Origin of the sequence: Nocardia sp. NPDC059228, from assembly GCF_042754245.1 — a bacterium.
Lineage (GTDB): Bacteria > Actinomycetota > Actinomycetes > Mycobacteriales > Mycobacteriaceae > Nocardia.
The window spans coordinates 264,354-320,194 of sequence record NZ_JBHZAL010000003.1; the positions used below are offsets into that span (position 1 = coordinate 264,354).

Below are 55,841 nucleotides of genomic sequence, written 5' to 3' on the forward strand. Positions count from 1 at the left end.
CAGGTAGCCCTTGCGCTGGGAGACCGCGATGGCCGTCTTGGCGGTCTCCTCGTCGATGGCGGCCGCGGCGAATCCGGCGCGGGCCTGGTCGAGGACGGTCACCATCAGGGTCAGCCCGGCCAGCCGGTGGTCCTCCCCGATCTCGGTGAGGTGGGCCGCGGTCATGGCCGCCAGGATGCCGCCGGAGCACGACGCCTGCAGGTGGGTGCGTTCGGAACCGGTGATCGTCTCGACGGCGCCGAGCACGTCGATGATGGCCTGGCCGTAGGTGTCGAAACCCCAATCCCGTTGCGCGGCGGAGGGATTGCGCCACGATATGGCGAACACCTGCTGGCCCTGCGACAGGAAGTACTCGATCATGCTGCGGTGCGGCGCGATATCCATGATGTAGTACTTGTTGATCACCGGCGGCACCATGAGCAAGGGGACCGTGTGCACCCGCGGGGTCTGCGGCGTGTACTGGATCAGCTCGAAGACTTCGGTGCGCAGCACCACCGAACCCGGCGTGACCGCCACGTTCTCGCCCACCGTGAAGGCGTTCGGCTCCACCATGGCGGGAACCCGGGGCGCCCGGGCCATATCGCCGACGAAGCGCCGCAGCCCGCGCACCGCGCTCGCCCCGCCGGTGTCGACCAGCGCCTTCCAGCCCAGCGGATTGAGCAGCGGATTGTTGCTCGGCGACACCCCTTCGAGGACATTGTCGATCACGAAGCGCATCCACTGCTCGTCTTTCCAGTCCAGATGCGCATCGGTGAGCAGTTCCTCGGCGGTGTCGCTGGCGGCCAGATACGCCTGCATGCTGCGCTTCAGGATCGGATTGCTCTGCCAGGCCGGATCGGCGAAGCGCTTGTCGGCCTTGGCCGGAGCCCGTTCGGACCGTCCGCGCGCGATATCCGTCAGCTCGTGCCGCAGTGCCGACACCCGCCCGCCCACCACACGGGGCCGCCGGGCCAGGTGCACGGCCAGCCTGCTCCAGGAATTGTTGGGCAGCATCCGACGGCCGATGCCGACTGCCGAGCCGGTCAGCAGTAGATCCAGCGGTGCGGCCAGTTCGTCGGCCTGTGCGGGTTCGGCGGCGTGGTCGGACTTGGTCACCATGAGTCACTCCTCGTGGGATTGGGGGAATTCATGGCGAGAAAGGTAGGCCGCCGGCGCGCCGCTGCCATTGTGTCGCGGAGACGAAGATGAGTTCCGGTCTTGTCCTCCGCGTGCGGCAGCCGTTCGCGATCTCAGCCCTGCGGTCGCAGCACCGCCGGGCCGTACCAGTGGCAGGCCAGCAGGGCGAGTTCGACATCGAGCCGATCGCCGGTGATCGGCCGGCCGCGGCGCTCGATGGCCCGGCCGACACGGTACTTCACGGAATTGAAATGCAGATCCAGTTCACCGGCCGCCGCCTTGAAACTCGAACCGCTGCGCAGGAATACGCGCAGGGTTTCGCGCAGGCGTTCGTCATTGTCGGTGTCGCAGGCGAGATTTCCCAGCACCTCGCCCACCCACTCGCGGGTTTCGCCGATATCGCCGCCCAGCAGCGCCGCTGCCGCGAGACCCGGTTCCGATGCGGCCAGCACCGGATTCGGCAGTCCGCGGGCGAGCGCTACACCGTGGGCGCGCTCGGCCTGCCGATGGGACGCCCGGAAGCCGGCGAGGCCGGGCTGGGCCGGACCGATGGCGATACCGGGCGGGCCGGGCTCGGCGGAGACCCGGGCCCGAATGCGCGCGACCAGATCGCCAGGATCCGCGCGATAGGGCAGCCAGGCCCACGCGCTGGCCGGATCGGTGGCGACGAACAGGGGATTCGCCTCCACGGCCAGCTCCTGCCCGAGCTCGCGGACGAACTGTTGCAGGCGGCGGATCTCGTCGTCCTCGGAGTCCGGATACCAGAGCACCAGCGCCACGTGATGCCAGCGCAGCGGATACCGGAGGGCCGTGGACACGGCGTCCGCGTCGACGGTCTTGCGGGTGGTCAGCAATTCGCGGACGCGTAGCGCGCGCAGGCTGTTCCGGCTCTCCAGCCACCGCTCACGCTCGTCGTCGTAGATCGACACGACCTGCTCGGTGATACGGTCGATGTATTCGAACAGGATCGCCGTGATGCGCTCGATGGCGGTGACCCGCTCGGCCGCCGGAATGTCCATGGCGTGCAACTCGGCGAACACGATCTCGGTCATCCGGCGCTGCCCGAGCCGATAGGCACGCACCAGCGCATTGACCGGAATACCCTGCTGCGCGAGACGTCTGGCGTACTCGACGGCCGCGCCGGGGGCCTGGATGCAGTCCGCCGGAATGTCGTGGCGCACGCCGTGCAGCAGGGTGTCCACATTGGCTTCGACGCTCGCGCCGAGCAACTCCACCGTGCGGGTATCGCCCCGCAGCACGACGATGTCGTCCTCCAGTGCGTCGCGAATGGCGGCGCTCACCTGCGTCACCCTGGCGTTCAACCGGGCGGCGATCGCTTCCAGATAGCGGCCCACCGCGACGTCGCCGTCGTGCCGCGCAACCGTCACCCCTCCACCGTAGATCCGGGACCGCGCGGTGGCCGCGGATTCGCCGAGCGGGTTGTCTCCCGGCGACAAATACGGCCCGGAACTTCGTTCACGCACGACGGTGGCGCGGGGGCCGGCGATTTCTACCGTGGTCGCCATCACTTTTCCTCCACCAAGGACATAACTCATGAACCTCCCGGCACTACCCGATCGCAGGGCCGCTGCCCGGCCGACCGCCCCCGCCCTCGCCGACGACTGGGCCGATCTCGACAACACCCGGTTCCTCGCGGCGGTGCAGCGGGCCGCCGCGACCCTGCGCGGCCACGGTGTCGACGCCGGCGACGTGGTCGCGGTGCGGCTGCCCAATACCGCGGACCTGGTGGTGACGCTGTTCGCCACGTGGCGGCTGGGCGCGGCGGTCACACCGGTGAATCCGGCGCTGGTCGACGACGAGATCGCCTTCCAGGTGGCCGACGCCGGCGCGAAGGTGATGGTCACCGATGCGCTGTTCGATGGCCCCGGGTGCGCTGTCATCCCGCTGGGCGAGTTGCTCGCGGGCCCTGGTATCGACATCGAGCCGATCGACACGGACCCCGGCGCGCTGGCCCTGCTCATCTACACCAGCGGCACCACCGGGCGGCCCAAAGGGGTCATGCTCGACCACGCGAACCTGCTCGCCATGTGCGGCATGGTCATCGACGCGCTGGATCTCAACGAGAGTGACCACAGCCTGCTCGTCCTGCCGCTGTTCCACGTCAACGGGATCGTGGTGAGCGTGCTGTCCCCGCTACTGGCGGGCGGGCGCACCACCGTCGCGGGCCGGTTCGATGCGGGCAGCTTCTTCGACCGGATCGAAAAGGCGCGGCCCACATACTTTTCCGCCGTGCCGACCATCTACGCCATGCTGGCCGACCGGCCCGCGGATGTACACCCGGATACCTCGTCGGTGCGCTTCGCCATCTGCGGGGCCGCCCCGGCGAGCATCGGGGTGCTGGCGAAATTCGAGGCCCGCTACGGCATCCCGGTCGTGGAGGGCTACGGCCTGTCCGAGGGCACGTGTGCCAGCACACTCAATCCGATTGCCGGACTGCGTAAGCCGGGCACGGTCGGTCTGCCGCTGCCGGGCCAGCGCATTCGCATCCTCGGTCCGGACGGTGACGACGTGCCGGTGGGGGAGGTCGGTGAGGTCCTGATCTCCGGCCCGAATGTCATGCGCGGCTACCTGAATCGGCCCGATGTCACCGCCGCCACCGTCCTGGACGGCTGGCTGCACACCGGTGATATCGGGCGGCTGGACGAGGACGGCTACCTGGTCCTGGTGGACCGGGCCAAGGACATGATCATCCGCGGCGGCGAGAACATCTACCCCAAGGAGATCGAGACAGTCGTCTACCAGCTGCCCGAGATCGCCGAGGCGGCTGTCGTGGGCCGGCCGGACCCGGTCTACGGCGAACAGCCGATCCTGTTCGCCGCCCTCACCACCGGCGCTGCCCTGGACGCCGACGGCATTCGAGAGCACGCCCGCAGGGGACTGGCGAAATACAAACTGCCGGTGGCCATCTCGATTCTCGACCAGCTGCCCAAGAACGCGGTCGGCAAGATCGACAAACCCGCGCTGCGCCGTCTCGACGCGCAAACGCTCTGATTCCCACCACTTTTCAGCAAGGAGCATCGTCATGGGATTCATCGAACCCGATCTGCCCGCCGTGGAGCCCGAGCACTTCCTGCGGCTGCCGCTCATGGAGCGCATGCGGATCCTGGCCGTCAACTGGGCCGAACACGGCTTCGGCTCACCGCGCATGGTGCACACGATCTACATCCTGAAACTGATCGTGCTGTACGCCCTCGGCGGCATCGTCGTCGCCACCACCACCTCGCACCTGCCCGCGTTCTGGCACGTGAGCGAGTGGTGGAACCAGCCGATCGTCTACCAGAAGGTCATCCTGTGGACCGTCCTGCTGGAGAGCATCGGCATCGCCGGATCGTGGGGTCCGTTGGCGGGCAAGGTGAAACCCATGACCGGCGGCATCCGGTTCTGGGCGCGGCCGCGCACCATCCGGCTGCGGCCGTGGACCTGGGTGCCGTTCACCGCGGGCGACCGGCGCGGCTGGTTCGACATCACGCTCTACATCGCGCTGCTGGTGAGCGTGGCGGTCGCGCTGTTCTCGCCTGGCGTGCACAGTGATTCGCTGTCGGCGGCGGTACCGGGCAACACCTCCGGCCTGGTGAATCCGGCGCTGCTCATCGCGCCGATCGTGCTGCTCGTCCTGAACGGGTTGCGGGACAAGACCATTTTCCTGGCCGCCCGTGGCGAACAGTATCTGCCCGCACTGTTCTTCTTCGCGGTGCTGCCCTTCGTCGACATGATCATCGCGCTGAAACTGCTCATCGTCGTCGTGTGGGTGGGCGCGGGTGTCTCCAAGTTCGGTAAGCACTTCTCGCAGGTGGTGCCGCCGATGGTGAGCAACAGCCCGTCGGTACCGTTCACCTGGTTCAAACGCGCGCACTACCGGGACTTCCCGCGCGATCTGCGCCCGTCCCGCATCGCCGATGTGATGGCGCACGTCGGCGGCACCACGGTCGAGGTGATCACGCCGCTGGTGCTGCTGTTCTCCACCAACCGCTGGCTCACCCTGGCGGCCGTCGCGGTGATGGTGATCTTCCACCTGTTCATCGTGTCGACCTTCCCGCTGGCGGTGCCGCTGGAATGGAACGTGCTCTTCGCCTACGCGACGGTGTTCCTGTTCCTGGGCTTCCCGAACTGGCACGGCTACGGCGTCTTCGACCTCTCCTCGCCGTGGCTGGCACTCGGTCTGATCGCCGGACTGCTGATTTTCCCGATCCTCGGCAATTTCCGGCCCGACAAGGTGTCGTTCCTGCCATCCATGCGGCAGTACGCCGGCAACTGGGCCTCGGCGGTGTGGGCCTTCGCCCCCGGCGCGGAGGGCAAACTGGATAGGGTGACGCGCTCCGCCAAGAACCAAATCGACCAGTTCGTCGAATTCGGCTACGAGCCGGCGTGGGCCGAGGTGACCATGCAGCAGGTCGTCGCCTGGCGAACCATGCACAGCCAGGGCCGCGGCTTGTTCTCGGTGCTGCTGAAGAACCTGCCCGACATCGATGCCCGCACCGTGCGCGAGGGCGAATTCCTCTGCAACTCGGTGATCGGCTTCAACTTCGGCGACGGGCACCTGCACAATGCGGACTTCATCGCCGCCGTACAGCGCGAAGCCCGCTTCGAACCGGGTGAGGCCATCGTCGTCTGGGTGGAATCGCAGGCGTGGGGCAGCACGGTGCAGCACTACCAGGTCATCGACGCCGCGCTCGGGGTGATCGAGCGGGGCACCTGGAAGGTCGCCGAGGCCGTGGCGGAGCAGCCGTGGCTGCCCAACGGCCCGATCCCGCTGGCGGTCACCTGGACCCGGCCGCAGCCAGCAGTGCCCGCCCCGGCGGAGATTCGCGACCAGCAGCAGCACGGCCACGGAGCGCTGGCATGACCACCGCGACCGTCGTCGGCGGCGGGCCCAATGGACTCGCCGCCGCCGTGGCCCTCGCCCGGGCGGGCGTTCGGGTCACCGTCCTGGAGGCCGACCAGGAGATCGGGGGCGGCACCCGCACCCTCGAGGCCATCGTTCCCGGACTGCTGCACGACCACTGCTCGGCGGTCCACCCGATGGCCGCGGGCTCGCCGTTCCTGCGTGAACTCGGACTCGATCGATACGGATTATCCTGGCGCACAACGGAGATCGACTGCGTGCACCCCCTCGCCGACGGCCGGGCCGGCGTCCTGCACCGGTCGGTCGAGCGCACCGCCGCCGGGCTCGGCCGCGACGGGCAGCGGTGGACGTCGTTGTTCGGCGCGCCCTCCGCCCGCTACGACGCCCTGGCCGAGGACATCCTGCAACCCCTGCTGCGGGTGCCCCGGCACCCGCTGACCCTGGCCCGCTTCGGCGCACCGACCCCGTTACCCGCCTCGACGCTGGCCCGGATCTTCCGGACCGAGGAGGCGCGAGCGCTGTTCGGAGGCGTTGCGGCGCATGCCTTCCGGCCGCTGCACCTGCCGATGACCTCGGCCATCGGGCTGGGCATCCTCACCGCCGGGCACCGCTACGGGTGGCCCGTGGCGGCCGGCGGCTCGCAGGCCATCGCCGACGCGCTGGCGGCCCTGCTCGCCGACCTCGGCGGCAAGATCGAGACCGGCATCCGGATCGAGACGGCCATCCAACTGCCGCAGGCCGATCTCACCATGTTCGACCTGGCCCCGGAATCGGTGGCCGAGATCCTCGGCGACCGGCTGCCGTCGCGAATCTCCCACGCGTACCGGCGATTCCGGCGCGGACCGGGTGCGTTCAAGGTCGACTTCGCGGTCGCGGAGGGGGTGCCCTGGTCCAATCCGGACGCCCGCCGCGCCGGGACCGTCCATCTGGGCGGTCCGTTCGCCGAGGTCGCCGCCGCGGAGCGCGATATCCATGCCGGTCGGCTGCCCGAGCGGCCGTTCGTCCTGGTCGGCCAGCAATATCTGGCCGATCCGCAACGCTCGGTGGGCGATGTCCACCCCGTGTGGGCCTACGCCCATGTCCCGCACGGCTATACCGGCGATGCCACCGAGGCGATCATCGGGCGCATCGAGCAGTTCGCTCCCGGCTTCCGTGACCGCGTCATCGGCTACACCGTCAGCCCGACCACCGAATTCGCTGCCCTCAACCCGAACTTCACGGGCGGCGACATCATGACCGGCGCCAAGGACATCCGCCAGCTCGTCTTCGGCCCACGAATCACCTTGTCCCCGTATGCGATCGGGATCCCCGGCATGTACATCTGCTCCGCCGCGACCCCACCCGGCCCGGGTGCCCACGGCATGTGCGGCGCCAATGCCGCCGAGGCAGCCCTCGCTCATCTCGGATCCGTGTGAGGGCTGAGATTTTGCCGGCTACCGGGAGCTTCGCGCCGGACCGTCGATGCGGGCGATGACCGCGTCGAGCGCCAGATCGATCGTGTAGTCGAATTCCTCCTGCTTGTCGAATCGCGCCAGGTAGGGAGCGGCTTCCGCGACGGCGGGCAGTCCCGACTGTTCGAGCGTCGCCTGGCGCGCGGCGATCCCGGCGATGTCGCTGGTTCCGTAGGTGGGACCGGCGTTGACTTCGCGCAGCAGGGTACCGATCAGGGCGGCCACCATCGTCCGCATCAGATGGACCGCTTCCCGCGGATCGCAGCCTGCGGCGAGCAGTGCTTCCAGGACGGCCTGGATCGGTGCCAGGCCCTCCACCGATGCCAGTTGCCGCGTGAGCACCAGCGCGGCGGCCGCGGGATGCAGCAGAGCCCGATCGCGGAACGCCTCCGCGATGGCCCGCAGGTCACCACGGAGATCACCGCGACGGGCGGGCAGCTCGATCGAGCCCAGCAGATGTTCGGCCACCGCGTCGAGCAGCCCGTCCTTGCCGTCCACGTAGTTGTACAGGCTCTTCGGGTCGACACCGAGCTCGCGTGCGACCGCGCGCATTCCGACAGCGTCGATACCGTCGCCGTCGATCACCGTGAGGGTCGCAGCGACGATCCCCGCCCGGGTGAGCTGGCCGGACCCTTTCGGGGGCCGTCCCCGGCGCGTCGAGGGGGCTGGGCTGGTCATGCGGCCATTCTGCCGTACACCCTTGATTAAATCCACACTGTGGGTATATCGTCACGACTGCATAAAACCCACGCTGTGGATATTGGAGTCCGGAATGCGTTTCCCCTGGGGCCCTTCCGATGTGGTCGATCTACCGGCCGTTGGAACCCGTATCGACACTGTCACCGATCTCGCGCACGTCGTGGGCGGTCCTGTCGATATCACCACCCGCGAGCTCGTCGCGTTGCACGATGACGTTGGCGTTGGGGAAGATCGCCGCCGGTGTGCTGGTGTCGAGGTTGGTCTGATGGACGGTGGTCCCGATCCAGCGCCGCAGATCCTGGGTGTTCCTCGGGCCCGGTGTCGCCGTGGTCAAGACTCCCGGGCACGTGTTCGGCAATCAGAGCCTGGTGGTCAACACCTCGACCGGGATCTGGGTCAGCAGCGAGAACGTGATCGCGGCCGAGGCGCTCACCCCGGAACACTCCCGATTGCCGGGGCCGGCGCGGGGGGCGCGGGAATGGCGACAGGAGATCGTGCTCAACGCCAACACCATGGAAACCACTGCCGACCAGTACAACTCGATCATCCTCGAGAAGACGCTGGCCGACCGCAGTCAGGCCGACCCACGTTTTCTGCAGTTCTTCCCGTCCAGCGAACTCACCGGCGTCTGGACCAACCCGGGTACCCACCCCACCTTCCACCACGGCCACCTCACTCATGGCCCTCAGCGTTGAGGAGAGACCAACCATGTCTTCACGATTCACCCTGCCGCCCGAAGCCGTGCTGCGTGCTCGGGAGAAGCTGGTCCTCGATCATTTCCACGACGAGGTGGCCCAGGACTGGGACGCCACGCTGTCGACGTTCCCGCACCCGCACTACGAGCTGATCGCACCGATGGTCGTCCACGACGGTGACACCGAGGTCCGCGACTACTACCGCGACACCCGCGTCGCGTTCCCCGACCAGGACCACGAGATCATCGCCCTGCGCCACAGCCACGACGCGGTGATCGTCGAATTCTGGCTGCTGGGAACCCATTTGGGGCCGCTGGGCAAGATCCCGCCCACCGGGTCGGCTCATCGGACCAGGATGACGGCCTATTTCGTGTTCGACGAGCACGAGCACCTGGCGATCGAGCGGATCTATTTCGACCAGCTCACCGTCCTCAAGCAACTGCTGGGCGGGCTGGACAAACGCAAACCCCGCGACCTGCTCACCCTCGCGCGAGCCCTCGCCGGAGCCGCCACCACCGGCGGCGAACCCGACCCGCGCCTGCTGAACACCACACCTCCGGACCTGGGCGACTGACTCCCGCCATGACCTCGAACGAACGCAAGGAGAAGACCACAATGCGTGCACTCATCGGCGGCAAGGGAACCGAGTGGGTCCGCGAGGACCGCGAGCTGCCAGAGCAGTTGGGCGCCATCCGCATTCAGGTCATGGCCGCCGCTCTCAACCGTGCCGACCTCTATGCCCTCGACGGCAGCTACGCCACCAATTCGCAGGGCGATGGGCCCTTCGTCGCCGGCCTGGAGGTCGCCGGAGTCGTCGAGACTTCCAGCCTGCTCGCACCGCACCTGCCCGTCGGTACCCGAGTCATGGGCATCACCGCCGGAGCCTTCGCCGACTATGCCCTGTGCCACCCCCGTCTGGTGCTGCCGATCCCCGATAATCTCGGTTTCGACGCCGCGGCGACCCTGCCCGTCGGCCTGACGGAGCATCACCCCGGCACCGTCATCGAGATCTCCGATGTCGGCGGCACCAAGCGGCTCGTCTTCGACCTGGTCCGGATGGCAGCCGCGAACTGGGACGGCAGCAATCCGATCCAGGCCATCGACGCCGGCCTCATCGGGGGCGATCCCGCAGCCATGACGGCGATGTTCGAGGCGCTGGGATGAAAGTCCACCACCTCAACTGCGGCACCATGCATCCCCCATGCACCCCCGCAGGTTTGGTGTGTCACGTCCTGCTCCTGGAGACCCGCACCGGCCTCGTGCTGGTGGACAGCGGGCTGGGGCTGCGCGATGCCGCCGACCCCGCAGCCCGATTCGGACCGGCACGTTTCTACGTGCGCCCCAGGTTCGATGAGAACGAGTCCGCCATTCGGCAAATCGAACGTCTCGGCTTCGACCCGCGTGATGTCCGCGATATCGTGCTGACCCACTTCGATGCCGACCACACCGGCGGCCTCGCCGACTTACCTTGGGCCAGAGTGCATCTCACCGCCGATGAAGCGAACGCCGCCCGGCAGCCGGCAGGTTTCGCCGAGAAGGCCCGCTACCTGCCCACCCACCGCGACCACCACCCGACCCTGGTCTGCCACACCCCCGGCGACGGCGATCCCTGGAACGGCTTCGCCGCCGCCGAGGAACTCACCGAGATCACTCCCGGCCTCGTCATGATCAGCCTGCCCGGCCACACCCGCGGCCACGCCGCCATCGCCGTCGACACCGGCGAACGATGGATCTTCCACGCCGGCGACTCCTTCTACCACCACGGCCAGCTCGACGGCCTCACACCGGTGCCACGAGCCCTGACCGCGATGGAACGTTGTGTCGCACACGACATGAAGGCAGTTCGCGCCAACCACGAACGCCTCGCCGAGCTGTGGGCCAGACAGTCCCCCGACCTGCTGCTGATCAATGCCCACGACCCCCTCCTGCTGCGCCGTGCCCAGCAGATCGACACCGACGCCGGCCGATGACGTGCCGTCACCGACCACCTGCCCAACGCCACAGTCATCGCGAAACAGACATCCCCGCAACGGAGTAGAAGGAGTGCGCTGACACATTGCCACCACGCCGCTGCCGACGTGACGGTGATGTCCGATTCTCGCCAGCCGCACGGGCGGGGTGTTCGTAGCGTCGGAAGTATGGAATCGGAACTGATTGCCGTTGAACGGGTTACGGGCCTGCGGACGCCGGTGGTGTGGTTCATGGCCGTCGCGGCCGCGTTGGGGACTGCCAGTATCTATCCGCTGCAGCCGGCCATCGCGGCGGTGGCCGGGTCGTTCGGGGCATCGCTCGCCGAGGTCGGGGGAGCGCTGGCGTGCGGGCCGGTGGGGTACCTGGTGGGGCTCGCGCTGCTGGTGCCGCTGGTGGATCGGGTGGCGCCGCGGACGGTGGTGGCGGCGCAGTTCTGGGCGCTGGGGGTGGCGCTGGCCGGGGCGGCGGCGGTGGGGTCACCGTGGCTGCTCGGCCTCGCCATCGGCGTGATCGGGGCCGCCTCCTCGGTCGGGGCCCAATTGAGTTCGGTGGCAGGCCGATTCGCGGAACCGGCGCGGCGGGCGACCGTGCTGGGCGTGGTCACGGCGGGGATTTCGGCGGGAATTCTATCGGGGCGCATCGTGGGCGGGTGGCTGGCCGATGCCATCGGGTGGCGCGGCATGCTGCTTCTGCTGGCGGCGGCCTGCGCGGTGGTAGCGGTTGCGGCGCGCGCGGTGCTGCCCACCGAAACCGGGAACGCCGGCACCAGCTACCTGGGGTTGCTGCGCGGTCTGCCGGGGCTGTACGCGCGGTTCCCGGTGTTGCGGCTGGCGGCCGGGCGAGGTGCGTTGTGGTTCTTCGCCTTCTGTGCGGTGTGGGCCGGTCTGGCGGTGGCCCTGTCGGAACCTCCGTTCTCGTATTCCGCCGAGCGCATCGGGCTCTACGCCTGCGCCGGACTGCTCGGCATCGTGGCGACACGGGTCGCCGGGGCCTGGACCGATCGGGTCGGGGCGCGCCGGGTGATCCTGGCCGGGCTCGGGCTCGCGGCCGCCGCGACCGTGGTTCTCGCGACGAGCCTGTCGAATACCGTTGTCACGCTGGCGTGCCTGGGCCTGTTCGATGCCGGATTGTTCGCCGCGCAGGTCGCCAATCAGAGCACCGTGCTCGCCATCGATCCGGCCGCGACAGCTCGTTTCAACAGCGCGTACATGCTGGTGTACTTCGTCGGCGGCAGTGCGGGTACCGCGTTCGGCGCGGCCGCGGTGAGTTGGTTCGGCTGGGCGGCAACGGCTCTCATCGCCGCCGGCGCGATCGTGGTCGCGGCCGCGATCACCGTGTCGGTGCGCGCGGCCCGCGCCTGACGTTCCGCTCGACGCGGGTCAGGTGGCAGGCGTCGTCGGTGCAGGAGCGTTGCAGGCGTCCTCGTGAGATCGTCTGGATCAGGCCGATCGCCCAGCACATGGGACAGCCGCGCAGGGCCAGGACACCGATCGGCAGCAGTAGCAGACTCGGTATGCCGAAAACCGGTGCCAGGGTGACCGATCCGGCGAGCAGCCCGAATCCGATGACTCCTCGCGCCAGATGGGCAGGAACGGACTTGCTGGCGAAAGACCTTTCGCCCGAGGTGAGACGACTGTTCATTCCGCTGCCGCCTTCCTCCAGGCATCCAGCTCGGAGCGCACGGTGGTGCGGGCACGGTGGAGCCGAGACTTCATCGCCGCCGTGCTCAGCCCGACCGATTCGGCTACCACGCTTCCCGGCAGGCCCTGAACGTCACGCATGATCAGTACCCGGCGCTGATCGGGGGGCAAGGACATGATGGCCGCGGCCACCCGCTCGATCTCCAGCCGGGCCAGCACGTCGTCCTCGGCCGAGGCGGTGCACGCCTCGGCACTCGTTTCGGAGCGGCGGGCCAGGTCCGCGACTCGCCGCAAGCATTCGTTGCGCACGATCCGAAACATCCAGGAGGCCAGCGCACCGGTGGCCCGCAGAGTTCCGATCTTGCGATACAGCACGATCATCGCCTCCTGCGCCGCATCCTCGGCATCCTGGCTGCTCGCGCACAGCGAATACGCGAACCGCCGCACGTGCGGATGCGCACCGGAAACCAACGCCGCGATCGACGCCTCATCCCCGCCCTGGGCCGCGACCACAATGTCCGCCGCAGGCCACGAGGCCGGCGCGCCCCTACCCACGCGACCGCTTCCGATTACGCAGGAACAGCACGCAACTACAAACCGACACAGCCGCAACAACCACGGCAACCACCACTACGGTCATGAGACCCCTTCCTCCACGTGCCGACCTCGATGCCCGCACCCCCATAAGAGCAACCAACCGCGAAAAGGATTCACCACCCACCCGATCCGCCCCGTCGCGGTGTTTCCGGGGTATGAGTTCGGTGAGGTCGGAGTCGCTGAGGGTGCGTCGAAGCCTGTTGCCACTGCCCGGACGCGGCTATCTTCCATCTTCCGTCCGGAGGATTTCCGGGCAACGAGGAGATGGTTCGATTGGTCGGCGATCACGATGACCCGATGCGGATGGACGAGCTGGCAACTCATTGCCATGTCGTCGTGATCCTCGACATACTGTCCGAATCCGGTTGCAATACAGCGCTTCTGCGGAGATTTGTGCCAGGCGTCGGCTCTCCGTCTGATCGCGGCGCATGGACTCCTCGCCACCGATGGCCACGGCAGTTGGGACGAGCCCCGGACGATTCCCGGGCCGCTGCGGCTGACCGACCGGGGCGAGGCGGTCGCACGAGCGCTGTCGAACACCGCCGCAAGAAGGACTCCTCACGATGGTGGCCGGCTTGCAGAGCATCACTCGGTCCTGGGAAGAGCCGCCGGCCGAGTGCTGAGCTTGCGCCGCTGCAGGGCGGGAGGGCTTGCCGCGACGTCTCGAGCCTGACATCGCGTTGGCCGAGACCCGTTTCGGCCGTTGCAGTGGTGACTGCCGCGCTGGGATGAGGGCGTGTCGGGCGTTGTGCCTGCGAGACGGTAACGTCCGGCACGATTCGCGGGCATCCGCACGGCCGCCCGCTCGGAGGAGGTACCACTGTGACCGAGCAGCGACCTACGGGGGCAACGGGTGACACCCCCGCGACGCAGTCGACACCGGGCATATCCGCCGCGCACGACACGGCCCGGCTGGCGGTCATCGTCGGTGCGCTCGGTGTGGTGTTCGGCGATATCGGCACCAGCCCGATCTACACCCTGCAAACGGTGTTCGATCCCGGTGACCCGCATCCGGTTCCGGTGAGCCGCGACAACGTGTTCGGTGTCGTGTCGCTGGTGTTCTGGTCGGTCATGATCATCGTCACCGTCACCTACGTCCTGCTGGCGATGCGTGCCGACAACGAGGGTGAGGGCGGCATCATGGCGCTCATCACGCTGCTGCGGCGCTGGGTCGCGCCGGGCGGGCGGCGTACCGCGCTCGCGCTGTCGGCGCTCGGAATCTTCGGTGCGTCACTGTTCTTCGGCGACAGCATGATCACCCCGGCGATCTCGGTGCTGTCCGCCGTCGAGGGTCTGAAGGTGGTACAGCCCTCGCTCGCGGAGCTGGTCGTGCCGATCACGGCGGTGATCATCATCGGGCTGTTCCTCGTACAGCGGCGCGGCACCGCGGCGGTGGGCCGCATGTTCGGGCCCGTGATGATCGTGTGGTTCGTGACCATCGGCGCACTGGGCGTCACCGGCATCGCCGCGCATCCGGAAATCCTGAAGGCGCTCTCACCCACCTATGCGCTCGGATTCCTGTTCGGCCACTTCGGAATCGCGTTCTTCGCACTCGCCGCGGTCGTGCTCGCGGTCACCGGCGCCGAGGCGCTCTACGCCGACATGGGGCATTTCGGCCGGCGCGCCATCACCCGCGGCTGGCTGTTCCTCGTCTTCCCGGCGTGCGCGCTCAGCTACCTGGGACAGGGGGCACTGATCCTCGACGACCCCGCCAATGCCAGCGCCCCGTTCTTCCTGCTCGTCCCCGGCTGGGGACGACTGCCGATGGTCATCCTGGCCACCGCCGCCACTGTCATCGCCTCACAGGCGGTGATCACCGGCGCGTATTCCGTTGCCGCCCAAGCCGCTCAGCTCGGCTACCTACCGCGGCTGCGGATCGCGCACACCTCCGAATCGACCATCGGGCAGATCTACGTGCCGTGGATCAACTGGCTGCTGATGGTGTCGGTCCTGACGCTGGTGTTCGCGTTCCGCAGCTCGGCCGCTTTGGCCTTCGCCTTCGGTATGGCGGTGACCGGCACCATCACCATCACCACCCTGCTGTTCTTCTATGTCGCACGGGCGAAATGGCATACGCCGATGTGGCTGATCGCGCTCGCCGCGACCCCGCTGCTGATCGTCGACCTGCTGTTCGTCGCGGCGAACCTCACCAAGCTCGTGCACGGCGCCTGGCTGCCGCTACTGATCGGCCTGACCGCGTTCACCATCATGACCACCTGGCAGCGCGGCCGGGAGATCGTCACGGCCGAACGCGAACAGCGCGAAGGATCACTGCGCGTGTTCATCGACCATTTGCAGGAGGGCAAGCCGGCGACGGTCACCGTCCCCGGCACCGCGGTATTCCTCAACCGCGGCAAGGAAACCGCTCCCCTGGCCATGCGCGCCAACGTCGAGCACAACCATGTACGGCACCAGCAGGTCGTATTCCTGTCGATCAAAATCGAACCGGTCCCGCGGGTTCCGGTCGACCAGCGCATCACCATCGACCACCTGGACTACCGCGAGGACGGCATCATCCACGTCACCGCCCGCTACGGCTACATGGAAACCCCCGATGTCCCAGCCGCACTCGCATTGCTCGACCCCGCCGAAACCGAAGGCCCCCTGGACTTGGCCGGGGCTTCCTATTTCCTGTCCACCATCGAACTCCGCCCCGGCCCCGAACCCACCATGGCCCGTTGGCGCAAACGCCTGTTCATCGCCACCAGCCACATCACCGCCGACGCCGCCGAATATTTCGGCCTTCCCCGGGAACGCACGGTCATCATGGGCTCGCAGATCGAGGTGTAGGCCGGGGCCGGCATCCTGGCCTGCCTGGGCCGCAGGGTGTCCGGCGCTTTCGTTCGTAGTCGTCGGCGCGCCCCGAACACTGCTCGATCGAGAGATAGGAGCCGGGCCCGGCGTATTTCACGCGGCGGGCCGCCCCGACCAATCCTCGTGCCGCCCTCGGCGTTCGATCAGATCGATCAGGGTGTCGACGGCGGCGAGGGAGGACCACTCATCGCGAGCGGCGAGACCGGGGTGCTGGTCGGAGCGCGCGATGTACACCTCCTCCGCCGGCGACCATTGCACATGGAACGACGACAGGCAGACTTCCCTGCCGATGATGCCCATAACCTGCCTCCAGCTTCGACATGGCCTGAGCTCCCATTGGATATCCACCCGGAAGACGCCCCGTGGCTCTTGACGATTCCATCACCGACCCGCGCACAAAATTGTCGATTTCTTAGCGGCGTCGGCGCATTCGAAGCGAATCACGGTACCGTCGAGTCCGCCATGACCCCGCACTAGTGGACCGCATCAGCGGTGGGGCCCGCCCGGTCGACCATTCGACCACGCTGCGTTCCGCGTGGCGTTGATCGGTTGGGTCGCGCTGGTCATCCCGGTGAATTCGATGTCTCGAGCCGTTCGTGGCGCAGCAGAACGACTTGTTTGTCCAGTACCCGCGATTCGGTCAATCGCAGTGCCGCACCGACATTCACATCGGTGAAAACGGGCTTGCCGCCGCCGAACAGGACCGGGTGCACGAAAATGTGGTACTCGTCGATCAATCCGTCGCGAGTCAACGACGACGCGAGTTCGGATCCACCACACAGGAGGAAGTCCCCCTGCTCACGACCCGCCGCAGCGGCCAGGGACCCGAAGTCGGCGAACACGCGAGTATTCCACGCCGCACTGTCGAGCGTGCGCGACACCACGGCCTTCGGCTTGGCCAGCCAGACCGGCGCGAAGTCGGCGTCGCCGGGATGGAATGCGCATTGCTCGGCGCGGGGCCAGTACTCGGACATGAAGTCCCAGGTGACCCGGCCGTAGAGGAAGGTCCCCGCCGTGTCGGCGAGTCCGCGCCAATACGCGTCGACGTCGGAATCCATGGTGGGCCAGTAGAATTCACCGTTCGGCCCTTCTATGTAGCCGTCCAGGGACTGGTGGACGACATGAACGATCTTCCCCATCGGGTTGCTCTCCCTTCAGGCTGCGATGGTCAGCTGCCGGTGTCGTCGCCCATGGCGCGCTCGATGGCGTCGACCAGCCGCTTCCGTTCGCGGTTGACCCACGCGTCCTCCTGGTAGTTCCGCGCGAACGTCTCGATGAATTCCACCGGGTCGTCGCCGACGACCTCCCGGATCGGGGTGCGATCGGCCGCGCTCTGTTCGAAAAGATCGGCGAGGTCCTCGAACATGGCGACGCTGCCGCCCGGCCCGTACACCATCAGGTATCGCTCGAACGCGTCGATTGCCGTGCGGTAGTTCACCGGCAGCCGCCGTGCGCGTTCCTTGTACTGCCGCCACCGTCGCTTGTCGCCGAGGTCGCCGATCACCTTCGCGGTGAGTTTCGAGATATCCATGACTATTTGCCGCCTTCGTGGAGTTGTTCGAGCCGTTCGGAAAGGAAGTTCCAGCTCCTGCGGAACTCGTCGAGATAGTCCTGCCCCTGCGCATTGAGGGTGAACACCTTGCGCGGCGGCCCCTTCTCCGAGGCGACCTTCTCGACGTCTACCAGGCCCTTCTTCTCGATCCTGATCAGCAGGGCGTAAATGGTGCCCTCGGCGATATCGGAGAACCCCTGCTCCCGCAGCCGCGCCGTGATCTCGTACCCGTACGCCGACCGCACGGACAGGATCGCCAGCACAATGCCTTCCAATGTGCCCTTGAGCAGCTCCGTCATCTGCTTGCCCACGGATCACCTCCTCGAACTACTCAGTTACGCTGACTACTAGTAGATAGTAACACTGAGTAGTGAAACGGCAAGCAGTCCTCACCGAAGGCCTGTAAACCCGTGGACTACTGGAAATTCCGCTCCGGCAAGCAAGTCGCCGACCCGACGCCGGCCGTTCAGTACTCGACGGCCAGCCCTGGGCAAGGGGTGTGAAACGCAAGAATCCCCAGCTCATCGACCTGGGGATTCTTGGTGGTGATGGCGGTGGCGTGGGCGATGAGATTTCCTCTGCATCGTGCTGCCGAGCTCATCGTGTCGGTGGGCGCATGGCGCCGGACGGTCGGACACTCGGTGGCCTGGTGGCGACCGACCGCGCGTTGCCTGGATGAGCGTCAGGCTTGGTGGCCGATGACCATCGGTCGGTCGTCGCCGAGGACCTCGCTCGGCGAGTGGGATGACCATCGGAATCGAGCTGCTGTTGGCAGCCGACATCCGAATTGCCGCAGCCAACGCCCAATTCGCTCAGATGGAAGTGCAACGAGGGATCTCCCCTCTCGGCGGCGCCACCTGCCGGTTGCCACGGGAAGCCGGCTGGGGCAACGCGATGCGCTGGCTGCTGACCGGAGATCCGTTCGACGCCGACCAGACGCTGCGGTTGGGACTGGTTCAACAGGTTGTCGAGACCGGCCGACAGCTCACCCGCGCAATCGAATTGGCTCGCCTTCTCGCGTGAGGGCGGGGCGGTGGTCACGAACTGGTCGGGGAGCTGGTTGCGTCGTCTCCGCTTGTGGCGGAGAGTATTTCGGCGATCTCCCTTGCGACCCGTTCGCCGGATTCGATTGCTCCCTCGATGTATCCGGCGTGTTCGCTCGCGGTCTCGCTGCCGGCCCAGTGGATGTTGCCCACCGGTGCTGCGGATGCCGGAAAGTACCCCTCGTCGTGACCGATGACGGGTAGAGCCGTGTAACCACCGCCGACGTATCGGTCTTGGTGCCAAGACTTTTCGTGCCAGCCCCTTGGTATGAGCACGTCGGAGCCCAGCTGTGCGGCAATGGCGCCGAGTATCAATGCGCGGCGCGCCTCGGCGGTGAGACCATCGAGCCCCCGCGCCTCGGGGCCCGCGATGAGAACGCAGAGATGGCCAGGCCCGCCGGGCGTCGAGGTATCGAATACCGCCATGCCGGGATCGGAGAGCATCAGCGATTCGGCGTGGCCGTTCTCGCGCCAGAACGGACGATCGTAGACGGCGAAGTTCTTGATGGTCTTGTCGCCGTCGACGATCTTGGGCCGCTTGGGGGTGTGCATCGCGAAGACGGTCGTGCCGAACTCTGCGGCGAGGTCTTCGAAACGATGATGCCCGTGCCCGATCCATTGGCCGCCGAGGTCGACTCTCGAACCGAGCGCGGTTCCTCACGAACTAAGTCGGACAACCGTACGAGTTACGATAGGTCGAGTGTGACCCAGGACGCAATAGGTGGTGGAGCGGAAGCAGCGAACAGCTATGAGGCGTCGGTGTCGGTCGCGCTCGTTCGCCGCGCGGTACTCCGTGCCATCGGCTGCGGGTCGGCGAACAGGACGAGCATGTCCAGAGCCTGGTTCAGGTCCCGCCGGGCTCGGTCGTCATCCGGCCTGGAGATGTATTGCAGGATCAGCCCGTCGACCTGGGCCAGCGCCAGGCGTCCGAGCGTGTCGAAACCGACGGCACACCGTTCGCCCGCGGCCTGGGCGGCCTGCTCGCAGAACTCGGTGACGACCGAGCTGTAGCGCTCGAACTGCAGCTGCGCGAGGCTGCCGCCCGCGTCGCTGCGCACGGAGTACGCCATCAGTTCGTACTGCATGATCTGCAGTCCGATCTGGTTGCGCACCAACCTTTCCCAGAAGCTGGTCACGCCATGCCGAAGGGCGTGCTCGACGCCCTTGTCGAGTTCGAGTTCCGCCCGCAGGGCCTCGGAGATGTCGCGAATGAGCGTGGTGATGACCGCGCGCAGCAGCTTGTCCTTGGTAGGGAACACATAGTGCAGCGTCCCGAGCGCGAGCCCGGCCTGCGCGGCGACCGCGCGCAGCGTAGTGGCCGGCACGCCCGATTCGCTGAGCGTGGTGATGGCCGCCGCGACGATCTGCTCCTCGCGTTCGGACGCTCTGACGTAAACCACGGGTTCTCCTCGCTCCGCCGGCCGACGAACTTCGCACAACTCTTGCACGCCACCTCGACGCGACCTATCTTACAGTCGGACAAACGACCGACTTTTGGCGGAGGAACCATGCCCGATGTCGGTGTTGTGGCTCGGTGAATTCCATCGGGTCGCCGGCGACCTCCGGGATCGAAGTGCGATTCGCCGAGTTCTGCTCGAACAGATCGAAAACGACGATCGCCCGCGACCTCTGCCGAGATCACGGGCGATCGTTCGGGAGTGGAGCTGATGCGAACCTACTCGAATCGGCGCACCCTGGATGGTCAGGCGCACAAGGCGCGGGTGGAAGGAACGACGTCACCGATCCAGCGGTGGAGTTGGGTATCGTCGGCGGACTCCGGCCAGTACACGAAGGTGTCGAAGCCGGTTTCCGTGGCGAGATCGGCCAGAATGCGGGCCCAGCCCGCAGCGTCGGTGCGAATCGGTTCCTCGCCGCGGAGCGTGACCGGCCCCGGAGTGTCGGTGATCGTTCCGACGAGCTGTGCCATCCGGGTGATGTCGCCCGGTTTACGTCCCGCGTCGATGGCGGCGGCAGAGATGATGTCCTGTGTCGCTTGCCATTTCTCATACGGGAGGTAGTGCGGGATGGGCGCCGCCCAGCCGTCGGCGATGCGCCCGGTGAGCGCGTTGGCCTTGGGGCCGACGCTGCCGAACCAGATCCCGACCGGATGCGCGGGCGCGGGTCCGGACTGCACGCCCTTCACGGTGTAGTGCGTGCCTTCGACTTTCGCCTTCGTCCCCGGATGCCACATCGCCCGAATGATCGAGGTGGCCTCCTCGAGCGCCTGCAGCGCTTCGGAATTCGACCGCATCGGGCCGCCCATGGCGCCGATCGCCGGCCAGAAAGCGCCCGCGCCCAAGGCGAGTTCGAACCGTCCGCCGCTGAGGAGATCCAAGGTCGCAGCCTGCTTCCCGAGCATCGCGGGCCCGCGCAGTGGCAGGCTCGCCACATCCGGAAACACCCGCAGCCGTTCGGTTTCCGCCAGCACGGTGGCGATCACCGCGAAAGTGTCGGCCAGCCCGCCGGAGTACGGATGATCCTGGATGCCGAGCAGATCCAGGCCTTCCCGGTCCGCCACCCTGGCCATCGCGCGCAGCTGAGGCAGCTCGGTCACCGTCGGCGCCAACTGAATACCGAATCGTAGGTCCACCCCGCGATCATGCCAGCCGCGTCAGTGCACGGTGACCCTCGTAGCGCGTCGGCGATTCGGCTGCGGCCGAACCCATTCCGGCAGTGAGGGCCGCGGCGGTGAGCACGACGAGGGCAAGGGTACGACGCATGAGTATTCCCCGATACTCGATGTGAAACAGTTGCGCTTCGCAAGATACTGCCTCACCCCTGACCGAGAACCCCGTTTCGGCCCGACGTTTCAGCGACCAGGTCCGGCCCCGGTCACTTCTTGCAGCCGGTCCCGGGTCGGCAAGAAGCGCACGATTTCAGCGGCTGAACGCGCACGCAGGTTGCGGCAGACCGCGCATATGTTGTGCGGCAAAACGCGCACAGAATACGGTGACCTCGTCCTTCTCGTCATCGCCGATTGGTCGAATTCTTCCCCGCCATGCCCACTCGGCCGTGCATGAAGCACTGGCAGATACTCACGTCGTCCTGGTCAACGGGGCACGCCAGTGCGGAAAGAGCACGCTGGTCGCCCGGATAGGCAGGGAGATCGGCGCGACCTGGCGGAGCCTCGACAAACCCGAGACGCGACAGGCAGCCGGCTACGACCCCACGCAGTTCGTCCTCGACGATTCCCTATTGATCATCGACGAGGTACAGCGAGCGCCGGAGCCGCTGTTGGCGATAAAGAGACCGTCGACGCTGATGGACGACCCGGCCGGTTCCTACTGACCGGATCGGCTCACGTCATGGCACTACGGAGCGTTCCCGACGCCCTTCCCGGACGCATGGAGACAATCGAACTCTGGCTGCTCTCGCAAGGCGAAATCGACGGCGCGCCGGACAGATTCATCGATTCCGCCTTCGAGCGCGGACCACAGCTAAGGCATGACGGGACCGAGAATCGCGATGACTACATCGAACGGATCGCACGCGGCGGCTTCCCCGAAGCCGTTGCACGAGAGGGCAACGGCGTTCCCGATTCTTCTCCTCCTACGTCGCGGACCTGATCAACCGAGACGTCATGCAACTGTCCGAAATCGAACGCACCGCAGAGATGTTCACCCTGGCCAACCTCGTCGCGGCCCGCTCCGGTCAACTCCTGGTGCCCAGCGCCCTCGGCAATGAACTCGGTCTGCCCAAGGACACCGTCGCCCGCTATCTCCGCCTGCTGGAAGAAGTTTTCCTGATCAAGCGCATCCCCGCCTGGTCGCGAAACCTGACCACCCGGGCCGTCGCAACCTCCAAGGTGTTCATGGTCGATTCCGGCATCGCGACATATTTGTGCGGCATCGACCCACGCGCGCTGCGGGCCGTGAACGGCCCGCTCGGGCCACTGCTGGAGGGCTTCGTAGCCGCCGAACTCGCCCGCCAGCTCACCTGGTCTGATCAGGAAGCCCGCATGTTCCACTACCGCACCCGCGACAACGTCGAAGTCGACATCATTCTCGAGAACAACCGCCGAGAAGTGATCGCCATCGAGGTGAAAGCCGCCGCCACCGTCAAGGCCGAGGACTTTCGCGGGCTCCGCCACCTCGCAGAACGTCTGGGTGACGACCTCCTCGCCGGATACGTGCTCTACACCGGTACCGAAACCCTCCCGTTCGGACCGAAATTCCGCGCCCTGCCGGTCAGCGCCTTATGGAACGCACGACCATGACCACCCCCGGTTCGTGCACTGTCACGAAAAAGGCAGAGCCGCAGGCTATCTACCTGCGGCTCTGCCGTTCTGTGGAGCTAAGGGGAATCGAACCCCTGACCTTCTCGATGCGAACGAGACGCGCTACCAACTGCGCTATAGCCCCGCGGGGACGTTTCCGGCCCGCGCTGGAGAACTTTAGCAGGTGGGGTGGGGAGTCGACGAATCGGCTGGTTGGAGACGGTTTCTGTGGATGTAGGGGTGGGCAGGCGCACGGCGACCAGGGCATCGCCGAACTCCGTTCAGGCGTGAGCGCCGGCCCGAGCCCTCAGATGGGCTCGCTCATGAGCGGCCGGCCCGAGCTTTCAGATGGGCTCGCTGTAGGAGTCGAGTACTCGCAGGAACAGGTCGAGGCGGTACTCGCGTACTGCCGGGTTGTCCGGTTCCAGCAGGCACTGGCCCAGCGTGCCGTCGTGCACTGCCACCAGTGCCCGGCCAAGAGCCGCCGGATCCGGTACACGTCGGCCGTTGCGGCGCATGAGTGCGACCACCACAGGGGTGAGTGCTGCGGCGATCGCCTCCTCTCGCGCCACCATCACCTGTCGCAACGCGGGATTGCGCAGGGCGTGCGCGGTGAATTCCGACGTGATTCGAAACCACTTGTCATCCACCGGAACTGCCGCCAGCACCTGCTCGACCGCTCGCCGCGGATCGCCGCCCACTCCGCCGGGCGTATCGAGCATCGCTGCCGCTTCGGCCAGCATCGATGCCGATCGCTGCTCCCACATCGCCAGGAACAATTCCTCCAGCGAGGTGAAGTTCGAGTAGAACGCACCCCGTGTGAATCCGGCCCGCTCACACACCTGCTCGACCGAACACCGGCCGAATCCCTCCTCGGCGAAGGCCTCGAACGCCGCGTCCAATAGCCGCTGTCGCGTCCCGGCCCGGCTGCGGCGCACCTTCACACCCCCGGCCGCCCCATCGGCAGCCGCCTCCTCCCGGTCGGATTCGTCATCGGCCCTGCTCACGCCCGCATCGTATCCGGTCCGGCGACCCCGCCACCGAGAGTGCCGTGCCCCTGGCCGATGCACCCGCCCGCACCATCGCCGGAGACCTTCGTGAATGCCGAGTCCGGACAGTCGAATCGTGTCGCCGGGCTCGATGATGGCGATCTCGCTGGATGTCGAGTCGGGACAGTCGAATCGTGCCGTCCGGCTCGTGATGGCGATCTCGCTGGACGCCGAGTCCGGTCAGTCGAGCCGAGTCGCCCGCTGCGGGGCTGGTGACCTCATTGAATGCCGGACGTGGACAGCCGAATCGACCTGCCGGCCGCGGTCGGCCGGGTCTAGGGGCGGTGGACGGGGAGGCCGGCGGCGTGGGCGGCGTCGGTGAGGACCTGCTCGAGCATGGCTGGGGTGAGGCGGCCGGTGAAGGTGTTCTGCTGGGAGGGGTGGTAGGTGCCGAACAGGTGGAGGGGGGAGCGGCCGGGGACGGCTGGGGCCAGCTCGATTCGGGTGCCGTGGGTGAAGCGGGGCTTGGGTTTGGGTATGGCCCAGCCGGATTCGGCCAGGGCGGGCAGGAGGGCTTGCCAGCCCCAGCCGCCGAGGACGACGATCGCGCGGAGGGTGGGTGCCAGCAGGGTCAATTCGGTGGTCAGCCAGTGGCGGCAGGTATCGCGCTCGGTGGGGGTGGGTTTGTTGTCGGGTGGGGCGCAGTGCACGGGGGCGGTGACGCGGGTGCCGAGCAGTCGCAGGCCGTCGTCGGCGGAGACGCTGGTGGGCTGGTTGGCGAGGCCGACGGCGTGCATGCAGGCGATGAGGACGTCGCCGCTGCGGTCGCCGGTGAACATGCGGCCGGTGCGATTACCGCCGTGCGCGGCCGGCGCCAGGCCCACGATCAGCAGCCGGGCGTCCGCGGGACCGAAGCCGGGAACAGGCTTGCCCCAGTAATTCTCGTCACTGAAAGCGGCCCGCTTCTCGTGTGCGACCTGCTCGCGCCATGCCACCAGCCGAGGGCAGTCTCGACACGCGGTAAGTTCCGCTTCTAGCTGGGCAATTGTGCGGCACACAGGGGCGACTCAACCACAAAGCCACACCGACCGTGCGGCGGAGTGCCGGTGTGGCGGGCCGGGCATACTGTGCGCCGGTAGCCGAAAGTTAGCGATGGAAACGGAAGTGGGCCACAGGTGAGTGATCTCGTCGAACTTGGTACCCCTGTCGACGCGGCACAGAGTGTGGGAAACCTGCTGGGCGTGTTCGCATTCGGAGTGTCGGGCGCGCTGCTCGCGGTGCGTCGCCGCTTCGATGTGGTGGGCATCGCGGTGCTCGCGGTCGCCACCGCCACCGGCGGCGGTGTGATCCGCGATCTGGTGATCGGCCGCACCCCGCCGCTGGCTTTCGTCCAGGTCTCCTATGCCGGAGTCGCCCTGCTGGCCGCGGCCGTCATCTTCTTCTGGCATCCGCCGGTGCGCCTGGTCCGCACCCCGCTGAATATCGCCGACGCCATCGGCCTCGGCATCTTCTGTGTGACCGGCACCGTGACCGCGTTCCAGCACGGCATGTCGGCGACCTCCTCGGCGGCGCTGGGCCTGGTGACCGCGGTGGGCGGCGGTGTGATCCGCGATGTCCTGGCCGGTGTCACCCCCAGCGTGCTCAGCGACGGCGAGTTGTACGCCGTGCCGGCCCTGCTCGGTTCCGTGGCGACGGCGCTGCTGCTGCACTACGGCCAATACACATACTGGACCGGCGGTTTGGCGGGGGCGGGCGCGGTCGGCCTGCGCTTGATCGCGCTGTTCCGGCACTGGCACGCCCCGATGGCCCGCCCGCACCGCCGCCGCGACGGGTGAGCGACGCGCCCGCGCGCGGGGGAGGCCAGCACCTCAGTCGTGTCGCCGGGTACGGTCCGGGCTGATTGATAGCATGGCGAAGGCTTGGCCGACTGGCTGTGAACCACACCTCGAGAGAGTTTCCATCCAATGCAGTTCGAGATCGTCGAGCGGGACGAGACGTGGGTTGCCGGGTTGCCGGTGCGCAGTCCCAAACGTGCCCTCGGTGAACTGCGCGACCACGATCTGGAAGTGGCCTGGGCCGCGGTCCTGCACCAGGAACTCGGTGGTCCGCTGGCCTCGGCCTACACCGACTACGCGGCCGAGCTCGGCACCTACAACACCCAGATCGTCGGCTACCAGTGCGGCTCGCTCGACGAGGTGACCCGCGGCCACGTGGTGGCCCGCCTGCCGCGCGGCACCTACGCCCGCTTCTCCTCGGTCGGCAACTTCCCCCAGGTGATGACGGATCTGTGGACGCAGATCGCCTACGCGGAGGAACACAAGCAGATCAAGCGCATTCACACCGGCGACTTCGAGACCTACCCGCACGCGTACAAGATCGATTTGTACCTGGCGGTCGAGCCGTCATGACCTATTCGATCGTGGTCCGGCCCGGCGGGGTCTACGGCGGCCTGGTGGTTCCGCGGGTGCGCCCCAGTTTCAAGGTCTCCAACAGCGAGCTCATCGAGTTCCTGCGCGACCGCCTGCGTGACCGGGAGGGCGCCGAGCGCCCGCTGGCCACCGTCTACGTTCCCGACCCCGCCGGCAACTACAACGTGCTGGTCTCCTACGAGTACAAAGGTCCCGACGACGTACCGGTCGGCGACGTCCTCATCCGCGTGCCCAAGGGCGTCTACGCCCGCTTTCGGCCCAATGGCGATTATCACGATCCGGCCGAGGACGTCTGGGCTCAGGTCGACGACGCGACCGCTTCCGCCGAGATCACCCGCGCCTACCGCGAGGAGATCGAGATCTGGCACGGCACGACCGAGCTGGAGCTTTTCATCTCCATCCTGGTGTGATTGCTCACTATTAACCCAATGGGTACCAACCGGTCTTGTCGTTGTATTTCATGATTGATAGCAATGGTTTGACCGGGGGGATTACTGGAACCACGTTTGGGTTTCGGGGCATTTGCGGTTGCCTGGACAATTTCAGTTGGCTGACGGATACTCCCCTAGGTGCCCGTGCCGGGCATGGCCGATGCACGGCCGTATCGGGCGGGGACACAGGAGGATCGCGCGACCTCAGCGCATTAGTGGAGCGGAACTTTATGGCAGTCGAACCGGTCTCGCTCGTCCCGGCGGAAGGGCCTGGTGACGGCATGTTCCAATCTACGGATCCGCAGTCGGGGTACACATTCGTGATCGGTCCGCCGCAGGCGGATCTCCGCTTGTGGCGCCGGTGTATGGACGGTGCTCGTGAGGTTTACCGCCAGTTCGGCACCGAGGAAGCGCTCGAATACGACAAAGTGATCGACGGTCGCTCCACCACACTTTTCGGTGTCGCGCTGGACTCGGACGGCCGGGCCGTCGCGGGCATGCGTGTCTCGGGTCCGTACCGGCATGTCGACGAGGTGCACGCGGTGGCCAGTTGGGCGGGATTGCCCGGTGAGATCGCCTTCCGGCGGATGGTCGCCGATCAGATTCCCGAGGGTGTGATCGAGGGTAAGGCCGGCTGGACCGCGCGTGATGTCGAACACCGCGGCGCCCTGGTCGACTGGATCGCCCGGGCATACGTCCACTCGATGGTGCTGCTCGGCGTGCGATACCAGGTCGGCGTGGCGCCCGAACATGCCCTCCGGTGCTACCGCAGCAGCGGCGCGCGCGTGGCCTGGTGGATCCCGGCCTCCTCGTATCCCGACGACCGCTATCGCACCGTGCCGGTGTGGTACGACATGCAGACCTATCGGTCCGTGGCAACGGAATCTCAGATCCGGCTGATGGATGCTGAATTGTCGGAATTCACGGAATCGGGCCAAAAATTGCCGACTACCTGGGTCCCGAGTGAGGGACTCGCGTAACAATGGCCTCAGATCTACCCGCGGACGGTGAATACCGACCGCTACTGCTCGATGAATCGAATCCCCAGGACGCCGATCGGCTCACCGCATTGCGTGCCGATTCGACAATTGAATTTTCTGATTTGCGCGATTTGCTACGCGCCGAATTCGAATCACTGATCGCCCCGCCGGAATTGTCCGAAGGGCCGGAATTCGATCGATGGGTCTTCTACCCCTGGCGGAACGTCGTCCTCGGACTGCCCGGCCCGCAACTGCTGCGGGTCGTCCGTCTCGATCGCAACCGCAACAATCTCACCTACGCCGAACAGGAACGACTGGGCGCCCTGTCCGTCGGCGTGGTCGGCCAGAGCGTCGGCCACGCGGTCGCATATACCCTTGCGCTGGAAGGCATCTGCGGCCGGCTGCGGCTCGCGGATTTCGACGCTGTCGAACTGATCAATCTGAATCGTCTCCCCGGCACCCTGTTCGATATCGGCCAGAACAAGGCGGTAGTCACCGCCCGGCGGATCGCCGAGCTCGATCCGTACCTGCCGGTGGAGGTGTGGCAGGAGGGCGTGACCGACGAAAACCTCGAGGCGTTCCTCACGGATCTGTCGATCGTCGTCGACGAATGCGACTCCTTCGACATCAAACTCGCGCTGCGTGAGGGCGCCCGCAATCGACGGATGCCTCTGCTCATGCAGACCAGCGACCGTGGCCTGCTCGATGTGGAACGGTTCGACCTGGAGCCGGAACGGCCGCCGTTCCACGGGCTGATCGGCGATGTAGGCACCGCCGAACTCCGCGGGCTGACCCCTCGGGAGAAAGCGCCGTACCTCATTCGAATCCTGGACGGCCGCAACCTGTCCAGCCGTGGCGCGGCCAGCATGGTCGAGCTCGGAGAAAGCCTCAACAGCTGGCCGCAACTCGGCTCGGAGGTGCTGCACGGCGGTTCCAGCGTCGCGACCGCGGTGCGCCGTCTCGGCCTGGGCCTGAAGCTGCCGTCCGGCCGGACCCGGCTGGACCTGGAGCGCAGCCTCGACGAACTCGCCGAACCGGACCCGTTCGACGATCTGGTCTGGGCCGAGCTGCCGCCCGAGGAGCCCGCCCCGGAATCCGGGATCGCGGCCGTTCTGTTCTGTGCCCAGCGTGCGCCCTCGGTGGGTAATGCGCAGCCATGGACCCTCGGTGTCGATGCTGGATCCGTCACGATTTCCCTTGCGCCCGAACGCTCGTCGATCGTGGACATCGCCTACCGCGGCAGCGCGATGGCGGTGGGGGCGGCGCTGTACAACGCCAAGGCCGCAGCTGCCGCACTCGGCATGCTCGGGGACAGCGAGTTCCGCGTCGACGGCCCAGGACGGCTCGCGGCGGTGCTGCGGCCGGGAACGAACACCGATCCGGTGCTGGCCCGCGACTACCCGGCCTTGCTCGCGCGCCGAACAAATCGGCACTTCGGCAGCGGTGCGCCGATGCCCGCACCGGCACTGGAAGCCCTGTCCGCCGTCGCCGCGGATGCCGGGGCGGTGCTCCGCTCGGTGACCGATCCCGCCGATATCGAGGGCCTTTCCCTGCTGCTCGGCGAGTCCGACCGGATCCGATATCTGACACCCCGCATGCATCGGGAGATGCTGTCCGAACTGCGGTGGCCGGGTGACGACGCCCGGACCGGCATGGACCTACGCACCCTGGGTCTCGCCGCCGACGAATTGGCCAAGCTCGAGATCGCTCGCCGGGCAGATGTCATGGAGCTGGTGCGTGCCTGGGACGGTGGTTTCGCGCTGGGTGAGTCTTCCCGTGGCCGGATCCGGACCAGCTCGGCCGTGGTGGCCGTGACCTTCCCCGCGCCGCTGCCGGACGACACGGCCGAATTGGTTGCCTACGCACGGGCCGGGGAGGCCGTTCAGCGGGTGTGGATCGAGGCCGAACGGCACGGTCTCGCGGTCCAGCCGGTCTCGCCGGCTTTCCTGTACGTGCGACGCCCCGAGGAAGTGGACAGGGTTTCCCCGGAGTTCGCCGATACACTAACGTCAGTTCAGGGCCGCTTCCTGGGCCTGTTGGGAGTGCCTGACAACGAGACAATGGCGGTGGTGCTTCGCCTCAGCTATGCGGTGGCGCCCACGGTTCGAAGCAGGCGACTTCCGATACCGGGCGCGGAAACCCGCGGTTAGCGTGATCGGAGAATAACGGTGCCTCGGCGAACACTCGACTCACTGGTGACCCAGGTCGCCTCGGAGTTGATGGCAGTCGACGCTACGACCATGGCGTCGGCGAGTGAGCGGGTGCTGTCCTGGCTGGTCGAGCATTTCGATGTTGATTTCAGTTTCCTCCGCTACACGGACCGGAAGCAGCGGGCCTCGATCCTGATCGCGGAATGGCCGCCCCGGCCGGTGGCCGTCGACCCGGATCCGTTGCGGGTGGCCTACTTCGACCAGACCAATTCGGTGTTCGCCCAGTTCGAACACGCGACCGAGCCCATGGTGCTGCGGGACAGTGGCGAGTTCCCCGACTATCAGCAGTTCATCCTGGAATCGACGGGGTATTCACAGGTGTCCGCCGCCGCGGTGCCGCTGGTGTCGCGTGACATGTCCACGGGTCTGCTCGGTTTCATCAAGGTCGGCGATCGTGACTGGAGCACCCGGGAAGTCAATGTGCTCAAGGCGATCGCCGCCTTGTTCGCCCAGTTGCAAGCACGCGTGGAGGCCGAGGAACGGCTCAGATATATCGCCATGCACGACGATCTGACCGGACTGGCGAATCGGCGGGCGCTGCTCGAGCACATGGAGGAGCGGCTCAGGCCCGGACGGCCGGGGCCGGTGGCGGCGTTCTTCCTGGATCTGGATCGGCTGAAGGCGCTCAACGACTTTCTCGGGCACACGGCCGGGGACAATTTCATCCGCACGCTCGCAACGCGGTTGCGCGAGAATCTGGATCCGGGTGACGTGATCGCCCGGCTGGGTGGCGACGAGTTCGTGATCGTGCCGGCCAAGCCGATGGACGCGGCGGCGGCCGAGCGGGAGGCGAGCCGGATTCAGCAGCTCATCGCGCGGCGGGTGACCGTCGGCGAGGAGACGGTGAGCCGGGGCGCGAGCGTCGGCGTGGCGCTCGGTATTCCGGGCGAGACCACGGTCGCCGATGTGCTGCGGCGCGCGGATCACGCGCTGCTGTCTGCCAAGTCGAGCGGCGGCAACGGGGTCGCGGTGTTCACCGATGCCATGCGCGCGCAGTTCGAGCTGCAGGACGACGTGGAGTTGAATCTGCGCGGCGCGGTGTCGGACGGTTCGCTGGTGCTGCACTATCAGCCCGAGGTGGATCTGCGCACCGGCCGGGTGGTCGCGCTGGAGGCCCTGGTGCGCTGGCAGCATCCGACGCGCGGGCTGCTGCCGCCCGGTGCGTTCGTGGGTGTCGCGGAGGCCACCAATCTGGCGGGGGAGCTGGGTCGCTGGGTGATTCGCACGGCCGCCGAGCAGTTCGCGCAGTGGCGGCGGCGGGGGCTGGCGTCGAATGTGGTGATCCGGATCAATGTGTCTCCGGTGCAGCTGGTTTCGCTGGATTTCGTGGAGACCATCGAGGGGATCCTGCGGCGGTACGGCATCGACGGGTCGTCGGTGTGCCTGGAGATCACCGAACATGTTGTGGTGCAGGATCTTGCGCGCACGCAGGTGACCCTGCGCGGGTTGAAGCGGATGGGTGTGCAGATCGCCATCGACGACTTCGGGACGGGGTATTCCTCGTTGTCGCACCTGAAGGCGCTGCCGGTGGACGCGGTGAAGATCGACCGGGGTTTCGTGCAGCGGCTGGGCGCCAGCGCCGATGATCTGGCGATCGTGAAATCGATTGTGGGGCTGGCGGGTTCGTTCGGTCTCGGGGTGGTCGGCGAGGGCGTCGAGACCACGGTGGCGGCGCGCACGCTGGTGGCGCTGGGCTGCTACCGCGCGCAGGGGTTCCTGATCGCGCGGCCGATGCCGGGCGGGGAGGTCGAGGAGCATCTGGCGGCGGGGCGGATCGCGCTGGATCTGGACCTGCCGGGGACCAGCCGGTCGGTGCTGCCGGGGCCGTCCTGAGTCACGGTCCGGCGGTCCGGATGGGCACGACTCCCTAACGTCCCCGCACCGTGCGCGGAATCCCGGACCGGGGTGCGTGTGCCCAGGAAAATAGGGGCGTAACGGGTATGCGCCCGACTCGCGAACAGGATTGTTCGCGTAGTAGCGTGCGGTCTGACAGGGCTGTCGAAGTGAGGGATGGATCGACGTGCGTGATCGTAGCCTGAGGGGCAAGAAGACTTTGATTACCGGCGCGGCGAGCGGCATCGGCCGGGCGACGGCCCTCGCGGCGGCCCGCAAGGGCGCGCGGCTGGTGCTCACCGACGTCAATGCCGAGGGGCTGGACGCGACCGTCGAAACCATCCGTTCCACCGGCGGCATCGTCGAGGTCGCCACCGCCCTCGACATCAGCGACTACGACGCCGTCACCGCCTTCGCGGAGAAGGTGCACGAGGAGCTCGGCTCGCTGGATGTGGTGATGAACATCGCCGGCATCTCCACCTGGGGGACGGTGGAGAACCTCGAGCACCGCCACTGGAAACGCCTGGTCGATGTGAACCTCATGGGACCGATCCATGTCATCGAGAACTTCGTGCCGCCCATGATCGAGGCGAAACGTGGTGGTGCGCTGGTCAATGTGTCCTCGGCCGCCGGTCTGATGGCCTTCCCCTGGCATGCCGCCTACAGCGCCAGCAAGTTCGGCCTGCGCGGCGTGTCGGAGGTGCTGCGGTTCGATCTGGCGCGCCACGACATCGACGTCCACCTGGTGGTGCCCGGCGCGGTCGACACGCCGCTGGTGCAGACCGTGGACATCGTCGGCGTGGATCGCGACGACCCGCGAATCCAGGCCTGGATCAAGCGCTTCCGCCACCACGCCAAGTCGCCCGACCAGGTGGCCGAGGCGATCCTGCGCGGTGTCGAGAAGGGCACCTACCTGATCCACACCCAGTTCGACATCCGGTTCGGCTACTGGTGGTCCCGCAAGTTCGCCTGGCCCTACGAGTTCGCCATGCGCCGCGCGAACGACCTGTTCACCTCGTTCCTGCCGCGCAAGTAGTCACGCCTGGTCGGGCGTGGGGGCGCAGACGGCCTTGGCGCAGTTCTCGGCGGCGTGGGTGTCCAGCACGCGCGCGCCGGGGCCCTCGTCGCCGAGGTGGTCGTGGGCATTGAAGATCTTGCAGACGCCCAGCGAGAGGCAGCCGCAGCCGATGCAGCCGGTGAGGTTGTCGCGCAGCCGGACCAGCTGTTCGATGCGGTCGTCGAGGTCGGCGCGCCACGTGGTGGAAAGGGTCTCCCAGTCGCGGCGGGTGGGGTTGCGGCCGTCGGGGAGGTTGTCGAGGGCGCGGCGGATCTCGGCCAGCGGAATGCCGACCCGCTGTGAGATGCGGATGAAGGCCACCCGGCGCAGGGTTTCCCGGGGGTAGCGGCGCTGATTCCCGCTGGTGCGGCGGGCCGTGATCAGGCCCTCTCGTTCGTAGAAATGCAAGGCGGACACCGAAACTCCGGCTCGCTGAGCGAGCTGACCGGGAGTCAGCTCCTTCGCCTGCCACGACGCGGTCTGCATACCTGAACATTACTCCAGGTTTTTCGCCGGTGCGACTCCAGGGTTCGACTCGAGTCGCGAATTCCATGCCATCCGTGCCGCGGGGAACTACCGTCGTGTCATGGGAACAAAGGCCGCACCCACGGCGCGACCGTTTTCCGTGACCTCGGAGGTCGGCGCGCTGCGCACGGTGCTGTTACACCGGCCGGGCGACGAGCTGCGCCGGCTCACCCCGCGCAACAACGACCAGTTGCTCTTCGACGCCATTCCCTGGGTCGAGCGCGCCCAGCAGGAACACGACATCTTCGCCGAGGTGTTGCGCGGGCGTGGCGTGGAGGTGCTGCTGCTGGCCGATGTGCTGACCGAGACCATCCAGGTCAGCGGCGCCGCGCGGATACAGGGCATCTCGGGTGCGGTGGACGCGCGGCGGCTCGGTCACCTACTCGCCGATGAGCTGGCGGCCTACCTGCGCGGAGTGCCCGCGCCGGAGCTGGCGCAGATCCTCATGTCCGGCATGACATTCGACGAGCTGCCCTTCGGGGCGGATGCCACCTCACTGGTGCGGCGCATGCACCATGGGCACGACTTCGTCATCGACCCGCTGCCCAATCTGCTGTTCACCCGGGACTCCTCCTTCTGGATCGGACCGCGGGTGGCCATCACCTCGCTGGCGCTGCCGGCCCGCGCCCGCGAAACCTCGCTCACCGACCTGATTTACGCGTTCCACCCCCGCTTCCTGGGCGTGCGGCGAGCCTACGAATCGCACACCGCGCCGATCGAGGGTGGCGACGTGCTGCTGCTCGCGCCGGGCGTGGTGGCGGTCGGGGTGGGGGAGCGCACCACGGCGGCGGGCGCGGAAGCCTTGGCGCGCAGCCTGTTCGAGGACGATCTGGCGCGCACCGTGCTCGTGGTGCCGATCGCCCAGACCCGGGCGACCATGCATCTCGACACCGTCTGCACCATGGTGGACGTCGACGCGGTGGTCATGTACCCGGCCATCCAGGATGAGTTGTGTGCCTTCACTATTCGCAAGGAGGAGGGGCACGGGGTGAGTATCTCGGGCCCGGATCCCTTCCTGCGCGTGGCGGCCGAGGCCATGGGCATCGGCAAGCTGCGGGTGGTCGACACCGGCCTGGACGGCGTCACGGCCGAGCGGGAGCAGTGGGACGACGGCAACAACACCCTCGCCCTGGCCCCCGGCGTGGTGGTCGCCTACGAGCGCAACGAGAACACCAATGCGCGGCTCGAAGACGCCGGAATCGAGGTGCTGCGCATCCCCGGCTCCGAATTGGGTTCCGGCCGTGGCGGTCCGCGCTGCCTGTCCTGCCCGCTGTCGCGTGACGAGGTGTGATGAAGCCATGCTGGACATCCCGGTCGACCACCACTCGACGGTCCCGCCCTACGAGCAGCTGCGCCAGGGCATCATCGCCCGGGTCCGCTCCGGCGAACTGGCCGCCGGGACCAAGATCCCCACGGTCCGGGCGCTGGCGGCGACGTTGAAGCTGGCCCCGAACACCGTGGCCCGCGCCTACCGGGAGCTCGAGCAGGACGGCGTTCTCGAAACCCGCGGCCGCCTGGGCTCTTTCATCGCCTCCTCCGGCGACCCCACCCGCGACCTGGCCGGCCGCGCCGCCACCGAATACGTCGCGGTGATCCGCCGACTCGGTCTCGATGACACGGCCGCAGTGCGTTATCTGCATGCGGCGCTCGGCGAAGCTCCTACTGCTCCCTAGTTTCGGCGGATCCGCGCCGAGCAACGTACGTGGGGTTCGGGGGGCTTGGCCCCCAAATCTTTTCGGGGGTGTGGGGGCTGGCCCCCACGATCTGACGTCAGTCCTACCGCCAGCTCGGGAGCCACAGGTGGTCGTGCCAGTTGCCCGGGGTGATGGCCTGGGCGGTCAGGATCGGCCAGAGCCAGATGAAATTGGCGATGACCAGTGCCAGGTAGAGGCTGACCAGTAGCAGGCCCAGGCCTTGTCGCTCACTGAGCGGCGTGAAGTGTTGCCAGCCGGGGGCTCCCGACAGCCGTCGCCCGACGGGTGGGGCGTGGCCGAGGATGTCGCCGAGCGCCAGCGCCACACCCATGGCCAGGAACGGGGCCAGCGGCACCGCGTAGAAGTAGTACATCTGGCGGTCGAGGTCCAGGAACCAGGGCAGGATGCCCGCGCCGTAGCCGACCAGGACCGCCGCGTAGCGCCAGTCGCGGCGCACCGCGCTGCGCCACAGCGCCCACGCCAGCATGGGGAAGGCCACCCACCACAGCGCGGGGGTGCCGATCGCCATCACGGCCTTCACGCAGGTGGGCTGGCCGCAGCCGGTCACATTGGTGTCGGCGTAGTAGTAGAGCATGGGCCGCAGGCCCATGGGCCAGGTCCACGGCTTGGATTCCCAGGGATGGTGATTGCCGGCGGAATTGGTGAGCTGCGAGTGGAAGGTGAGCACCTCGCCGCCGTAGTACCAGAGTCCCCGCAGTGCGCTCGGTACCCAGGAGAAGTCGCCGCCGCGTCCGACCTTCACCCCGACCGCGTACCGGTCGTAGCTGGTCTCGCTGGCGAACCAGCCCCAGAAGGAGGCCAGGTACACGAATACCGGGATCACGGCGAGCGCGTAGACGGTGGGCCCGAGATCCCGTCTGGCCACACCCCACCACGGCCGCTGCACCCGGTAGCCGCGGCGGGCCGAGAGATCGAAGGCCAGTGCCAGCGCGGCGAAACCGATGATCCAGTACGCGCCGGACCATTTGGTGCCGCAGGCCAGCCCGAGCAGGACGCCCGCGCCGAAGCGCCACCAGCGCACCCCGAAACGCGGCCCGTATGGGCTGTCGTCGATGCGGCCCTGCGCGGCCACCAGCGCGATGCGCGCCCGGATGTCGTCGCGGTCCACCACCAGGCAGCCGAAAGCCGCTGTCACGAACAGCGCTTGGAAGATGTCGAGCATGCCGATGCGGGAGGACACGAAGGTGAGCCCGTCGCAGATGATCAGAATGCCCGCGAACGCGCCGATCAGCGTGGACCGGGTCATCCGCCGGACGATGCGGATCACCAGCAGCACGATCAGGGTTCCGGAGACGGCCGCGGTGAAGCGCCACCCCCAGGGGGAGTAGCCGAAGATGGCCTCGCCCAGCGCGATCATCTGCTTGCCCACCGGCGGGTGCACCACCAGCCCGTAGGCCGGGTTGTCCTCCACGCCGCCGCCGGTGAGCACCTGCCAGCCCTGCGGCGCGTAGTGCTTCTCGTCGAAGACGGGCGTGTGCAGGTCGGTCGGATAGTTCAGGAGCAGGAACCGGGTGATGGCGGCGATGGCTGTGAGGAACAGCGTGACCACCCACCCCCGAGCCCAGTCCGTGGGCCCGAAATCGGGTGAGGGCACCAGCGGAGCCGGACTCGACAGCGCCGCCGTCTCCGCCCCCACCGCTGCCGGTCGCACGTCGGTCACCTGGGTCACGCCGTCGATCGTAAGCGGTACCCGCCCCCGAGTCCCGCCGCGGTGAGGATGGAGGTTGGCGGTGCCGGTCGATCGCATCGATAGAGTCGGGGGCGAGTTGGCGGACCTTTCGAGGAGTAGGAGCACCATGAGCGCGGAGCCGAGTGCCGGCGGACGGCTGGTCTTGGCGGCCACTCCCATGGGCGATATCGGGGATGCCTCGCAGCGGCTGCGGGACGCGCTGGCGACCGCCGAGGTGGTGGCCGCCGAGGACACGCGCCGGACCAGGTCACTGGCCAAGGCCCTGGACATCGAGATCACCGGCCGGGTGGTGAGCTTCTACGACCACGTGGAGACCGCGCGGATCCCGATGCTGCTCGAGGAGATCGAGTCCGGTCGTACCGTGCTGCTCGTCACCGATGCCGGGATGCCGTCGGTGAGCGATCCGGGCTATCGGATGGTGGCGGCCTGCGTGGAGCGCGGCCTCCCGATCACCTGTCTGCCGGGCCCGTCCGCGGTGACCACCGCGCTCGCGCTGTCCGGCCTGCCGGTCGAGCGGTTCTGTTTCGACGGCTTCCCGCCCCGCAAGTCCGGTCAGCGCAAGGAGTGGCTGCGGACGCTCACCGCGGAGCCGCGGGCCGTCGTGTTCTTCGAGGCCCCGCACCGTCTTGCGGACTGCCTGGCCGATGCCGTCGAGGTGCTCGGCCCGGAGCGTCGCGCCGCAGTGTGCCGGGAGCTCACCAAGACCTACGAGGAGGTCGTGCGCGGCACGCTGGCCGAGCTGGCCGCGTGGGCGGTCGAGGGTGCGCGGGGGGAGATCACCGTGGTTCTCGAAGGCGCGCAACCGGTTTCCGCCGAGCCCGCCGACCTGGTCGGCCAGGTGGAGGCGCTGATCGGTTCCGGGCTGCGGCTCAAGGACGCGTGCGCCGAGGTCTCCGCGGCCACGGGGGCCTCGCGCCGCGAACTCTACGACGCGGTGCTGGCCGCGCGGGCCGCCGAGTAGCCGGGCGGAGCGCGGCTTGCTGGGAGGGCTCGGGACTGGCTCTCGAGTCTGATATCGCAGTGCGGGAATCACTCTCGGGGGTGAGGACCGTCGAGAACCCCGGTGCGACCATCGCGGGGTGATCTCGAATGAGGTGCGGTCGGGAAGTATCGGCGCGATGGCCGGCGTCTACGTGGTGCTGGCGTTTCTGGCGTCCGGAGTTCTGCTTGTGGTGCAGGCGAATTCGGGGATCGACCCGGCGGCGCTGTCGCTGACGCAGTTCGGGCCCGCGGTGGCGGTAGGTGTCGTGGCCCTGGTGTGGCGGCAGCGCTTGGTGGCCCTGCTGCCCGTGCCGGCGTCGTGGGACGTGGTGCGTGGACATGGTGTGGCGGTGGTGGTTTCGTGTGCGGCCATCGGCCTGGCGACCGCCGCCATGGCCTCCGACTCGATGGAGCTGCACGGTCCGGCGGCGGTGGGTGGGGTGCCTTTCGCGGTGTTCGTGCTGCTCCAGCTGGTCGGGGCGGCGGGGGAGGAGGCGGGCTGGCGGGGATTCCTGCAGCCGGTGCTGGAGTCGCGGTATGCCCGGCCGGTGGCGATCGGGATCACCGGGGTGATCTGGGCGGTGTGGCATGTACAGGCGTTCGCGGCGGGACCGGCCGTGGCGGCGGCGTTCCTGGCGGCGGTGCTCGGATTCGCCTGCGTGCTGGGGTTTCTCGCGGTCGGTGGTTACTGGCAGCGGGCTCTGATCGGCACCGTCGGGCACTGGCTGATCAATGTCGCGCTGTACCTGGTGATGGGGGATGACACGCTGGGACTGCCGCAGCTGTACTACTACGCCGTGGCGGCTCTGGCGGTCGGTGCGGCCGTGTGGATTTCGCGCCGGGGATCGGGCGTCCGCGCGGCCGGATGATCGGTAGCTGTGGCCGAGATTTTGCACTGTGAGTGTATGCAGCGGCTGGGGTGGCCGATGGCGGGACCCGTCAACCCGCCCGCTGTTAGAGTCCCCGATCATGGTGCACGAAACAGATGTCCCGGCAGGCGAATTGGCGATCGAGCCGTTCGTGCTGACCGATGACTTCTATCAGCACCCGCACGCCGCATACGACCTGCTGCGTGCGCGCGGGCCCGCGCATTTCGTGCGCTTCCCGGACGGCGGCACCGGCTGGCTGATCACCGGCTACGAGGCGGCCAAGACGGCCTTCCTGGACCCTGCCATCAGCAAGGCCCTCAAATCCGAGGGTGCGCGCACGGCCCTGGCGGGTGATGGCGCGGGCGCCCAGGCGGCCGGCGCCATGTTCGGTGACCTGATGCTCTTCTACGACCCGCCGGAGCACACCCGCCTGCGAACCCTGGTGAACCGGGCCTTCAGCAGTCGTGCCGTGCGCGAATTGGCCTCGCGCATCACCGGATTGGCCGACGTCCTGCTCGCCGAACTGGCCGCCGACGCCGCCGTCGATCAGGATTTGCTGGACCGCTACGCCTTCCCGCTGCCCATGCTGGTCATCTGCGAACTGCTCGGTGTCCCCCACGCGGATCGCGACGACTTCCGCGCCTGGTCCACCACCCTGGTCTCCAATGACGAGACCGTCGAGGCCCGCGGGGCCGCGGTGCAGCGGTTCCTCGCCTACATCGATCAGCTCATCAACGCCAAGCGCGACGAACCGTCCGATGACCTGCTCTCCGAACTCATCTCGGCCAGTGAGGACGGCGACCGGCTCTCGCACCGCGAGCTGATCAGCATGGTGTTCCTGCTGCTGGTCGCGGGTTTCGAGACCACCGTGAACCTCATCTCGAACGCGGTCGCGATCCTGCTGACGGACAAGGACGTCCGGGCCGCACTGGCCGACACCCCGGATCGGGTGCCGGATTTCGTGGAGGAGGTGCTGCGCTACGAGTCGCCGGCGAGCGAGGCCACCTTCCGCTACACCACCGTCCCGGTCACCCTGGGCGGCGTCGAAATCCCCGCCGGCCAGCGCCTGCTGGTGTCCATGGCCGCCGCCGACCGCGATCCGGCCCGCTTCGCCGATCCGCACCGCGTGGACCTGGACCGCACCGACAAGAACCACCTCGCCTTCGGCCACGGCGTCCACCGCTGTGTCGGCGCGCCGCTGGCGCGCATGGAGGGCGGGATCGCGCTGAGCCGTTTGCTCGCGGCCTATCCGGATCTGGAATTGGCCGCCGGGGCGGAACTGACCTGGCGCAAATCCCTGATCGTGCGAGGTCTCACTGCCCTGCCGGTGCGGCTTCGCCCCTGAACCGGGCGTCGGCCCGTCGAGATGTGCGCACGACGAAGGGGGTTGTGCGCCCATCTCCGCGGGCCGACGCGCGCCGGCCGAATCGGTTTCCGCCGGTGTCGGGTCCGGCCCGGTTCACGGGGTGCGCCGCGTTCAACGAGGAGCGTGGCGGCCCGGTCAGCGCAGCTGTGTGTCACGTGCGGTATCCGTGGCATGCAGTTGCGTCACCGGAGTGCCGGTGCGCGACAGGAACATTCAGTGCGTGACCGGGGCCGGCTTCTGGAGGAAGTCGCCGACCTGCCCGATGGCCTCGGCCGCCTCCGGATGGAACGACCAGTAGATCTGGAAGGCATGCCCGTCGACCGGGTAGCTGTCGTGCCGGACCGCGACATCGGCCGCTCGCAGCCGCTCGACGAGCGCATCGGTATTCCGCCCGAGGCCGTCGAACTCACCGGATTGCACCAGGGTCGGCGGTAGGCCGGTGAGATCGGCGCACATGGGGTTGGCCTCCGGATCGCTCACCGGGCGGCCCGCCAGGTAGGCGGTCTGGAAGCGCATGTGCTGTTCGGCGTCGGCGGGCGGGTCGTCGGCGGGGGCGTAGAAGTCGACGGCGGGGCACAGCAGCACGGTCGCGCGCGGCATGGGCAATCCGCACTCGCGGGCGTGCAGCAGCGCCGACAGGATCAGCATGGCCCCGGTCGAATCACCCACCAGCGCAATACTTTCCGGTGTCCTACCGCAATCCAGCAGCCAGCGGTAGGCGGTGCACACATCGTCGCGGGCGGCCGGGAAGGGGTGTTCGGGGGCGAGCCGGTATTCGGGCACGAGTACCCGGGTGTGCCCGGCGTCGGCGACCGCGCCCGCCATGCCGCGATACCCGTAGGCCGAGCCCATCATGAAGCCGCCGCCGTGCGCGTAGACGGCGACGGTCTCGGAGTCCTCGGGGCGCGCGAGCTGGATGCCGGGCACCCCGCCGGCGTTCACCGGCTCCAGCAGCACGCCCTCCGGGATGGGGAACTGTGCGTGCATGAGTTCGAAGGCCGACCGCATGGGCGTCAGGTCGCCGTTGAAGGTCTCCTCCACCGGACTCCACAGCCGGTCCATGCGGGCCGAGAGCGCGCCGCCCGCCGCGCGGGCCGCCGTCAGGGCACTGTCCAGGCCGGCGAGCACGTCACGGGTTCGATCCAGTAGCGCCGTGCCCGCGGGAGTGAGGCCCACGCTGCGGGTATTGCGATGGAAGAGGTCGCAGCCCACCAGCTTTTCCAGTGACCGGATGGTCCGGCTGAGCGCGGGCTGGGTGACGTAGAGCCGCTGCGCCGCGCGGCCGAAGTTCAATTCCTCGGCGACCGCGACGAAGGCGCGCAGGTGCCGGAGTTCCACGCCCTCGGGGGTCCGGGGCAGCGGCTCGACCATGCGCTCGAGTATGCTCTCCCCGCATTCATTCCGCTGCGGCATCGCTGTCTTGCGAACCCGGCAATTCCTTGGGCCTTCCGAAACTGCGACCGTGGACGCATGGGAAAAATTGTTGCAGGGCAGTACCTTTCGCTGGACGGCGTGACCGAGAGCGGCTGGACCGGTCTCGCCCCGTCGATCTCGCCGACCGATCCGCACACCGGGCCGTATTTCAACGACGCCGAGGTGCAGCAGGCCGTGGGCGCCATCATGGCGGGCAATGACGCCATGCTCCTGGGTCGCACCACCTACGAGGGCCTGAAACCCTTCTTCACCAGCCAGTCCGGCCCGTACTTCGACGCCGTCAACGCCATGTCCAAGTACGTGGTGTCCACGACGCTGGAGTCCACCGACTGGGCCAACACCACCATCCTGCGCGACAACCTGGCCAAGGAGATCGGCGCGCTCAAGGACCGGCATCAGCATATCGGCATCGGCGGCAGCGGCACCCTGGTGCGCTACCTGATCGCCGAGAACCTCCTCGACGAGCTGCACCTGCTGGTGTTTCCGCTGATCCTGGGCGGTCCGGGCGCGCGATTCTTCACCCCGGACCAGATGCCGGCCACCCTCACGCTCACCGACTGCCGTCCCCTGGACTGCGGGGTGGTGAACCTGGTCTACACCCGGCAGGAGGCCGCGGCATGAGCCCAGGAGTTCGCCCCAACAAGTCACTCGCCGAGGCGCTTTCGAGCCGCTACACCGTGCCGGCGCCCGCGCTGATCGAACTCTTCGGCTGAACCTTTCTCCGATTGCCCGGGGCCCACCAGTTGGCGGGCCCCATCAGCTTGACCAGGGCCGGAACCAGCAGCATGCGGACCAGGGTGGCGTCGATGACGAGCGCGATCACCATGCCCAGGCCGAGGAAACGCATGGGCGTGAGCGGGGAGAGCGTGAACGCCCCGGTGATGAGTACGAGCAGCGTTGCGGCGGCGGTGATCACGCGGGCCGTCTGCACGGTGCCGATGCGCACCGATTCCTCGGTGTCGGCACCGGCGTTGTGGGCCTCCACCATTCGCGAGAGCAGGAACACCTCGTAGTCGGTGGACAGCCCGAAGACCACGGCGATGATGAGCACCATCATGCCCGCCGACAGCGGTCCGACGCTGATGTGCAGCGCACCGGCCAGGTGACCCTGATCGAAGATCCAGGTCAGCACCCCGAAGGTGGCCGTCAGGCTCAGGAACGCCATGAGCACGGCCTTGAGCGGCAACACGATCGAGCGGAAGGCCAGTGCCAGCATGAGCAGGGTCACCGCCACCATCACCACGATCATGAGCGGCAACCGGTCGAGGACGGCGGCGATGCTGTCGACGGTGCTGGCGCTCTCGCCGCCGACCCGCAGGTCGAGTCCGTCCAGGCGCAGGTCACGCAGGTCGCGCACGACGTCCTGGGCCCGCGGCGAGCGGTCCGGAGCGGCCAGCGCCGCATGGATGACGGTGGTGTTGTCGCGGGTGTCCAGCGCCGTCGCCTGGCGCACGCCCCGGACGCCGCCGATCTCGCGCAGGGCGGTGCTGATGGCGGCCGGAGTCGGTGCGCTGCCGTCGGTTTCGCGCAGCAGGATGGTCGCGCCACTGTTCGCGGCCGGGAAGTGCGCGCTCAATTCCTCCACGGCGACGCGGGTCTCGTTTCGGGCGGGCAGTGCGGTGTGGTCGACATCGCCGAGCCGGACCCCGGATAACGGTGCGGCGAGGACCAGCAGGATCGCACCGACCGCGATGGCGACCGTGCCAGGCCGGCGCATGACGGCGGTGACGACCCGTCCCCAGAATCGTTGCGCCCGTTCCTCCGAGCGCTCGAAGGCGTCCGCGCGCCAGCTCCACTTGCCGATGCGCGAGCCCAGCAGGGTGAGGATCGCGGGCAGTGCGGTCACCGACAGCAGCGCGGCCAGCCCGACCGCGGCGATGGCCCCGACACCGAGTGAGCGCAGCACGGCCAGCGGGAACACGAAGGTGCCCGCGAACGCGCACATGAGCAGCAGCGCCGAGAACAGCACGGTGCGCCCGGCGGTCCGCAGGGTGCGGGTCACCGCCTCCTCGGTCGTGCGTCCCCGCCCCAGCTCCTCGCGGAACCTTCCGACGATGAAAAGCCCGTAGTCGATGGCCAATCCGAGCCCCAGCAGCGACACCACGTTCATGGCGAACACGCTGACCTCGGTCATCCGCGCGATGATCCCGACCGCGCCCAGCGCCCCCACCACCGCCAGCGTGCCGATGAGCACCGGCAGCGAGGCGGCCACCACCCCGCCGAATACCAGCACCAGCACGATCGCGGTCAGCGGGATCGAAATCGATTCGGCCAGCACCAGATCGTGCCGTGACTGATCGCTGATGGTGTCGGCCAGCGCGCTGTATCCGGTCAGCTTGGTGTCGATTCCCGGAATACGCAGTGCGGCAGCAAGTTTCGGATACTCCGCGACCCGCTGATTGTCGTTCCCCGCCGAGAACACGACCGCCACCGCCTGCCGTCCATCGGACGATCGGAGGTATTGCGATCGCGGACTGTTCCAATAGCTTTCGACCGGCCGATCCAACAGCGCCGGATCGAGCTTGCCGATCGCCTGGGTCACTCTCGGCCCGATATCGGCCAGCGACTGCCCCTCGGGCGCGGTGTAGATCGCGATGACATCCGGGTTCTGCGGCCCCAGGCGTTCGGTCACCCAGGCATCCACCGACGCGGATTCACCATCGGGCACCACGAATCCCGCCGAGCTCACCCGCTGCTGCAGCCCGGCCGCGAACAGCCCGCAGGCCAGTGCGAACAGCACCGTGATCACCAGCACGGTCTTCGGCCGCGCCACCACGACCCGCGCCCAGGCGGCCATGAGGCCATCTGATTCCGCGGTCTCGGTGACCTCGGGGGAACTGTCGACGACGGTCATGGGGCACTCCGATCCTTGTGTGCGAGTGGCCTATTGCCGCGGCCCGGGCTCGGGTCGAGAGGAGAGTCAGGCGGTCGCGTCCGAATTCGTCGGCGTCAGTTCGCTTTCCAGCGTGCGGACGATGCGGTCCAGCAGGGCGTCCAGGCGTTCCGGAATGCCGCGTCCGTTGCGGACCGAGACGGTCAGCTCGGTGCGCCCGCCGCATTCGGTCATGCCCATGAGCAGCGGCATGGCGACGCTGTGCTGCGGCATGACCTTGATGGCGGTGGGGGCGAAACCGGGGACGGCGAGTGCGTCGAGGTCGTAGCGGCCCATGTGGGAGACGGTGGCGGAGGCCAGGTTCCGGCCGGTACGCGAGCCGAGCAGGTTCAGCGTGCGCAGCAGCCCGCGCCCCGCCGCCTGCGGCAGGTATTTCAGCCCGCCGTTGTCCATCTGGTTGAGCTCGCGGTTCTCCTTCAGGCCCGCGCGCTTGATCTCGTTGAGCTGCTTCCAATCCATGCCCGGCCGCACGTCCAGGAACAGCGGCAGCGCGAGATTCGCGGTGGACCGCAGTTCCGGGTCGTGGCGGCGGATGTCGACCGGGATCATGATGCGCGAGATCGGCCCGCCCTCCTCGGCGAGCAGCGCCGCCACCCGCATGAGCGCGCCCGGCCCGGTCGCGTGAATGGTGCGGGTGCGCAACAGGTGCCGGTGTTCGCCCGGGTCCTGCCGTCCGTGCCCGACCGCCGAGCGGAAGCGCGGCAGCATGAGCGTGGGCCGCCCCGGCGCGCCGACCTTGCGCACCAGTTCGGCGTCGGCGATCGGATCGGGCGCACCGACGGGTTCCTCACCGCGCAGCACCCGCAGCACATCGGTGGCCCACATGACCATGCCCATGCCGTCCATGACGCCGTGGAAGACCCGGAACACCAGGGTGGTGGGTGCGGCAGTGAGCAACAGCACCTCCACGGTGGCGTCCGAGGTCGGCCCGATCGGACTGGTGAGCACCGGATCCGCCTCCAGCGCCGGATATTCCAGGGCGTGGTCCACCACCCGCACGCTCGGCGCGACCCCGCTGTCCACCCACTGCTTGCCGTCGCGGACCAGCCGCGCACCCGGATTGGCGTCGGCGGCGGTGGCGACCGCGCGCCGCAGCGCCTCCGGATCGATGCTGCCCCGGCCCTCCACCACCAGCTGCATCAGGAACGGTGGAGCCAGATCCCGCATGGGGAAGTAGATGAGCTCGGTGGGGGAGATGGGACGGCGGAACATGTGTGTACCCCTGCCTAGATCTTCTCGGTCAATGCCACGATGCCGCCCTGGGTTTCGAGCCAGGCCAGGAACTCGGTCAGCCCGGTCTCGCGGTCCACGATCGGCTGGTAGCCGAAATCCCGGGTGGCGGCGGAGGTGTCGTAGGTGGCGGTGCGGGTCATCAGCGCCACCACGTACCGCGTCAGCGGCGGCGACCACCGGGTGGCGACGAACGGCAGGCGCCAGACGGTTTCGATGGCGGCCACCGCGGCGGTCAGCACCCGCGGATTCGGCTGCCGGGTCGGCTTCGGATAGCCGAGGCCGGTGGCCACCTCGCCGAGGAAGCCCCACACGTCGGTCTGCTCGGCGTCGGCGATGAAATACGCCCTGCCGCCGACCTGCTCGGAGCGGGCCGCCAGGACGGCCGCCTCCGCGATGTTCTCCACATGGCACAGCGAGGCCATCACCTGCTTGCCGTAGGACAGGTCCGGCAGCGTGCCCGCGGCCGCCCGACCGAGCAGCCGCACGATCGGCCCGGACCGGTCGCCGGCGCCCCAGATGGCGCGCGGCCGCAGCGCGCAGGCCGTGAATTCGGCGGTGTTGGAAGCCAGCACGGCGCGTTCGGCCGCGGCCTTGGTCTCCGAGTACACGTTCAGGTAGCGGCTCGGGTACGGCACCGATTCGTCGATGTCCACCTGATCGCCGCCGTCGCGGTCCATGAGTGCGCTGGGGCTGGAGATGAACACGAACCGCGAGGCACCGTTGCGCTTGGCGGCGCGCAGCAGACTCTCGGTGGCCGTGACGTTCTCGGCCACGAACTGCGCCCGGGTGCCGCGGTCGTCGACCCGCGCCGCGCTGTGGAACACCACGTCCACGCCCTTGGTGGCGCGTTCGAGCGACACCTGATCGGTGAGATCGCCGGTGATGATCTCGATCTCGTCGATGACCTCGTACAGGTCACGCAGATTGCTGGTGGGCCGGGCCAGGATGGCCACCTCGAAGCCGCCGTCCCGGACGAGGCGGCGCACGATCGCCCCGCCCAGGAACCCGGATGCCCCCGTAACCAGTGCCTTCACGCTCTATCCTCTCCGCATGATCGGGGGCGCTGCGTGGTTACGCAGGCTGCCTCCTCCGCGCCTGACCCGCTCATGCGGCCTCCTGGGTCTTCCACCACGTGATTCCGAAGATCTGTGTCATGGCCGCCGTCTTGAGCGGCGAGTGCTCGGTGCCCGCCGTCGCCCTCAGCGCGGCCGGGATCTGGGCCGCGTGCACCACGATGCTGAGGAAGGCGTCGATCCAGAACACCGCCCGCAGCAGCCGGCCGGCGGGGGCGCGATCGCCCGCCGCCAGCAGTAGCCCCAGGGCCAGGTAGAGCCATCCCAGTACCGGAATCGCCCGCAGCACAGTCACCTTCATCGTCCGTTGTCCTTTCCGAGCTGCTCCGCCGCCCAGACCGCGAGTTGTTCGCGGCCGATCTTGGCATTGTGTCGGATATCGACCGGGAACTTCGGATGGAACAGGAACGTGGAAACCGGTGCGGTGACATCGAATTCGCCGGCCCGCTGCCGCAACTGCGCCGTCAGCGCCGCGGTGTCCGTGCCGGGCGCGGCCTCCACGCAGAGCACCGGCAGCTGCGCGCCGCGAGTGCCCACGCCGACCAGTGCGGTGCGGATCACCCCGGGCAGTATGTTGAAGACCTGTTCCACCTGCACGGAGAACATGGGTCCGGCGGCGGTGTGCACGCGCTGACTCTTGCGGCCGCAGAACCAGATCCGGCCCTCGCCGTCGATCCAGGCCAGGTCGCCGGTGCGATGCCACACCGTGTCGTCCTCGTGGATCTTGCCTGCCAGATTCGCCGACTCGGGCCAGTAGTAGCGGGTGCTCACGTTCGGTCCCGACACCACCAGCTCGCCGATGCCACGGGTGGCGACCAGCTCGGATTCGCGGGCCTCGGCCTGCGCCCAGGTCGGGATGGGATCGTCGGTGATGGCGACCAGCCGGGCCCGCACACCCTCGGCGGGCCGCCCGACACAGGTGCCGTCACCCAGGTGCGCGCGCTCCGCCAGACCGCCCAGCAGTTCCCGGGATTCGATGGTCGACATGGGCAGCGCCTCGGTGGAACCGTACCCGGCGTACACCTCGGCGTCCTCGGCCAGCACCTGCCGCAGCCCGGCGATGCACCAGTCCGGGACGGGTGCGCCGCCGGAATAGATGCTGTGCAGGGTCGGCACCGGCGTCTTGTGCGTCTCCAGGTGCCGCAGCAGCGGAATCAGCACGGCCGGGGAGGCGAACATGGTCTTCACGCCGAACCGGTTGAGGGCGTCGACCACGTGTGCCGGATCGGTGGAGCCGACCTTGCTCGGCACCAGCGGCGGTAGCACGCACCGTGAGCCGAGCAGCATGTCGAGAATGCCGACCAGCGGCAGCGTGATCAGCGAGGTGCCCGGTTCCACCCGGCCGCGCGCGGCGTGCACCTGCTCGACCATGGCGCTGAGATTGCCGTGCGTCATCTCCACGGCCTTGGCGGGTCCGGTGCTGCCGGTGGTGTAGGCGATGAGCAGCACCTCGTCCGCCGGCGCCGGCACCCGCTCGCGCAGGGTGAAGGCGTCGAACGGGGCCCGGTGCTCGCCGGCGGTCCGTCGCTCGGCGCGGGCGGCCAGCAGTTCCTGCAGTCGCGCCGCGACTTTCGCGCCGACCGGACCGGCCGCGCCGTCGGCGCGGAACCGGTTGCCGAGCCGGCCCGCGGTCACCGGCGCGCCCCAGCTGCGCAGGGTCGGTCCGCTCCAGAACCAGCGCGGGCCGACGGTGAGAGTCACCCGCACGTTCCGGAAGTACTTGCCGAACAGCACTCGCGCCGCGTGCGCCTGCGGAATGCCGATGAACGCCTCGGCATTCGCGGCGCGCAGGCAGTTGAGCATCTTGCGCAGGCCCATGCCCGGATCGATGACCACCGGGATGGCGCCGATCTTCAACAGCCCCAGCATGATCGCGTACAGCTCCGGGCTGGGCAGCACCAGCACGATGGTGCGGGTGCCACGGCCCACGCCCGCCGCGGCCAGGTGCAGGCCGATGGTGTCGGACCACTCGTCGAGCTCACGGTAGGTGAGGTGGCGGTAGTCCGGGAGGCCGGAGGCGGTCTTCCCCGCGGGGTAGATCACCGCCTCACGGTCCGGATCGGCGGCCACCACCGCTCGGAAGCGGTCGATGGCCTGCCAATAGGTCGCGGTGGTCACGCCGCGGCTCCGGCGAGGGCCGGGAGCCGGTAGACGACAGCGGCGGCCGAGGGGCCGGCACCGGCCGCCACGAACAGCACATCGCGGTAGCCGGCCAGCGAATCCGCCTGGGCGGCCGCGTGATACGCCAGGGTGAGCGCGGCCGTGTGCGGGTCACCGTCGGTCAGGTCCGGGGTGAACACCGCGTCCGCGGCGATGCCGAGTTCGGCGGCCAGCCGGGCCGGGAAGTCGGCGCTCGGGGTGGCGGCGATGAGGGCGGTGGTGGCCTTGTCGACCGCACTGTCCGACAGCGCGGCGCGCGCGGCCCCGGCGGCGGTGGCCAGCAGCCGGTCCAGGTAGCCGGGTTCACGCTCGACCGTCATGATGCCGCGGCCGCGATCGCCCATGGTCTCGGTGTCCACGTAGGACTCCAGGCCCGGAGTGCCCGCGGCGGCGCGGGTGTGCACCCGGCCGAAGCCCTCGGGCTCGCCGGTCTGCTCCAGCAGCAGCGCCGCACCCGCGGTGGCGTAGGGGAATTCGTCGTCGGCGGCGGAGCGCGTCAGCGACGGGTGGGTGTCACCCGACACCACCAGCACGTGCTCGGCGCTCCCGGTGGCCAGTACCGCCTGCGCCACCTGCACGGCATTGAGCACGCCGGTGCCGGCGTTCATGAGGTCGAAGGAGAACGACCGCGGGTCCTCCTTCACGTAGTCGAGCCCGATGCCCGCGGCCTTCTGGATCAGGGCCGACACGGCCGGCTCGACGGTATTGCTGTCGCGGAAGATGCCCGCGTTGATCATGACCCCGACCTGCCCGGGCTCGATGCCGGCGCTCTCCATGGCCCGTCGCGCGGCCCGGCCGCTGAGCTCGACGATGCTGAAAGTGTCGGTGTCCCGGCTGATTCCGGTGGACTTGATGCGCACACCCATGGCAGTACCTCAGACCTTCAGCGACGAGATGGTGGTGGACAGGAAGCCGCCGACGACGCCGGAGGCCGCCGGAATCATCAGGATCTTCGACCCGGCCGCCAGGTTCTGCTGGCTGAGCTGATCGTGCAGCACGATGAAATGCGAAGTGCTGGAGGTATTTCCGTACTTCTCGATGACATTCAGGTCCGGCGGCATGGGGTGGCCGAACTCGCGCTCGGCGATCGCGTTCATGAACGGAATCGCGGCCGCGCCGAACTGGTGGTGGATGATGTAGTCGAAACCCTCGTCGGCGAAGGTGATCCCGTTCGCCTCCATGAAGTTGCGCTGGGTGTCGGTCCACAGCAGGAACCGCGCCTCGTTGTGCATCTTCCGGTTGTCGGTGTAGAGCGCCACGCCATTGGACTTGTCGCTGGGCATGCCCAGGCACAGGTGCGAGAACTCCGAGGCGGTGGTGAGCTCGATGTAGTGGATCTTGTCGTTGTCGTCCACGGCCTCGTCGAGCACCACGGCCGCACCGGAATCGCCGACGGTCAGCGACGCGAATTGCAGATCGTATTTACTGGAAATCTCGTTCACGGCCGTTTCGGCAATAGGCGTAATGGCCTCGCCGCTGACCACGATGCCGCGTTTCACCGCGCCACTGCGAATCATTCGGTCGAGAATGTAGACGCCACTCATCATGCCCGCGCAGGCATTCGAGAGATCGAAGGCGATGACATCCTCGCGAGCGCCGATGGCGCGGCCGATGGCGCCGGCGAAGGACGGCTCCATGTACATCTTGGTGCCCTCCTTACTGCGCGTGATGGAGGTCGAGATGATGATGTCGAGATCGCCTGCGGCATAAGATGACCTGGACAGACAGTCCTCGACGGCCTTCATGGCCAGGGCGAAGGAGTCCTCGAGCGTCTCCGGGCGGGTGTCGCGGAATCGGCGTTCCTTGACGCCCGTGATTCGTTCGAGATCGAACTCCGGGACCTCCTTCAATTGTGAGAGCAGTTCGGCTGTGGTAACACGCTTCTCGGGCAGATAGGCGCCGATGGACTCGAATCGAGATTGCGGCACAGGGGACTCCTGGAACTGGGAGGCTGAAACCTCGTGGAAGAGAGTGAAATGTGTGTTCGTCAAGCTCGGATGAACTGAGGCTACCCGAGGGTAACTAGCTTGGGGAACTATCGCGTTCCGTTTAGCTGTCTGAGACGAAACGTGAACGCATGCTTAGTGTTACGCGCGGTGTCGCAAAATTTCCGCACCCGGCCTGGCCGCCCGCGGCCTGGCTGAGGTGGGGGTTCGCCGAAAGCCGGGCGCTGTGGTCACCGCCTGGCGATCGTCCGTTATGTGTCATCGGTATGGCCCGGGGATGACGAACCGAGCTTCTCGCTGTGAGTGAGTTCACCCGGCCACGTCACACCCGCGCGCTCCGGTGGCACCGACCCGAAAACTGTCTGGGCGACAGTGGATTTCGCGACGAGGCGTAGCGATTCAGGCCTGCGCGGGCAGGCCCAGCACCGCGATCACGAACTCTACGAACAGCGGCGCCAATTCGGGCACCCGATGCGCCCCCTCGGCCACGATGACCCGGCGGGTGCGTTCGCCGATGGCATCCGGAATCAGCGCGAACAGCTCGTCGGCGATGACCGGCAGGCTCGGATCGGTCGAGCGCGCCTGGGCGTAGAAGACCCGGTACAGATCCGCGAACCGATCCACCGACAGATCCCGCAGTGCCACCGACTCCTGATCCACCTTGAACGCCTCGACCAGCATCAGCCGCGCGAAATCCGGTTCGGAGGCAACGGTTTCGCAGAAGGTGACCACGATGGACTCGATGCGCTCGTACGCGCCGGCGTCGGTGGGCAGCTGGGCCAGCTCGTCGGCGATGCGGGTCGCGATGATGTCGGAGGCGGTGCGCACCGCCTCGATGAAGCAGTGCTCCTTATTGCTGAAGTGCTCGTAGAAGGTGCTGCGCGAGACCCGGGCGCGCGCCACGATATCGGTGAGTGTGGTGGCGTGGTAGCCCCTGGCCTCGACGCATTCCACCATGGCCTCGAGCAGCCGGCCGCGCTGCGAGGTGAGGACGGCGTCCCGGGCGGCGCGATGCCGTTCGTCGAAGTTGGTGCGCTGCAACGTCCCTTGTGGTGCGCGAGCCGTCATGTGGACCTGCCTGTCGCGCATCCATTCCCTCTCTCACTGAACCGCGTTCGCTTCAGATGGTCATTATCGGTGGGCGCCCGGATCGGTGGTGTCCCGGGATTGCGGTCGGGTGACCTCAGTCGCCGCCGGCTACCGCGGACGCTACAGTCGCGGCAGCCGCAACACCGCGAAGGTGAAGGCACGTAGATCCGGAATCCGTTGCGGCAGGAGGGAAATCTCCCCGCGCCGGATCAGCCGCCGGGTGCGCTCGGCAATGGCGTCGACGATCAACGCCGGTTGTCCGTCGATCGCCGCCGGGATATCCGCGGACCCGGCTCGCGCCGGCCGATGGAACTCCCCGCGGATCGGAATGTCCGTTCCGGCGCGACGAAAGACCATTCCTCGTGTCGTCGGACCGCATATGCACATCGTGGCAATGGCGGATCGGCCGTCGCCATCGGCGTGGACTTCTGTCCAGGTCCGGGGTCGCTGTCGGGTGCCGCGGTCCGTACGCTGGCTGGACCGGAAAACTGGATCCTCACTGGCTACTTCGGTAAATGTTTAGCTGAAGGATTGCTGGATGGATAGGCGGACAGATGCTCGACGCGCTCACACCGATTCCGGAGCAGCCGCTGCTCGGAATGTACCTGCGGCACCGCCGGGAGAATCAGGGCCTCACGCAGGAGGAGACCGCTCGGCGGATGTTCGTCAGCGTCTCGCTCTACCGGAAGCTGGAGAGCGGGGAGCGCACGGTTTCGGCGGACCGGCTCGAGGACTGGTGTGCCGCCATGGACGTACCGATGTGGATGCTCGAGAAGGTGGTCTCGCTGGCCCTGCCCAGGGTGTCCACCTTCGCGCGCGGCACCTGGCCACCCCGGCTGCGCCAAGAGGACCTCGACCATCTCGAGGCCCTGCCCTATCCGGCGTACTTCCACCGCTTCCCCGAATACGAGGTGCTCGCGGCCAATCGGGCTGCCGGCGGGGCGTTTCCGTGGCTGGCCCCCGCGGCGCCCGGCGCCGACCGCCCGGTCAATGTCATCGAGCAGTTCCTGACCATCCCGGAAGCTCGCGAGTTGCTGGTCAACTGGGACACCATCGTGCACCGCCTGGTTTTCGGCCTGCGCGTCCTCTCGCCCGGCGTGGTCGCCCCCGAGCGCCTGGCCCAGATCATCGAAACCTGCAGCGTCAACCCGGAATTCGCGCGCATGTGGAACACCCCGATGGACGAAGACCTGTTCAACGACTCGCTCGTGCAGGTCCGCAACCCGGCCACCGGCGAGATCATGAGCCTGACCATGCGTTCCTACAACGCTTTTCACCCGCAGAACTGCTCCTACCAGCTGTTCATGCTCACGCCGCGGTCGCCCGGCACCACCACCATCGACCCATGCGCGGCCCCCTGAGCGGGCTCCGGCAGCTGTTCGGAAGGAGAGAACGGGGAACGGTCGATGTCGGCCGACACCGTTGACTCCTCGCCAACAGCTGATCCGGGCTCGCTGGTCGGCGCGGGTGCCCCAAATCGTGCTACTGCCCCAGGTCGACCGGCGCGGTAAGCGGACCGGATCGGTGCCCGCCCGCCGGAGGGCGGCGGGCGGCACCGGTTCTTACTTCGGTTCGACGTACTTCGGGAAGACCACGGCCGGTTCCGGCAGGGCGGTGCCCGGGCGGAGCGGGGTGGCGAGGTCCGCGAAGTTGCGGTCGGTGACGCCGAGCAGGTCCAGGATCTTTCCGGCCGAGCCGGGGATCACCGGCTGGACCAGGATCGAGACGATGCGCAGCACCTCCATGGTCACGTAGAGGATGGTGCCCTCGCGGGCGGTGTCCTCCGGGGTGCCGGCCTTGGCCAGGGTCCAGGGCGCCTGGGCGGAGAAGTAGCGGTTGGTCTCACCGAGGGTGAGCCACAGCTGCTCCAGACCCAGATGGATCTGCTGCTGGTCGAACTCGGTCCGGACCTTCTCGAGCAGGTCGCCCGCGCGCTCCAGCAGGGCCTTGTCGTCCTCGGTGAACTCGCCCGGGGTGGGGACGACGCCGCCGAAGTCGCGGGCCACCATCTTCAGGCAGCGCTGGGCCAGGTTGCCGTACTCGTTGGCCAGATCGGCATTGATGCGGCCGACGATGGCCTCGTGGCTGTAGGAGCCGTCCTGGCCGTAGGAGATCTCACGCAGCAGGAAGAAGCGCACGGCGTCCAGGCCGAAGGTGTCGACCAGGTCCATGGGATCAACCACGTTGCCGACCGACTTGGACATCTTCTCGCCCTTGTAGTTGACGAAGCCGTGCACGAAAACCCGCTTCGGGAGCTCGATTCCGGCGCTCATCAGGAAGGCGGGCCAGTACACGGTGTGGAACCGCGAGATGTCCTTGCCGATGATGTGCAGGTCCGCGGGCCAATACCGCTGGAACGACGCCGAATCGGTGTCGGGGAAGCCCGCGCCGGTCAGGTAGTTGGTGAGCGCGTCCACCCAGACGTACATGACGTGCTCGGGGTGACCCGGCACCGGCACACCCCAGTCGAAGGTGGTGCGGGAGATGGACAGATCCTTCAGGCCCGCCTTCACGTACGAGACGATCTCGTTGCGCCGGGTCGCGGGCGCGATGAATTCCGGCTGGGTCTCGTACAGTTCGAGCAGCTTGTCCTGATAGTTGGACAGGCGGAAGAAGTAGTTCGACTCCTCGGTCCACTCCACCGGGGTCTTGGTGTCGGTGGAGATACGGGTGCCGTCCTCGAGGAGGGTGGTCTCCTCCTCGGTGTAGAACGCCTCGTCGCGCACCGAGTACCAGCCGGCGTAGGTGTCGAGGTAGATGTCCCCGGCCTCGACCATGCGCTCCCAGATCGCGACCGACGCGGCCAGGTGGTCCTCGTCGGTGGTGCGGATGAAGCGGTCGAAGGAGATGTCGAGCGCCTTGTCCATGTTCTCGAAGACGTCGGAGTTGCGCGAGGCGTACTCCTGCTCCGCGAGACCGGCGGCCTTGGCGGCCTGCTGCACCTTCTGGCCGTGCTCGTCGGTGCCGGTCATGTAGAACACATCGAAGCCGTCCAGCCGTTTGAAGCGGGCCAGGGCATCGGACGAGATGTACTCGTAGGCGTGCCCGATGTGCGGTGCGCCGTTCGGGTACGCGATGGCCGTGGTGACGTAAAAGGCGGGGCGATCGGATGCGCTCATGGTGTGTCTACTCTATCTGCGTGTCCTACGTCGCTCGCGTGAATATCCCCATGGCAGGTGCCGCACGTCTTTCTTTCGGGGGATGGGCATGACCACTCGCCGACCTGCGCCCGAGCCGCCCGAGCCGCTGTCGCCGCTCATCGACGCGCACACCCACATCGATGCCTGCGGGGCCACCGATCCGGAAGCGGTTGCGGCCCTGGTGGAGCGGGCCCGCGCGGTGGGTGTGCGGGAGCTGGTGACGGTTGCCGACGACCTCGAGGCGGCGCGCTTCGCGGTCCGCGCCGCGCACTGGGACGACCGGGTCCATGCCGCGGTGGCGCTGCACCCGACCCGCGCCAACCACCTCGACGAGGCCGCCAAGGCCGAGCTCGAGCAGCTGGCCGCCGATCCGCGGGTGGTCGCGGTGGGGGAGACCGGGCTGGACTACTACTGGCCCGGCAAGCTGGACGGCTGCGCCGAGATCGAGGATCAGGTCGAGGGCTTCCGCTGGCACATCGACCTGGCCAAGCGGCTGGGCAAGCCGCTCATGATCCACAACCGGGAGGCCGATCACGACCTGCTGGCGGTGCTGCTGGACGAGGGCGCGCCGGAAACCGTGATCTTCCACTGCTTCTCCTCCGACGCGAACATGGCGATGGCCTGTGTCGAGGAGGGCTATGTGCTCAGTTTCTCGGGCACGGTCAGTTTCAAGAACGCGCACGAATTGCGCGAGGCCGCGAAACTCGTTCCGGACGAACTGATTCTGGTCGAAACGGACGCGCCCTTCCTGACTCCGCATCCCTTCCGGGGTGCGCAGAACGAGTCGTACATGCTGCCGTACACGCTGCGCGCACTGGCGGAACTGCGCGAACAGGATCCGGTGCAGCTGGCCAAGATCACCACCGCCAATGCCCGCCGCGTCTACGGAATCTGATCCACTGTTCCGCCTCTCCGGGACTTCAGCGCCCGGCTCGGGTGCCGTCGCGGGTACCGCACGCGTGCCCGCGGTCGGGTGGCGAACCTATTTCGGGCGTACCCGGCGAGTTACCCCTCAGCGCTGCGAAATCAGTTGTCGCTGTCGGGGATCGGACGCCGGGCTTTGCGTCGCCATATGTGTCGCAGCTCACTACGATCTAGCGCGATCGTGATTTACCTGCGGTTCGATATCGGGTCGTAATT

The 55,841-nt window shown here is 67.8% G+C and carries 56 protein-coding genes, 1 tRNA gene and 1 pseudogene (1 of these 58 only partly in view); 28 read left to right on the forward strand and 30 right to left on the reverse strand.

The genetic code is table 11. The features are described from left to right. Positions 1-1,098, reverse strand: partial view of a PHA/PHB synthase family protein gene (locus tag ACFXKA_RS07300; protein ID WP_379426483.1) — the 5' portion only. 612 nt of this gene lie to the left of the window's left edge; only the first 1,098 of its 1,710 coding nucleotides appear in the window; it begins with the start codon at positions 1,096-1,098; its stop codon lies beyond the left edge, outside the window. A 131-nt stretch (positions 1,099-1,229) separates the two neighbouring features. After that, on the reverse strand, positions 1,230-2,642 hold the full coding sequence (locus tag ACFXKA_RS07305; protein WP_379426484.1) for a PucR family transcriptional regulator: 1,413 nt from the start codon (positions 2,640-2,642) through the stop codon (positions 1,230-1,232). 28 nt (positions 2,643-2,670) lie between these two features. Between ACFXKA_RS07305 and ACFXKA_RS07310 the strand changes: the two genes are divergently transcribed. From ACFXKA_RS07310 to ACFXKA_RS07320, 3 genes are read left to right on the forward strand one after another with little or no spacing between them, the layout of a single operon-like run. After that, positions 2,671-4,128, forward strand: a complete 1,458-nt coding sequence (locus ACFXKA_RS07310) for a class I adenylate-forming enzyme family protein (protein ID WP_379426485.1) — start codon at positions 2,671-2,673, stop codon at positions 4,126-4,128. A gap of 31 nt (positions 4,129-4,159) precedes the next feature. After that, positions 4,160-5,980 (forward strand): DUF3556 domain-containing protein, encoded by a 1,821-nt coding sequence (locus ACFXKA_RS07315; RefSeq protein WP_379426486.1) that lies wholly within the window; start codon positions 4,160-4,162, stop codon positions 5,978-5,980. After that, a complete protein-coding gene (locus tag ACFXKA_RS07320) occupies positions 5,977-7,395 on the forward strand; it encodes a phytoene desaturase family protein (RefSeq protein ID WP_379426487.1) in 1,419 nt (472 codons plus the stop codon). The genes ACFXKA_RS07315 and ACFXKA_RS07320 overlap by 4 nt, the downstream gene beginning before the upstream one ends. An 18-nt stretch (positions 7,396-7,413) precedes the next feature. On the opposite strand, the gene ACFXKA_RS07325 is transcribed toward ACFXKA_RS07320, so the two are convergent. Together ACFXKA_RS07325 and ACFXKA_RS07330 are read right to left on the reverse strand one after the other, a co-directional pair. Continuing rightward, positions 7,414-8,109 (reverse strand): TetR family transcriptional regulator, encoded by a 696-nt coding sequence (locus ACFXKA_RS07325; protein ID WP_354836203.1) that lies wholly within the window; start codon positions 8,107-8,109, stop codon positions 7,414-7,416. 130 nt (positions 8,110-8,239) lie between these two features. Beyond that, positions 8,240-8,464, reverse strand: a complete 225-nt coding sequence (locus ACFXKA_RS07330) for a hypothetical protein (RefSeq protein ID WP_379426488.1) — start codon at positions 8,462-8,464, stop codon at positions 8,240-8,242. Here ACFXKA_RS07330 and ACFXKA_RS07335 point away from each other — a divergent pair. The 5 genes from ACFXKA_RS07335 (at position 8,457) to ACFXKA_RS07355 (ending at position 12,157) form a co-directional block, all read left to right on the forward strand. Then, positions 8,457-8,825, forward strand: a complete 369-nt coding sequence (locus tag ACFXKA_RS07335; protein WP_379426489.1) for a hypothetical protein — start codon at positions 8,457-8,459, stop codon at positions 8,823-8,825. The two genes, ACFXKA_RS07330 and ACFXKA_RS07335, sit on opposite strands and share 8 nt — an antisense overlap. Before the next feature lie 13 nt (positions 8,826-8,838). After that, a complete protein-coding gene (locus ACFXKA_RS07340; protein ID WP_379426490.1) occupies positions 8,839-9,399 on the forward strand; it encodes an ester cyclase in 561 nt (186 codons plus the stop codon). Between the two features lie 41 nt (positions 9,400-9,440). After that, positions 9,441-9,989, forward strand: coding sequence for an alcohol dehydrogenase catalytic domain-containing protein (locus ACFXKA_RS07345; protein ID WP_379426491.1), 549 nt, complete (start codon positions 9,441-9,443; stop codon positions 9,987-9,989). After that, on the forward strand, positions 9,986-10,795 hold the full coding sequence (locus ACFXKA_RS07350) for an MBL fold metallo-hydrolase (RefSeq protein ID WP_379426492.1): 810 nt from the start codon (positions 9,986-9,988) through the stop codon (positions 10,793-10,795). Before ACFXKA_RS07345 ends, ACFXKA_RS07350 begins: the two co-directional genes overlap by 4 nt. A 168-nt stretch (positions 10,796-10,963) precedes the next feature. Continuing rightward, positions 10,964-12,157, forward strand: a complete 1,194-nt coding sequence (locus tag ACFXKA_RS07355; RefSeq protein WP_379426493.1) for an MFS transporter — start codon at positions 10,964-10,966, stop codon at positions 12,155-12,157. Here ACFXKA_RS07355 and ACFXKA_RS07360 read toward each other — a convergent pair. Beyond that, positions 12,126-12,437 carry a hypothetical protein gene (locus tag ACFXKA_RS07360; RefSeq protein ID WP_379426494.1) on the reverse strand — a complete coding sequence of 104 codons (312 nt, stop codon included), beginning with the start codon at positions 12,435-12,437 and terminating at the stop codon, positions 12,126-12,128. The genes ACFXKA_RS07355 and ACFXKA_RS07360 overlap by 32 nt on opposite strands. Continuing rightward, a complete protein-coding gene (locus ACFXKA_RS07365) occupies positions 12,434-12,991 on the reverse strand; it encodes an RNA polymerase sigma factor (RefSeq protein WP_379426495.1) in 558 nt (185 codons plus the stop codon). Before ACFXKA_RS07365 ends, ACFXKA_RS07360 begins: the two co-directional genes overlap by 4 nt. 927 nt (positions 12,992-13,918) lie before the next feature. Here ACFXKA_RS07365 and ACFXKA_RS07370 point away from each other — a divergent pair. Next, positions 13,919-15,823 carry a potassium transporter Kup gene (locus tag ACFXKA_RS07370; RefSeq protein WP_379426624.1) on the forward strand — a complete coding sequence of 635 codons (1,905 nt, stop codon included), beginning with the start codon at positions 13,919-13,921 and terminating at the stop codon, positions 15,821-15,823. Positions 15,824-15,940: 117 nt separating this feature from the next. Here ACFXKA_RS07370 and ACFXKA_RS07375 read toward each other — a convergent pair whose 3' ends face one another. From ACFXKA_RS07375 to ACFXKA_RS07390, 4 genes are all read right to left on the reverse strand, one after another. After that, positions 15,941-16,147, reverse strand: a complete 207-nt coding sequence (locus ACFXKA_RS07375; protein ID WP_379426496.1) for a hypothetical protein — start codon at positions 16,145-16,147, stop codon at positions 15,941-15,943. A 263-nt stretch (positions 16,148-16,410) separates the two neighbouring features. After that, positions 16,411-16,986 carry a dihydrofolate reductase family protein gene (locus ACFXKA_RS07380; protein WP_379426497.1) on the reverse strand — a complete coding sequence of 192 codons (576 nt, stop codon included), beginning with the start codon at positions 16,984-16,986 and terminating at the stop codon, positions 16,411-16,413. A gap of 29 nt (positions 16,987-17,015) precedes the next feature. Continuing rightward, positions 17,016-17,378 (reverse strand): DUF1048 domain-containing protein, encoded by a 363-nt coding sequence (locus ACFXKA_RS07385; protein ID WP_379426498.1) that lies wholly within the window; start codon positions 17,376-17,378, stop codon positions 17,016-17,018. A gap of 2 nt (positions 17,379-17,380) precedes the next feature. Further along, positions 17,381-17,710, reverse strand: a complete 330-nt coding sequence (locus tag ACFXKA_RS07390) for a PadR family transcriptional regulator (RefSeq protein ID WP_379426499.1) — start codon at positions 17,708-17,710, stop codon at positions 17,381-17,383. A 433-nt stretch (positions 17,711-18,143) separates the two neighbouring features. On the opposite strand from ACFXKA_RS07390, the pseudogene ACFXKA_RS07395 reads away from it, so the two are divergent. Beyond that, positions 18,144-18,419, forward strand: a pseudogene (locus tag ACFXKA_RS07395) (enoyl-CoA hydratase-related protein); the annotation flags it as partial. Positions 18,420-18,436: 17 nt separating this feature from the next. Here the strand turns inward: ACFXKA_RS07395 and ACFXKA_RS07400 are convergent. The 4 genes from ACFXKA_RS07400 to ACFXKA_RS07415 form a co-directional block, all read right to left on the reverse strand. Next, positions 18,437-18,994: a flavin monoamine oxidase family protein gene (locus ACFXKA_RS07400; protein ID WP_379426500.1), complete on the reverse strand. Its 558-nt coding sequence runs from the start codon at positions 18,992-18,994 to the stop codon at positions 18,437-18,439. A gap of 194 nt (positions 18,995-19,188) precedes the next feature. Then, the gene (locus ACFXKA_RS07405; protein WP_379426501.1) at positions 19,189-19,842 is read right to left on the reverse strand and encodes a TetR/AcrR family transcriptional regulator; all 654 of its coding nucleotides are present in this window, start codon (positions 19,840-19,842) and stop codon (positions 19,189-19,191) included. Positions 19,843-20,144: 302 nt separating this feature from the next. Then, the gene (locus ACFXKA_RS07410) at positions 20,145-20,996 is read right to left on the reverse strand and encodes an LLM class flavin-dependent oxidoreductase (protein ID WP_379426502.1); all 852 of its coding nucleotides are present in this window, start codon (positions 20,994-20,996) and stop codon (positions 20,145-20,147) included. Positions 20,997-21,039: 43 nt separating this feature from the next. Then, on the reverse strand, positions 21,040-21,162 hold the full coding sequence (locus tag ACFXKA_RS07415) for a hypothetical protein (protein ID WP_379426503.1): 123 nt from the start codon (positions 21,160-21,162) through the stop codon (positions 21,040-21,042). A gap of 292 nt (positions 21,163-21,454) precedes the next feature. Between ACFXKA_RS07415 and ACFXKA_RS07420 the strand changes: the two genes are divergently transcribed. From ACFXKA_RS07420 to ACFXKA_RS07430, 3 genes are read left to right on the forward strand one after another with little or no spacing between them, the layout of a single operon-like run. Further along, positions 21,455-21,730 (forward strand): AAA family ATPase, encoded by a 276-nt coding sequence (locus ACFXKA_RS07420; RefSeq protein ID WP_379426504.1) that lies wholly within the window; start codon positions 21,455-21,457, stop codon positions 21,728-21,730. Between the two features lie 56 nt (positions 21,731-21,786). Next, on the forward strand, positions 21,787-22,008 hold the full coding sequence (locus ACFXKA_RS07425; RefSeq protein WP_379426505.1) for a hypothetical protein: 222 nt from the start codon (positions 21,787-21,789) through the stop codon (positions 22,006-22,008). Positions 22,009-22,022: 14 nt separating this feature from the next. Continuing rightward, the gene (locus ACFXKA_RS07430; protein ID WP_379426506.1) at positions 22,023-22,658 is read left to right on the forward strand and encodes an ATP-binding protein; all 636 of its coding nucleotides are present in this window, start codon (positions 22,023-22,025) and stop codon (positions 22,656-22,658) included. Between the two features lie 72 nt (positions 22,659-22,730). Here ACFXKA_RS07430 and ACFXKA_RS07435 read toward each other — a convergent pair. The 3 genes from ACFXKA_RS07435 to ACFXKA_RS07445 all read right to left on the reverse strand — a co-directional run bounded on the left by ACFXKA_RS07435 (position 22,731) and on the right by ACFXKA_RS07445 (position 24,705). Next, positions 22,731-22,803, reverse strand: a tRNA-Ala gene (locus ACFXKA_RS07435). Positions 22,804-23,002: 199 nt separating this feature from the next. Continuing rightward, entirely contained in the window at positions 23,003-23,596 is a 594-nt protein-coding gene (locus ACFXKA_RS07440; RefSeq protein ID WP_354836553.1) for a TetR/AcrR family transcriptional regulator, read from the reverse strand. A 386-nt stretch (positions 23,597-23,982) separates the two neighbouring features. Continuing rightward, positions 23,983-24,705 (reverse strand): uracil-DNA glycosylase, encoded by a 723-nt coding sequence (locus tag ACFXKA_RS07445; RefSeq protein ID WP_379426507.1) that lies wholly within the window; start codon positions 24,703-24,705, stop codon positions 23,983-23,985. A gap of 117 nt (positions 24,706-24,822) precedes the next feature. On the opposite strand from ACFXKA_RS07445, the gene ACFXKA_RS07450 reads away from it, so the two are divergent. The 7 genes from ACFXKA_RS07450 to ACFXKA_RS07480 all read left to right on the forward strand — a co-directional run bounded on the left by ACFXKA_RS07450 (position 24,823) and on the right by ACFXKA_RS07480 (position 32,566). Then, positions 24,823-25,482 carry a trimeric intracellular cation channel family protein gene (locus tag ACFXKA_RS07450; protein WP_379426508.1) on the forward strand — a complete coding sequence of 220 codons (660 nt, stop codon included), beginning with the start codon at positions 24,823-24,825 and terminating at the stop codon, positions 25,480-25,482. A gap of 129 nt (positions 25,483-25,611) precedes the next feature. After that, positions 25,612-26,055 carry a GyrI-like domain-containing protein gene (locus ACFXKA_RS07455; RefSeq protein WP_040861458.1) on the forward strand — a complete coding sequence of 148 codons (444 nt, stop codon included), beginning with the start codon at positions 25,612-25,614 and terminating at the stop codon, positions 26,053-26,055. Next, on the forward strand, positions 26,052-26,486 hold the full coding sequence (locus ACFXKA_RS07460; protein ID WP_354836142.1) for an effector binding domain-containing protein: 435 nt from the start codon (positions 26,052-26,054) through the stop codon (positions 26,484-26,486). The genes ACFXKA_RS07455 and ACFXKA_RS07460 overlap by 4 nt, the downstream gene beginning before the upstream one ends. Positions 26,487-26,521: 35 nt before the next feature. Further along, entirely contained in the window at positions 26,522-27,487 is a 966-nt protein-coding gene (locus tag ACFXKA_RS07465) for a hypothetical protein (protein WP_379426509.1), read from the forward strand. A 2-nt stretch (positions 27,488-27,489) separates the two neighbouring features. Beyond that, complete coding sequence (locus ACFXKA_RS07470) at positions 27,490-29,637, forward strand: Rv1355c family protein (protein ID WP_379426510.1); 2,148 nt, start codon at positions 27,490-27,492, stop codon at positions 29,635-29,637. Between the two features lie 90 nt (positions 29,638-29,727). Then, the gene (locus ACFXKA_RS07475) at positions 29,728-31,530 is read left to right on the forward strand and encodes a putative bifunctional diguanylate cyclase/phosphodiesterase (RefSeq protein ID WP_379426511.1); all 1,803 of its coding nucleotides are present in this window, start codon (positions 29,728-29,730) and stop codon (positions 31,528-31,530) included. Between the two features lie 187 nt (positions 31,531-31,717). After that, positions 31,718-32,566 (forward strand): SDR family oxidoreductase, encoded by an 849-nt coding sequence (locus tag ACFXKA_RS07480; protein ID WP_354836136.1) that lies wholly within the window; start codon positions 31,718-31,720, stop codon positions 32,564-32,566. Here the strand turns inward: ACFXKA_RS07480 and soxR are convergent, their stop codons facing one another. After that, a complete protein-coding gene (soxR, locus tag ACFXKA_RS07485; protein ID WP_379426512.1) occupies positions 32,567-33,073 on the reverse strand; it encodes a redox-sensitive transcriptional activator SoxR in 507 nt (168 codons plus the stop codon). 100 nt (positions 33,074-33,173) lie between these two features. On the opposite strand from soxR, the gene arcA reads away from it, so the two are divergent. Then, positions 33,174-34,403, forward strand: coding sequence for an arginine deiminase (gene arcA / locus ACFXKA_RS07490; protein WP_379426513.1), 1,230 nt, complete (start codon positions 33,174-33,176; stop codon positions 34,401-34,403). 7 nt (positions 34,404-34,410) lie between these two features. Further along, positions 34,411-34,785 (forward strand): GntR family transcriptional regulator, encoded by a 375-nt coding sequence (locus tag ACFXKA_RS07495; RefSeq protein ID WP_379426514.1) that lies wholly within the window; start codon positions 34,411-34,413, stop codon positions 34,783-34,785. Between the two features lie 103 nt (positions 34,786-34,888). Here ACFXKA_RS07495 and ACFXKA_RS07500 read toward each other — a convergent pair whose 3' ends face one another. Continuing rightward, on the reverse strand, positions 34,889-36,496 hold the full coding sequence (locus tag ACFXKA_RS07500) for a dolichyl-phosphate-mannose--protein mannosyltransferase (protein ID WP_379426515.1): 1,608 nt from the start codon (positions 36,494-36,496) through the stop codon (positions 34,889-34,891). A 127-nt stretch (positions 36,497-36,623) separates the two neighbouring features. Between ACFXKA_RS07500 and rsmI the strand changes: the two genes are divergently transcribed. The 3 genes from rsmI to ACFXKA_RS07515 all read left to right on the forward strand — a co-directional run bounded on the left by rsmI (position 36,624) and on the right by ACFXKA_RS07515 (position 39,712). Further along, on the forward strand, positions 36,624-37,478 hold the full coding sequence (gene rsmI / locus ACFXKA_RS07505; RefSeq protein ID WP_354836128.1) for a 16S rRNA (cytidine(1402)-2'-O)-methyltransferase: 855 nt from the start codon (positions 36,624-36,626) through the stop codon (positions 37,476-37,478). A 118-nt stretch (positions 37,479-37,596) separates the two neighbouring features. After that, on the forward strand, positions 37,597-38,367 hold the full coding sequence (locus ACFXKA_RS07510) for a type II CAAX prenyl endopeptidase Rce1 family protein (protein WP_379426516.1): 771 nt from the start codon (positions 37,597-37,599) through the stop codon (positions 38,365-38,367). A 100-nt stretch (positions 38,368-38,467) separates the two neighbouring features. Then, entirely contained in the window at positions 38,468-39,712 is a 1,245-nt protein-coding gene (locus ACFXKA_RS07515) for a cytochrome P450 (protein WP_379426517.1), read from the forward strand. A 234-nt stretch (positions 39,713-39,946) separates the two neighbouring features. Here ACFXKA_RS07515 and ACFXKA_RS07520 read toward each other — a convergent pair whose 3' ends face one another. Then, positions 39,947-41,104 (reverse strand): alpha/beta hydrolase fold domain-containing protein, encoded by a 1,158-nt coding sequence (locus tag ACFXKA_RS07520; protein ID WP_379426518.1) that lies wholly within the window; start codon positions 41,102-41,104, stop codon positions 39,947-39,949. 99 nt (positions 41,105-41,203) lie between these two features. On the opposite strand from ACFXKA_RS07520, the gene ACFXKA_RS07525 reads away from it, so the two are divergent. Then, on the forward strand, positions 41,204-41,788 hold the full coding sequence (locus tag ACFXKA_RS07525) for a dihydrofolate reductase family protein (RefSeq protein WP_354836120.1): 585 nt from the start codon (positions 41,204-41,206) through the stop codon (positions 41,786-41,788). Positions 41,789-41,837: 49 nt separating this feature from the next. On the opposite strand, the gene ACFXKA_RS07530 is transcribed toward ACFXKA_RS07525, so the two are convergent. From ACFXKA_RS07530 to ACFXKA_RS07570, 9 genes are all read right to left on the reverse strand, one after another. Beyond that, positions 41,838-43,964, reverse strand: coding sequence for an MMPL family transporter (locus ACFXKA_RS07530; protein WP_379426625.1), 2,127 nt, complete (start codon positions 43,962-43,964; stop codon positions 41,838-41,840). Positions 43,965-44,087: 123 nt separating this feature from the next. Beyond that, positions 44,088-45,272 (reverse strand): peptide synthetase, encoded by a 1,185-nt coding sequence (locus ACFXKA_RS07535; RefSeq protein WP_379426519.1) that lies wholly within the window; start codon positions 45,270-45,272, stop codon positions 44,088-44,090. 14 nt (positions 45,273-45,286) lie between these two features. Then, positions 45,287-46,327: an NAD-dependent epimerase/dehydratase family protein gene (locus ACFXKA_RS07540; RefSeq protein ID WP_379426520.1), complete on the reverse strand. Its 1,041-nt coding sequence runs from the start codon at positions 46,325-46,327 to the stop codon at positions 45,287-45,289. A 70-nt stretch (positions 46,328-46,397) separates the two neighbouring features. Further along, positions 46,398-46,667 carry a hypothetical protein gene (locus ACFXKA_RS07545; RefSeq protein ID WP_379426521.1) on the reverse strand — a complete coding sequence of 90 codons (270 nt, stop codon included), beginning with the start codon at positions 46,665-46,667 and terminating at the stop codon, positions 46,398-46,400. Continuing rightward, positions 46,664-48,484, reverse strand: a complete 1,821-nt coding sequence (locus ACFXKA_RS07550) for a fatty acid CoA ligase family protein (protein ID WP_379426522.1) — start codon at positions 48,482-48,484, stop codon at positions 46,664-46,666. Before ACFXKA_RS07550 ends, ACFXKA_RS07545 begins: the two co-directional genes overlap by 4 nt. Next, on the reverse strand, positions 48,481-49,392 hold the full coding sequence (locus tag ACFXKA_RS07555; RefSeq protein ID WP_379426523.1) for a hypothetical protein: 912 nt from the start codon (positions 49,390-49,392) through the stop codon (positions 48,481-48,483). Before ACFXKA_RS07555 ends, ACFXKA_RS07550 begins: the two co-directional genes overlap by 4 nt. Positions 49,393-49,401: 9 nt before the next feature. Next, complete coding sequence (locus ACFXKA_RS07560; protein WP_354836108.1) at positions 49,402-50,454, reverse strand: 3-oxoacyl-[acyl-carrier-protein] synthase III C-terminal domain-containing protein; 1,053 nt, start codon at positions 50,452-50,454, stop codon at positions 49,402-49,404. A gap of 417 nt (positions 50,455-50,871) precedes the next feature. Next, positions 50,872-51,561 carry a TetR/AcrR family transcriptional regulator gene (locus ACFXKA_RS07565; RefSeq protein WP_379426524.1) on the reverse strand — a complete coding sequence of 230 codons (690 nt, stop codon included), beginning with the start codon at positions 51,559-51,561 and terminating at the stop codon, positions 50,872-50,874. A 120-nt stretch (positions 51,562-51,681) separates the two neighbouring features. Continuing rightward, the gene (locus tag ACFXKA_RS07570) at positions 51,682-51,918 is read right to left on the reverse strand and encodes a hypothetical protein (RefSeq protein ID WP_379426525.1); all 237 of its coding nucleotides are present in this window, start codon (positions 51,916-51,918) and stop codon (positions 51,682-51,684) included. A 197-nt stretch (positions 51,919-52,115) separates the two neighbouring features. On the opposite strand from ACFXKA_RS07570, the gene ACFXKA_RS07575 reads away from it, so the two are divergent. Continuing rightward, positions 52,116-52,922, forward strand: a complete 807-nt coding sequence (locus ACFXKA_RS07575) for a helix-turn-helix domain-containing protein (RefSeq protein WP_379426526.1) — start codon at positions 52,116-52,118, stop codon at positions 52,920-52,922. Positions 52,923-53,123: 201 nt separating this feature from the next. Here the strand turns inward: ACFXKA_RS07575 and metG are convergent, their stop codons facing one another. Continuing rightward, the gene (metG, locus tag ACFXKA_RS07580) at positions 53,124-54,680 is read right to left on the reverse strand and encodes a methionine--tRNA ligase (RefSeq protein WP_379426527.1); all 1,557 of its coding nucleotides are present in this window, start codon (positions 54,678-54,680) and stop codon (positions 53,124-53,126) included. 88 nt (positions 54,681-54,768) lie between these two features. Here metG and ACFXKA_RS07585 point away from each other — a divergent pair, with 88 nt between their 5' ends. Next, positions 54,769-55,596, forward strand: a complete 828-nt coding sequence (locus tag ACFXKA_RS07585; RefSeq protein ID WP_379426528.1) for a TatD family hydrolase — start codon at positions 54,769-54,771, stop codon at positions 55,594-55,596. The last annotated feature ends 245 nt before the right edge of the window (positions 55,597-55,841 follow it).

Bases quoted from the DNA above. Each gene is read 5' to 3' on its own strand.
- ACFXKA_RS07305 (WP_379426484.1), bottom strand. From the start codon at position 2,642: ATGGCGACCACGGTAGAAATCGCCGGCCCCCGCGCCACCGTCGTGCGT.
- ACFXKA_RS07310 (WP_379426485.1), top strand. From the start codon at position 2,671: ATGAACCTCCCGGCACTACCCGATCGCAGGGCCGCTGCCCGGCCGACC.
- ACFXKA_RS07315 (WP_379426486.1), top strand. From the start codon at position 4,160: ATGGGATTCATCGAACCCGATCTGCCCGCCGTGGAGCCCGAGCACTTC.
- ACFXKA_RS07320 (WP_379426487.1), top strand. From the start codon at position 5,977: ATGACCACCGCGACCGTCGTCGGCGGCGGGCCCAATGGACTCGCCGCC.
- ACFXKA_RS07325 (WP_354836203.1), bottom strand. From the start codon at position 8,109: ATGACCAGCCCAGCCCCCTCGACGCGCCGGGGACGGCCCCCGAAAGGG.
- ACFXKA_RS07340 (WP_379426490.1), top strand. From the start codon at position 8,839: ATGTCTTCACGATTCACCCTGCCGCCCGAAGCCGTGCTGCGTGCTCGG.
- ACFXKA_RS07345 (WP_379426491.1), top strand. From the start codon at position 9,441: ATGCGTGCACTCATCGGCGGCAAGGGAACCGAGTGGGTCCGCGAGGAC.
- ACFXKA_RS07350 (WP_379426492.1), top strand. From the start codon at position 9,986: ATGAAAGTCCACCACCTCAACTGCGGCACCATGCATCCCCCATGCACC.
- ACFXKA_RS07355 (WP_379426493.1), top strand. From the start codon at position 10,964: ATGGAATCGGAACTGATTGCCGTTGAACGGGTTACGGGCCTGCGGACG.
- ACFXKA_RS07360 (WP_379426494.1), bottom strand. From the start codon at position 12,437: ATGAACAGTCGTCTCACCTCGGGCGAAAGGTCTTTCGCCAGCAAGTCC.
- ACFXKA_RS07375 (WP_379426496.1), bottom strand. From the start codon at position 16,147: ATGGGCATCATCGGCAGGGAAGTCTGCCTGTCGTCGTTCCATGTGCAA.
- ACFXKA_RS07380 (WP_379426497.1), bottom strand. From the start codon at position 16,986: ATGGGGAAGATCGTTCATGTCGTCCACCAGTCCCTGGACGGCTACATA.
- ACFXKA_RS07385 (WP_379426498.1), bottom strand. From the start codon at position 17,378: ATGGATATCTCGAAACTCACCGCGAAGGTGATCGGCGACCTCGGCGAC.
- ACFXKA_RS07400 (WP_379426500.1), bottom strand. From the start codon at position 18,994: ATGCACACCCCCAAGCGGCCCAAGATCGTCGACGGCGACAAGACCATC.
- ACFXKA_RS07415 (WP_379426503.1), bottom strand. From the start codon at position 21,162: ATGCGTCGTACCCTTGCCCTCGTCGTGCTCACCGCCGCGGCCCTCACT.
- ACFXKA_RS07425 (WP_379426505.1), top strand. From the start codon at position 21,787: ATGGAGACAATCGAACTCTGGCTGCTCTCGCAAGGCGAAATCGACGGC.
- ACFXKA_RS07430 (WP_379426506.1), top strand. From the start codon at position 22,023: ATGCAACTGTCCGAAATCGAACGCACCGCAGAGATGTTCACCCTGGCC.
- ACFXKA_RS07455 (WP_040861458.1), top strand. From the start codon at position 25,612: ATGCAGTTCGAGATCGTCGAGCGGGACGAGACGTGGGTTGCCGGGTTG.
- ACFXKA_RS07460 (WP_354836142.1), top strand. From the start codon at position 26,052: ATGACCTATTCGATCGTGGTCCGGCCCGGCGGGGTCTACGGCGGCCTG.
- ACFXKA_RS07470 (WP_379426510.1), top strand. From the start codon at position 27,490: ATGGCCTCAGATCTACCCGCGGACGGTGAATACCGACCGCTACTGCTC.
- ACFXKA_RS07475 (WP_379426511.1), top strand. From the start codon at position 29,728: ATGGCGTCGGCGAGTGAGCGGGTGCTGTCCTGGCTGGTCGAGCATTTC.
- soxR (WP_379426512.1), bottom strand. From the start codon at position 33,073: ATGCAGACCGCGTCGTGGCAGGCGAAGGAGCTGACTCCCGGTCAGCTC.
- arcA (WP_379426513.1), top strand. From the start codon at position 33,174: ATGGGAACAAAGGCCGCACCCACGGCGCGACCGTTTTCCGTGACCTCG.
- ACFXKA_RS07495 (WP_379426514.1), top strand. From the start codon at position 34,411: ATGCTGGACATCCCGGTCGACCACCACTCGACGGTCCCGCCCTACGAG.
- rsmI (WP_354836128.1), top strand. From the start codon at position 36,624: ATGAGCGCGGAGCCGAGTGCCGGCGGACGGCTGGTCTTGGCGGCCACT.
- ACFXKA_RS07515 (WP_379426517.1), top strand. From the start codon at position 38,468: ATGGTGCACGAAACAGATGTCCCGGCAGGCGAATTGGCGATCGAGCCG.
- ACFXKA_RS07520 (WP_379426518.1), bottom strand. From the start codon at position 41,104: ATGGTCGAGCCGCTGCCCCGGACCCCCGAGGGCGTGGAACTCCGGCAC.
- ACFXKA_RS07525 (WP_354836120.1), top strand. From the start codon at position 41,204: ATGGGAAAAATTGTTGCAGGGCAGTACCTTTCGCTGGACGGCGTGACC.
- ACFXKA_RS07530 (WP_379426625.1), bottom strand. From the start codon at position 43,964: ATGGCCGCCTGGGCGCGGGTCGTGGTGGCGCGGCCGAAGACCGTGCTG.
- ACFXKA_RS07535 (WP_379426519.1), bottom strand. From the start codon at position 45,272: ATGTTCCGCCGTCCCATCTCCCCCACCGAGCTCATCTACTTCCCCATG.
- ACFXKA_RS07545 (WP_379426521.1), bottom strand. From the start codon at position 46,667: ATGAAGGTGACTGTGCTGCGGGCGATTCCGGTACTGGGATGGCTCTAC.
- ACFXKA_RS07555 (WP_379426523.1), bottom strand. From the start codon at position 49,392: ATGGGTGTGCGCATCAAGTCCACCGGAATCAGCCGGGACACCGACACT.
- ACFXKA_RS07565 (WP_379426524.1), bottom strand. From the start codon at position 51,561: ATGCGCGACAGGCAGGTCCACATGACGGCTCGCGCACCACAAGGGACG.
- ACFXKA_RS07570 (WP_379426525.1), bottom strand. From the start codon at position 51,918: ATGGTCTTTCGTCGCGCCGGAACGGACATTCCGATCCGCGGGGAGTTC.
- ACFXKA_RS07575 (WP_379426526.1), top strand. From the start codon at position 52,116: ATGCTCGACGCGCTCACACCGATTCCGGAGCAGCCGCTGCTCGGAATG.
- metG (WP_379426527.1), bottom strand. From the start codon at position 54,680: ATGAGCGCATCCGATCGCCCCGCCTTTTACGTCACCACGGCCATCGCG.
- ACFXKA_RS07585 (WP_379426528.1), top strand. From the start codon at position 54,769: ATGACCACTCGCCGACCTGCGCCCGAGCCGCCCGAGCCGCTGTCGCCG.